The organism is Pseudomonas sp. MF6747 (genome assembly GCF_963890955.1).
Lineage (GTDB): Bacteria > Pseudomonadota > Gammaproteobacteria > Pseudomonadales > Pseudomonadaceae > Aquipseudomonas.
On sequence record NZ_CAWPSZ010000015.1, the window covers coordinates 1 to 53,754 of the forward strand.

Consider the following 53,754-nt stretch of genomic DNA (forward strand, 5'->3'; position numbering starts at 1 on the left):
GAGTAATTGGGGGCCGGGGGGACGGCGGCGGCAGGCGCTTGGCATAGAGGTTCAAGGTTTGCGTGCGGCCATCCAGGGCAAAACGAGCGTATTGCGGCGTCAGGTGTTCCAGGCGCCAGCCGTTGGGCAGCGTCTGGCCCAGGCGCACGGTCAGCGGACGGCCGTCGGCCTGCTTGAGCATCGCCAGTTGCAGGTTGCCGGTGATCATGATGCCGCTGAGGGTCAGGTTGGCCAGGCTCGAGACCCGGGCTTTGCCCACCACGCTGTCGGGGCTGCGATCAGGGCTGAACAGCGGCGTTTGCCAGGTGGCGGCAAGGCTGTCGAGCGTGACGCTTGGCGCCACGCGCGCACTGACCGCAGGGTGCGCGCGCGCGACGGGTTCGGGCAGCCACTGCGGTTCATCACCGATGCTGCTGAGGATGACCGCCATCAGCACGCCGAGTACCCCGGCCAAGCCGAGCAAGCCCCACTCCAGGGGGCGCAGGGCGCCGATCATCGCGCCACCTGCGGTTGCAGATAGCCGCGCACCAACAGGTGCACCAGCAGTTTTCCCGCCCCACCGGTGGCGGGCGCCTGCTGGCCACGGCGGATGCGCAGCTCATCCACAAACAAAAACGGCGGCTGGTACTCCAGCTCATGCAGCACGGCTTCCAAGGGCTCGATGGCGCAGTTCAGGGTCAGGCTGACTTTGACCTGGCGATACGGCTCGCCCTCGTCCTGCTCCGGGGTGATGGGCTTGCGTTGGGTCAGGCTGCAGCCGCCGCCGAGCGTGGCGTGGCTGTTGATCAGGTCGGCAAGGCGCTGCATCAGGTCGGCGGCCACTACGTCGGGGTCATCGCCCGGCAACAGGCTGGTGTTGCTCGCCGGGTCCTGGCGGGCCTGTTGAAGTTGCTGGCGCAGCGCATCGCCCTGGCGCACCACGCCGGCGTAGCGTTGCTGCTGCTCGCGCAACTGCTCGGCCTGTTCGCCCATGTCACGCAAGGGGCCGGCGAACCAGCTGTCGATCAACAGCCAGTAGGCCGCGCCAACGACCACGGCCAGCAATAACAAGGCCGCGCCGCGACGTTCACGGGGTGTGAGGGGTCGGCGCATCGGCGGCCTCCTGGCGTAGGTGGGCACGCAAGGCAAACTGGTCCTTGCCGGTGCGCGCATCGGGTTGAATCACCCCTTCGAACTGGGCGTTTTCCAGGCTGTGGCAACCCTTGATGCGGGTGATCAGCGCGCTGGCCTTGGCGCTTTGCCCGGAGATGGAAATCTCGCCGTCCTTGACGTCCAACTGGTCGAGCCAGGTGTCGGCGGGCAGGCAGGTGGTGAGGTCATTGAGCAACGCGGCCAAGGGCGGCTGTGCCAGTTTGCGCTGGGTCAGGTATTGCGCCGCGCCACGGGTATTGAGCAGTTGCTGGCGCAGGGCGTGCACCTCGGCAACCTGGGCTTTTTGCTGCTGCACGCTGGCGTGCATGGCGTCGAGCACGCGCTGGCGGTCGTTGAGCCACAGCCACATCGCCGCAATCAGCAAGGCGCCGCACAGCCACGGCAGGCTGCGTTGCAGGCCTTTGCCGGAGTGGCGTTGGCGCGGTCGCAGCGGCACCGGGAGCAAGTCGATGCCTAGGTGGTTCACGTCCACCCGATGAGGGTGCACGCCGAGGGCGGCGCAGTCGGTGAGGATCTGGTCCAGCTGTTCGCGCAGGATCGCCACCAGGGTGACTTGCAGGTGCGTGGCGGTGCGTTGATCCTGGCGCGCGACAAAGTACAGCCGGTCAGCCTCGAAGGGCGTGTAGCGATCCAGCTCGTACCCGACCACGGCGTTCAGGTTGCGCGCGGCGGCCAGCGGCAGTTGCACGGTTTGCAGCAGCACCGCATCGGGCGCGAGCATCAGCACCAGGCGCGCGCTACCGAGTGCGACCGGTTCGCTCAGTGGCCAGTGGCAGACCTGCTCAGGCGGCTCGCTCAGGGCCAGCCATTTCGGTACACAGGCGCGCAACTCCGCGAGCCACAGGCGCCAGCCCTGTTGCAGCAGGCTGCCACGCCAGTGCCGGGCGATGGGTTCCAGTCGATTCATTCTTGCCAACGCAGCACCCGGTAGGGTTGCGCGCTGTCCTCCGAGGGGCTCAATAAAACAGTGAGTTGCAGGCGTGCCTGATAGCCGCCGGGACGCTGTGCGTGGCTGTCGACCACCAGCACCACACCTGGGTCGGCGCCTTCGGCGTTCTGGCGCGGCAAGTTCAGCGCCTTGCGCATCAGCGGGCTGGCGAAGGCCGGGTCGGGTCGATCCAGGTCACTCCACAGGGTGATTTGCGGCAGCAATTGGCTGTACAGGGTTTGTGTCATGCCGGGCAGCTGGCGCACTTCTTCCAGCACCCGAAACGGCGGCAGGCCGTGCTTGCGGCGCGCCTCGAAGGCTTTGATCAATTGGTCGGCCTGGGCCTGGGTGGCGCCGCAGGCCAGGGCCAGGCGCATCAAGTCATCGGCCTCGGCGTTGATCAGGTAAAGCTTGCCGCGCTCGCTGCGCAGGCTGACGTGCAACTGGGCATCGTCGAAGGTCAGCGCGATGTCACGGCCGTCGGCAATCCAGCGTCGATCGGCCATGACCAGGGCGATGCCGGCTTCGGCAGCCAGCACGGTCTGGGTGTGCTGGCGCAACCACAGGGCCTGGCGGCTTTGCAGCTGTACCCAACCGGCCAGGCCGCCGAGCAGCACGCTGAGCAAGGCCAGCGCCCACAGCACCAGCAACAGCGCGGCGCCGCGTTGGCGCCTCATTCCTCCAGCGCTCCGCTTGCGAGGTTCAGACGCAGGGCAATCACCTGGGTAACCCACGGCAGCGGGCCGTCGACGCGCGCGGCAATGCGCACCGCAGCGGGCAAACGCTTGGGCCACGGCCATTGGCTGACCCATCCGGTGGCTTGGCCCAAAGGCGATACGCCGCGGTAACTGAACTGCACGTCCTGGAGGTTCTTGAGCAGCACTTGCGGCTCACTGCGGGCGACGTTGGTGTGCGATTCGAGCTGAGAAAACGACACCTGCAACGCCTGTTTTTGCACTTGCAGCGTGAACCGCTGAATGCCGCCGCCGAGCACACCCGGCAGCGTCGCCACAAACTGCAATCGCTGGGGCATGCCGACAAAAAAACCATCGGTCTGGCTGTCATCTTCGGTCACGTCCAGCGGCAGCGCTTCACTGATCGCCGTGCGTAAAAACTGCTGGGCGGCGCGCATCTCATCCAGGCTGGTGGTGTAGCGCTGGGCCTTGGACACGGCACGATTGGCGCCCAGCAACGCGCCGCCCACCAGCACCAGCAACACCGCGAGCAGGCTCAGCACCACGAGGATTTCCAGCAAGGTGAAGCCCTGCTCGCGGCGCTTCACAGGCGCGCCTTCAAGGTACTGAAACGAGCCTGGTGCGGCCCTTCGCTGACGGTCAGGTCGAGGCGAAACACGTGGGGCTGTTGTCGGGTCTGGGTCAGTTGCCAGTGGATGCCCTGCAGGTCACCTTCACTGACCCCCTCAGTCAGCGGCCCCGCCGCCTCTTGGTCGAGCACCGTCAACGCCGCATGGGTGAGGCGGTCGCTGTGGGCGACTTGCGACAACGAGCGCGCGCTTTGGCCAAAGGCGACCAGCAACACTGTGCCGCACACTGCCATCAAGGTCAGCGCGGCGAGCATTTCAATCAGGGTGAAGCCCGTCTGGTATTTCATGGCAGCGCCCTGGACTGCACGCTGCCGGTCAGCCAGCCCACGTCGATGCGCCAGCGCCGGCTGCCATTGGCCAACAACAGGTGGCCGCCGGCTGAGCTGCCGTCGGGGTAAAACTCGACAGCCGAGCCCGCCTGTTCGGCAGTGTGCAGGCTCACGTGCAACTCAGCCGGCCAGCGTTGCAGCGCGCGGCCCGGTGCCTGGAAGGTCATTTTTTGCAGATCGAACTCAGTGCGCGCCACCGCGCCGCTGACAACCGCCCCGGCCCGCGTGGTGCGCAACGCATCGACCATCTGCCCGACCACACGGCGCTCTTGCGCCGCCTGCAAACCCTGGCGCACGCCCAACCCCAACAACCCGGTGGCGAGGCCGATCAACAGGATGACCACCAGCATTTCCAGCAGGGTAAAGCCGCGCTGGGCCATGGCGAGGTTATTCCCAGTTGCCCAGGTCGGCGCTGTAGCCATCGCCGCCCGGCTGGCCGTCCTGACCGTAGAAAATCAGGTCGAAGGCGCCGTGCTCGCCCGGGTAGCGATAGCCGAAGGCATGGCCGAACGGGTCCTTGAGGTCGGATGGCTTGGCGTAGGGGCCGGCCCAGCTGGCTGCGTTGGCGGGCTTGTCCACCAGCTGTTGCAGGCTGTTGGGCGGTGCGCCGACGTCGAGGGCATAGCTGTCGATTTTCATGCTCAGGCCGGCCAGTTGCGCCTTGCCTGCGCCGTACTTGCCCTTGTCCACGTTGCCGCCGACCTGGCGCACCACAATGGTTGCGACAATGCCCAGCAACACGATCACCGCGAGCATTTCGAGCAGGGTGAAACCGCTTTGGCGGCGTGTCGATCTGAGTTGAAGGTGTCGCATGGGAGTGGCTCCTTGAAGGTTCATATATTGCTGGTCAGGCTCATCAGCGGCAGCATGATCGCCAGCATGATCACCGCCACCAGCACGGCCATGACCACGGTCAGCGACGGCACCAGCGCGGCGAGCAGGCGGTCGATGCCGCGTTTGGCTTCGACGTCGAACACCTCGGCGACCTTGAGCAGGATGCTGTCCAGTTCACCGGCCTGTTCGCCGACTTCAATCATTTGCAGGGCCAGGTCTGGCAGCAGCGGTTGCGCGCCGAACGCGCTGGCGAGGGTGCCGCCGCCTTTTACCGATTCCGCCGCCTCCGCCACTTGGGCTTGCAGCGCCCGGTTGGTGCAGACTTGGCGGGCAATGACGAGTGCCTGCAGCAAGGCCACGCCGTTGCTGAGCAGGGTGCCGAGGGTGCGCGTCAGTCGGGCTGCTTCGACGCGTTGCAGCAGCGGGCCGATCACACGAATGCCGAGCAGGCGGCGGTCATAGCGCTGCCTGCGCAGCGGATCACGCAGGCGTGCCGCCACGATCCAGATGGCCGCAACCAGCGCGCCCAGAACCCACAAGCCATAAGCGCCGAGGAACTGGCCAAGCGCAATAATGACCTCGGTGATCAGCGGAATCGGCACGCCCAGGTCCTGGAAAATCGGCACGAATTGCGGCACCACGTACGCCAGCAACAGCGCCAGCGAACCCACCACACCGACCACCAGGAACGCCGGGTAGATCAGCGCATTGATGACGTCGCCGCGCAGCAACTGGCTGCGTTCCAGATAGTCGCCCAACTGGTGCAAGGTGCTTTCCAGCGCGCCACCGGCCTCACCGGCGCGCACCATGCTCAAGTACAGCGCCGAGAACGTGTCGCCCTCCTCCTCCAGTGCGGCGGATAACGGCTTGCCCGCCTTGACGTGGTCGCGGATACGCTCGATCAGCGCCCGCACCTGGGGTTGGCCGGGTTGCCTGAGCAGCAGGCCCAGCGAACGCTCAAGTGGCTGGCCGGCGCCGAGCAACGTGGCCAATTGCTGGGTAAAGCTCACCAGGGCCGCGCCCTTCAACGGCCCGCGCGCAGTGCGCAGCAGCGGGCTGCCGGCCACTTCGATGTGCAACAGCATTAAACCGCGTTTGTGCAGGACGGCGATGGCCGCCGCCTGGTCCTGGGCTTGCAGCGTGCCGTTGTGGGCCACGCCCTGGCTGTCCAGCGCGCGAAACCTGAACAGGCTCACGCGCCCTCTCCACGGGTGACGCGCAGCACTTCTTCCAGCGAGGTGACGCCCGCCAGCGCCTGGCGCAGGCCTTCTTCATGCAAGGTGCGCAGACCGGCGCGGCGCGCGGCCTGCTCCAGCGTGGCGGCGTCGGCGTGGCGCATCAACAGGCTGCGCAGTTCGTCGTTCATCACCAGCAATTCGGTGATTGCACTGCGACCGCGATAGCTGCCCTTGTAGAGCAGGATCGGGCGCTGGTCGGTCAAGCGATCCAGGCCATGTTCTTCGATCAGTTCCGGCGCGGCTTCAAATGCCACGCGGGTCGCCGGGTCCAGGCGCCGTACCAGGCGCTGGGCGAGAATGCCGCTGACCGTCGAGGCGATCAGGTAGCTTTCCACGCCCATGTCCAGCAAGCGCGTGATGCTCGCGGCGGCGCTGTTGGTGTGCAGGGTAGAGAGCACAAGGTGACCGGTGAGCGAGGACTGGATGGCGATGCGGCAGGTCTCCAGGTCGCGGATTTCGCCGACCATGATCACGTCCGGGTCCTGGCGCACGATGGAGCGCAGCGCGCCGGCGAAGTCCAGGCCAATGGCGGGCTTGACCTGGATCTGATTGATGCCTTCGAGCTGGTATTCCACCGGGTCTTCGACGGTGATGATCTTGCGTTCAGCGGTGTTGAGCCGCGACAACGCGGTGTAGAGCGTAGTGGTTTTGCCCGAGCCGGTGGGCCCGGTGACCAGCAGGATGCCGTGAGGACGTTCGAGCAGGTCGAGAAACGCCGCCAGGCGCTGGCCGTCAAAACCCAGGCTTTGGAAGTCGAACTGCACGGTTTGCCGGTCGAGCAGGCGCATCACCACCGATTCGCCGAAGCTGGTGGGCACCGTGGACACGCGCAGGTCCAGCGCCTTGCCCTGCACACGCAGCATGATCCGCCCGTCCTGGGGCAGGCGCCGTTCGGCGATATCCAGGCGCGCCATGATCTTGACCCGTGAGATCACCGCCGCAGACGAACTGGCGGGCGGCGCTTCGGCGTCGTGCAGTACACCGTCGATGCGGTAACGCACCTTGAGCTGGTTTTCGAAGGGTTCGATGTGGATATCCGACGCGCGCTGTTCCACCGCACGCTGCAGGATCAGGTTGACCAGGCGAATCACCGGCGCTTCGGAGGCCATGTCCTTGAGGTGTTCGATATCTTCCAGCGCCCCGCCCTGCTCATCGAGGTTTTCGATCAGGGTGCCCATGGCGGAGCGGCCCTGGCCGTAGTAACGCTCGATCAGCGTGTCGACTTCAGTGCGCGGGCCGATGGCCAGCCACACCGGCACCTGGCAGGCGTAGGCCAGGGCTTGAAAGGGATAGAGGTGCGCCGGGTTGGCCGCCAATACGCGCAGGCCACCTTGCGCCCAGCCCATGGGCACCACTTGGTAGTGGCGCATAAAGCGTTCGGTGAGGGCGGGCAACGGGTCGAGCAGCGGCGGCGCGGCATCGGCCAGCAACAGCGGCGCGCCAAGCAGGTCCGCCCAGGCGCGGGCCAGTTCGATTTCGGAGACCAGCCCCAGACGCGCGAGCAGCCCGAGCAGGTCGCCGGCGTCCGTAGACAGACGCCGGGCGCGCTCCAGGTCGACCGTTTTCAGCCCGGCGTGCCGCATCAGCCACGCGCACACGTGGTCGGTGTGCGGGATCTGCAGAGTGCAGGCATCGGTGGGCATTGACGACATAGTGTGGGGTGTCTAGTTGCGAGAAAGTATGGCTATTTGGAACTACTGGCCAATACCGGAGAAGTGCCATTAGTTCGCCACGCCGCAGTCGGGGTTAACCGGGTTAATCGACTGAAAGTTGTAAATCTAGTTCCTGATGGCTGGAAACAAACTGAAAAGAATACGTATTGGCTGTCCCGGATTTCCGGTACAGCCCTTGATTTAGAGCCTTTGAGTGAATCAACAGAATTGGGCTAGTTGCAATTAGCCACTTCGCTAGTTATTCAAGTGCTCTCACGTTCAATCAAGCGACACTCCAGAAGATTCAATCGCACAACTTCATCCTCCACCGGTAGAACACCCAAACTTTCAAGTACCCGCGTGGCGGCTAATATTCCGATTTCCAGGGCCGGCGGTTTTATCGTGCTCAGACTCGGCAAAAGCATTTCGGCAAAGGGGTAATCACCAAAACCGAGCACGGCGCAGTCTTGCGGGATGTTCAATCCGGCACGCTGGCCCGCCAGCAAACCACCGGCGGCGAGGTTGTCGTTGGCGAAGAAAATCGCATCCGGCGGCGTGGCGTGGCTCATCAGCACCTGCATTGCCTGCTTGCCGGCTTCGAAAGGCGCCAGGTCCGCCTCCGGGGCATACACCCAAGGCTGCATACCCAGTTCGGTGACAGTGGCGGCATAACCGTCGCGCCGCTCCAGCGCGCTGAAGTCGCCGGGCGCACTGTTCTGCACGAAGGCGATACGCCGATACCCTTTGGCATGCAGGTAGCGCGCAGCGCGGACGCCCACCTCGTAATGGGAGAAGCCAATCTGCAAGGGTTCGCGCGCGGGCACGTAATCCCAGGTTTCCACCACCGGAATGTCTGCCTCAGCGATCATCTTTTCAGTGCCCGCGCTGTGGAAACGACTGGTCAGCACCAACGCCGCCGGTGACCACCCGAGAAACGCGCGCACCGCGCTTTCTTCCTGGTCGGCGCTGAAGTAACTGGACGCCAATAGCAGCTGATAACCATGGCGGCTCAGCGTGTCACTGAAGCCCTGAATGGTGTTGGCGAAGATCGGCCCGGAGATGTTGGGAATCACCATGGCCACGATGCGACCGCGCGCCGAGGCCAACCCGCCGGCCACCAGATTGGGCACATAACCCAACTCGGCCACCACCGCTGCGATGCGCTCCCGGCGCTCTGGCGAGACCTGCTCTGGCTGATTGAAATAGCGCGACACGGTGATCGCCGACACCCCGGCCTGGCGCGCCACGGTATTGAGAGTGACGCGCCCGGCGCCACGGCGTTTGCGCGGTTTTTCTTCGCTCAAGAGGCAATCCTGTTAAACACAAAAAGGCATATAGGACTAATTTTTTAGTATTTGACGCTCTAAACCAGACCTACCAATAATGCCGATGTTAGCGCTAACAAAGCGCTTTGTCTGCTACTCGCTCGAGCGAATGCCCAAGACACGACACAGGCGCTGACGGTCGCAGAACCGCAGCGGTTCAGGGCATTTTTCGAGCGGGCACAGCATGCACAACTTTCCAGGTCACACTCATTTATTGTTTCTCGCCGGGCTGACCGCCCTCCCCGCGCCGGGCGTATTTGCTGCCGATACGCAGGAGCCCACGCTCAAATCCGTCACGGTCACCGCGACGCGGCGTGAAGAGTCGCTGCAAAAAGTCCCGGTGGCGGTTTCGGTGCTCGATGGCGAGCAACTGGAGCGCGACAACCGCAACGGCGTGGCGAGCATCGTGCAGCAAGTGCCGTCGCTGAACTTTCGCACCGGCGCGTCGAACAAGGACACCTCGTTGTTCGTGCGCGGCGTGGGCACCATTTCCACCTCCCCAGGCGTTGAACCGACCGTGGCCACAGTGATCGACGGCGTGGTCTATGCGCGTCCGGGCCAGGCCACGCTCGACCTGCTGGACCTTGAGCGCATCGAAGTGCTGCGCGGCCCGCAAGGCACCCTGTTCGGCAAGAACGCCTCGGCCGGTGTACTGAACATCACCAGCAAGGCCCCCACCGCCGAGACCCACGGCTATATCGATCAGTCGTATTACAGCGGCAATGAAAGCCGCACGCGTTTCGGCATTGGCGGCAGCCTGGTGCCGGAGGTGCTCAAGGGCTCGATCAGCACGCTGTTCGGCAGTTACGACGGTAATGTGGATAACAAAAACAACGGCCAGGAGGTCAACGGCTACAACCACAAAGGTATTCGCGGCAAGCTGGAATTCACCCCCAGTGACGAGGTGAAACTGACCTTGATCGCCGACTATATGCAGGACCACGATGACGGCCCGAACGGCGTGGTGAGCAAGTCGCTGACACCCGCGTTTGCCAATGCGTTGAGCCCGGTGCCTGCGTCCAGCGACAACCGCAATATCAACACCGACACGCGCAGCCATGTCGAAGACACCAATAAAGGGTTATCGGCGCAGCTGGACTGGAACCTGGGCGACTACACCCTGACCTCGATCACCGCCTGGCGCGGCTGGGACAACACCCAATACCAGGATGGCGACCGCCTAAGCACCGTAACCGCCGCCTTCCCCGGCACCGCCGACAAGGGCGAGTTGGCCTTCGACCAGTACTCCCAGGAACTGCGCCTGGCCTCGCCCAAGGGTGAATTCCTGGAGTACGTCGGTGGCCTGTTCTACATGCATGGCAAGGACGAAGAGACCTACCAGCGCACGCTAACCACCCCGACGCGCACCGACCGGGGCATTGCCGACTACAGCACCACCAGTGACAGCTACGCGGCATTCGGTGAAACCACGCTGAATTTCACCTCACGCTTTCGCGGCATCGCCGGCCTGCGGTATACCCACGACGACCTGAAATACGATCACCGCCGCGTTTCCACCTCCGCCACCACGGTGAGTGGCATTCAACCTTCCACCCGCAGTGCCGGTTCGGTAGACGAGGACGGCTGGTCTGGGCGGCTGGGCGTGCAATTCGACCTCAGCGACAGCATCACCAGCTACCTGACCTACTCACGTGGCTACAAAGGCCCGGCGTACAACGTGTTTTTCAACATGCAGCCGCGCGACACCAATGCGCTCAAGCCGGAAACCTCCAATACCTGGGAAGCCGGGATCAAGGCCACCAGCTGGAACAATCGCCTGACCACCAACCTTGCGGTCTTCCACAGCGACTACGACAACTACCAGGCCAACTTTTTCGACACGGTCGCAGGCCAAGTCGTGACGCGCCTGATCAACGCCGGCAGCGTCAGCACTGAAGGTGTCGAACTTGATTACGCCTTGCAGGCCACCCAGCAACTCAAGCTGTCCGGGGCCCTGGCTTACACCCGTGCGCGTATTGACGAATTCGCCTGCCCCGCCGGTGCGGCGGCAACGTGCAACGTGAATGGCAAACCGCTGCCGTTCAGCCCGGACTGGAAGAGCTACGTGCGCGCCGACTACAGCATCCCGCTGGAGAACGGCCTGGACGTCGAACTGGGCACCGACTACAGCTGGCAGAGCGAAGTGCAGTACGACATCAGCCAGAACGTCGACACCAAACAAGGCGCCTATGGCATCTGGAACGCCAGCGTGGCCCTGGCCGATTACAGCAATGGCTGGCGCGTGGCGCTGCTGGCGAAGAACCTCGCCGACAAGTCTTATTCACCGCTGCTGGCCAGCGGCGGCAACTACATCTACCGCGCCGTGCCCCGTGACGATGAACGTTACTTCGGCGTGCAACTGCGTAAGGATTTTTAAGCATGAGCCGTCAATTGAAACTCGGCGCCTTTCTCATGGCCACCGGGCACCACGTCGCCGCCTGGCGCCACCCGGACGTGCCGGCCAACGCCGGGCTGGATTTCGCCCAGTACAAACGCCTGGCGCAGATCGCCGAGGCGGCCAAGTTCGACGCGCTGTTTGTGGCCGACAGCATTGCCGCCGCCACGGGTGACATCGCCAGCCAGATGGCGCGTTCGGATCACTTCGAGCCGCTGACATTGCTCTCGGCGTTGAGTGCGGTAACGGCGCATATCGGCCTGATCGCCACGGCGACCACCAGCTACAACGAGCCCTACCACGTGGCCCGCAAATTCGCCTCGCTGGACCACCTGTCCGGCGGGCGCGCGGGCTGGAACCTGGTGACCTCGGACAATGCCGCCGAGGCGCAGAATTTTGGCCGGGACGAACACCTGGGCCATCGCGAGCGTTACAGCCGGGCGCGGGAATTTCATCAGGTAGTGACCGGGCTGTGGGACAGCTGGGAAGACGACGCTTTTGTGCGCAACAAGGCCAGCGGCCACTACTATGACCCGGCGAAATTGCATGTGCTGGACCACGTCGGCGAGTATTTCCGGGTCAAGGGTCCGTTGAACGTGGCCCGCTCGCCGCAGGGCCAGCCGGTGGTCGTGCAGGCGGGTTCTTCCGAAGCCGGCCGGGAGCTGGCCGCGCAGACCGCCGAGGTGGTGTTCACCGCGCAAACGTCGCTGGCCAGTGCGCAGGCGTTTTATGCCGACCTCAAAGGGCGCCTGGGCGGCTATGGGCGTGAGGCCGACGCGCTGAAAATCATGCCCGGCGTGTTTGTGGTGGTGGGGCCAACCGAGGCTGAGGCACAGGCGAAATTCGAGGCGTTCCAGGCGTTGGTCGAGCCCGAGGTGGGCGTGGCCTTGCTGGGGCGGATGCTGGGTAATTTCGACCTGTCCAAGTACCCGTTGGACGGGCCGTTGCCGTCGCTGCCATTGACCGACAGTGGGCAACGCAGCCGCCAGCAATTGCTCAGTGACCTGGCGAGCCAGGAGCAACTGACGCTGGCACAACTGGGCCGGCGGATTGCCGGTGGTCGCGGGCATTACAGCCTGATCGGCACGCCGCTGCAGATTGCCGATGAGCTGCAACGCTGGTTCGAAAACGGTGCGGCCGACGGTTTCAATATCCTGGTGCCGCATTTGCCGGGAGGGCTTGAGGATTTTGCCCAATGGGTGGTGCCCGAGCTGCAGCGGCGCGGCCTGTTCCGGACCGAATACACCGGCAGCACACTCAGGGAACACCTCGGTTTAGTGCGCCCGGCGAATCGTTTCAAGGCGGCTCAGGCATGAAAATCCCTTTGCTGTTGCTGACTCTGCTGGCCGTCCCCCACACCGCGCTGGCGGCCGACCCCGCCACCCTGCGCATCGGCTATCAGAAAGGCTCTATCGCCCTGGTACTCGCCAAGGAACATGGTTTGCTGGAAAAGCGCTTTGCGCACACCGCGGTGAAATGGGTCGAGTTTCCCGCCGGCCCTCAGATGCTCGAAGCGCTGAACGTGGGCGCACTGGATGTAGGCTCTACCGGCGATATCCCGCCGCTGTTCGCACAAGCGGCCGGTGCCGACCTGGTCTACATCGGCGCCGAACCACCCAAGCCAACCGCCGAAACAATCCTGGTGCGCAACGACAGCCCGCTGCACTCGGTTGCCGACCTCAAAGGCAAGAAAGTGGCGTTCCATAAGGGCTCCAGCGCCCACAACCTGATCCTGCGCGCCTTGAATAAAGCCGGCCTGCGCTATCAGGATATTCAACCGGTGTACTTGCCCCCGGCCGACGCCCGCGCCGCGTTCGAGCAAGGTAGCGTGGACGCCTGGGCGATCTGGGAACCCTATTCGTCATTGGCGTTGAGCCAGAGCCCGAGCCATGTGCTGGCCAACGGCGAGGGCCTGGGTTTGTCGGGGCCGATGTACAGCGCGCGGCGTGAGTATGCGCAGGCGAACGGCGCGTTTATCCATGCGCTGCTGGGTGAACTCACTGCCGCTGAAGCGCTCACCCGCAGCCAGCGTGAAGACAGCTTGAAGGTGCTGACCGTCTTTATGGGCCTGCCTGCCGAGGTAATTGCCCGCTATATGGATAACCGCCCGCCTTCGCCGATCCTGCCGATTGACGAGACGATTGTGCAGGCACAGCAGGCGACGGCGGATCTGTTTTATCAGAACCGTTTGTTGCCCAAGGCCATTGAAGTGAAGAAAACCGTGTGGAGCGCTGAAGCCAACTGAGGCCCAGCCGTGCGGGAGCGGGATTGCTCGCGAACAGCGCGTGTCAGCCAACACATCAGGTGACTGACCCACCGCATTCGCGAGCAAGCCCGCTCCCACAGTTTTTGACTGCATTTCACATCAAGTCATCCGGGCACGGCGGTCAGTAGCAGGCTAAACACGGTCAACCTGTGGGAGCTGGCTTGCCTGCGATAGCGGTGGATCAGCCAGTTTAGTTAGCACAGACCCACCGCTTTCGCAGGTACGCCAGCTCCCACACTTTGAATGACGTCAGGCTTGATTTCGGGTGCTTTTTTCCACGAGGCACATCGGTGTGCCGGCCACCGGCTCGCGCATGATCTGCACCTGCACATCGAATACTTGACGCATCAGTTCGGCGCTGATGACTTCGGCGGGCGCGCCGTGCGCGACCAGTTTGCCGGCGTGCATCACCGCCAGGTGGTCGGCATAGCGGCAGGCCTGGTTGATGTCGTGGAGCACGGTGATTACGGTCTTGCCTTCGGCGGCCAGTTCGCCCATCAGGTCGAGCAGTTCGACCTGGTGACTGATGTCGAGGTAGGTGGTGGGTTCGTCGAGCAGCACCACCGGTGCGTTCTGCGCCAGCACCATGGCCAGCCACGCGCGTTGGCGCTGGCCTCCGGACAAGTCCGCCAGGGCGCGGTCGGCCAGGGCGTCGAGTTCCAGGCGCTGCATGGCTTGTGTCACGTGGGCCTGGTCGTTGCCACTCAGGCGCCCCCACAGCGAGTTGTGCGGGCTGCGGCCGTAAGCGATCAGTTGGCGCACGCTGACGCCCTCCGGCACCGGCAGCACCTGGGGCAAAAATGCGATCTGTTGTGCCAGTTGGCGGGCGGACAGGCTGGCGTAGGCGTGATCCCCCAACGTCAACTCGCCCTGGGTTGGCTTGAGGATGCGCGCGAAGGCCTTGAGCAAGGTGGACTTGCCGCAGCCATTGGGCCCGATCAACGCAGTGACACGCCCCGGTGGCGGCGCGAACGACAAACCCTGCACGATGCGCGTGGCGCCGTAGCCGATGTCGAGTTGATGTGCTTTTAAAATGCTCATGTCATCAGCCCTTGAACCGTGCCAGCAACCAAAGAAAGTACGGCGCGCCGATCACCGCCGTCAGAACCCCTGCGGGGATTTCGCTGGGCGCGATCAGTGTGCGCCCGAGGGTGTCGGCCAGCACCAGCAACAGCGCGCCGATCAGCATCGCCGCCGGCAGCACATACAGGTGATGCCCGCCGACCAGCCGCCGCGCCATGTGCGGCGCGACCAGGCCGATAAACCCAATCGGCCCGATCACCCCCACGCCCAGGCTGGTCAGGACCACCGCGCACGCCATCGCCAGCCAACGCGTGCGGGTCAGTGCGGTGCCCAGGCTGTGGGCGGCTTCGTCACCCAGGGCGATCAGGTTCAGCGGTTTGGCCAGGCACAGGCCCAACGGAATCAGCAGCAGAAACGGCAGCACCAGCGCCACGTGGTGCCAGTTGCGGCTCCACAAACTGCCGGTCAATGCGAGCAAGGCGGTGTTGATATCCAGCGGATGGGAGAGGATCAGAAACTCGGTCACGCTGGACAACGTGACCGCAATCGCCACGCCCGACAGCGCGAAACGCACCCCGGAAAAACTCACGCCGGTGTTGTACAGCGCGAGCAGCAAGGCGCCACCGGCACCGCCGAGGCAGGCCACCAGGGGCAGCCAGGCAATCGGCATGTGCGGCCAGCCGATGATCGCCACCGTGAGTGCCAGCCCGGCGCCCTGAGTGACGCCGAGGATTTCCGGCGAGGCCAGCGGGTTGCGAATCACACCCTGGACGATCGCCCCGGCCAGGCCGAACGCGCAGCCGGCGAGGATGGCGATCAGGCTGCGTGGCAGGCGATGGTTCCACACTTCGAAGTCGAGGGCGTTGTGGGCCAACAGGCGGTCCAGCACCGTTTCCGGCGTGAGCCACACCGTGCCGGCACTGAGGCTGACACCGGTCGCCACCAGCAACATGCCGAGCAGCAGCCATAGGCGCAATCGGGGTTGGCTCATAGCGCGCGCCTGGCAAGAAAGAGGAAGAACGGCGCACCGATCAGCGCGGTCACCACACCCGCCGGGGTCTCCACCGGAAAGGCCACGGCGCGGCTGAGCAGGTCGGCGCCGAGTACGATCACCGCGCCCAGGGCCGCACTCAGCGGGATCAGCCAGCGGTAGTCATTGCCAAGAAATTGCCGAATGATATTCGGCGCGATCAGCCCGACAAAACCGATGGGGCCGACGGCGCAGACGCTGGCCCCCACCAGCAACAGGCTGGCGAAAAATACCTGCAGACGCAGGCTGGCGATGCCCACGCCCAGCGAGCGTGCAGCGTCTTCGCCCAGGTTGATCAGGTTCAGGCGCGGCGCGCACCACAGCGCCCACAGGCCGCCGATCAAGGTGCAAGGCCAGAGTAATTGCACCTGTGCCGCGCCGACGTTGGCCAGGGAACCGGCCAGCCAGTTCAGCACGCTCTGTGCCTGAGCCTCGACCAGAATCACCGTGAGCCGGGTCAATGCTGCGCACAGCGCCGCCACGGCCACGCCGGCCAATACCAGCCGACCTTGAGCAGTGGTTGGCGACCACGCACCGCCCAGACTGAATACGGTGACCCAGGCCAAGGCGCCGCCCACGCAGGTCATCAACAATGCGCCGCCGGCAAAGGGTGGCGCGACCAAGCCGGTCGAAAACAATGCCAATCCGAGCGCCGCACCCGCCGTTACGCCAAACAGCGACGGCGATGCCAGACGGTTGCGGGTAATCCCCTGCATGAGCGCACCGGCCAGGCCCAGGCAGGCCCCGACCAATGCCGCGCATACCGCTCGCGGCACCCGCAACTGGGCGACGATATAGGCCATATTGCCGCCCACGCTGCCCTGGTGAACCAAGCCATTCCAGGCATCCGCCGCCGTGATGGTGAACGGTGACCAGCTGTACAAAGAAAGCCAGAACACTAAAGCGCCCAGCAGCACGATACTCGCCGCCGCGAGACTTCGGCCCATGCTTATTGGCTCAGTACGGCTTTGCCGCCTTTGAGAATTGCCAGGGCGTCTTCGGCGATTTGCTCCGAGGCCAACACACCGCGATTGCGCGCCCAGCTGTCGCCGTCGACTTCGGCCACATGGTGGTTACGCACCGCACCGAGCACTTGCCACAGCGGCTGCTTGCTCCAGGTGTCGACGATGCTTGGGCGGCGGTAGTGGCCGACCAGCAACCAGCCCGGGTCCAGCGCGAGCAATTGCTCCAGGCTGACAAACTCGGTGGGGGCGGCTTTGGCGCGCACCGACGGGACTTTCAGGCCGATGGCCTGCAGCACGCTGCCGGCGTAGGAGTCCGGGCCGTGCACGGAAAAGCTGTCTTCCCGGGCGACGCCAAACAGCACGCTGGCACCGGTGGGTATCTGCTTGGCAATTGCCTGCAAATGCTCGCGGTTCTGCGCGATACGCGCCTCCATCTGCGGGCTTTTGCCCAGGGCCTTGCCGATCAGCTCGGCGGATTTGAGGCTGCCTTCGTAATCCTCACCGCGCGAAGGCAACAGCAAGGTTGGCGCGATGCTCGACAGGTCGCTGTATAGCGCCTGGTGACGATTGAGATCGGCGACGATCAGGTCCGGCTTGAGCCGGGCGATTTCCTCGATGCTCGGCTGCGAGCGCAGGCCCACGGATGTCCATTGGCCGATGGCCTGGCGCACGCGCGGCAACACTCGGTTGGCGTCGCCATCATCGGCAGCGCCTACGGGCGTAACGTCAACGGCGGCGAGGCTGTCGAGAAAGGAAAACTCCAGCACCACCACGCGCTTGGGCGCATCCGGCAAGTGCACTGCGTGCTGGCCATCATTGAGGTCGATGGGCGCGGCGCTTAACACACTGGATGAGAACGCCAGGAGGCAGGCGGCAAGGGTCGGGATGGAGCGCAACATTCGCATGACAGGGACCTCGGCGTTGGAACACCCCGGCTGGACAGGCTGGGGAAAACGGCGGGTACTATTCCATATCAGGGCGATGCAATCAAAAAACATTCTTATTAACGCTTTTTCATTTACAGGCGCCGTACACATCCTGTGGGCAGTTGGGCGGCTGTGGCGAGCGGGCTTGCTCCGCGTTGGGCTGCGCAGCAGCCCCTATACAGTCACCGCAGTTTTTTCAGTCAGAACGCATTGGCAGGTTTTGGGGCCGCTTCGCAGCCCAACGCGGGGCAAGCCCGCTCGCCACATCAAGCCCGCTTGCCTTCAAGTTGCGCAGTTAGAAGTCGACGGTGGCCGAGAGCAAGTACGTACGCGGCGTCGACAGGGTCAATCCCGGTTCGCTGTCATCCGAGGCCCCGGCCGAGCTCCAGTAGCGTTTATCGGCGACGTTCTCGATATTGGCGCGCAAGGTGATGTGTTTGTCATCCACCTTGAAGGCATAACGCGCACCGACGTCGATACGGTTCCAGGCGTCAATTTCTTTCACATTGGACTGATCCAGGTACTGCGAGCTGGAATAAATGCCCCGGCTGGTCAGGGTCAAACCCTCGAGCGTCGGCACATCCCATTCCGCCCCCAGGTTCACGTTGTACTTGGGCGTGGCCGGTGCGCGGTTGCCGTCGTAAGTGCCATTGGTGGTATGGGTCAGCTCGCTGTCGATGTACATCACGCCACCGAGCAGACGAAAGCCCTTGAGCGGCTCGCCAAACACACTCAGCTCCACCCCGTCGTTCTGGCGTTTGCCGTTGGGGCCGAACACCCGTGTGGTCGCGTTGGTTTCATAGGCTGGCTGCTTGATGCGGAACACGGCGGCGGTAACAGCAAAGGCGCCCGCGTCGTATTTGGCACCGACTTCGACCTGCCGGCTGATAAACGGCGGGAAGATTTCGTCTTCGTTGATAGAGGTAGAAGGTGCGATTTTGCCTTGGCTCAGGCCTTCCATGTAGTTGGCATACAGCGACAACGTGTCGGTGGCCTTGAAGAGGATGCCACCCGACGGCGAGATTTTTTCCTCGTCATAGGCGGTGTCACCTTTGACGTTGTCGGTCCAGTCGTCCACCTTCACCCGCTGCCAGCGCGCGCCAAGGGTCAGCAGCAATCGGTCGTCGAAGAAACCCAGGGTGTCGGACAGCGCGACACCGCTGAACTTATTCTCTGTGTAGACCTTGGAATCAAAGCGCGTCGGCCGCGAGGGGATCGGGGTTTGCACCGGATCATAGAGGTTACTTGGCGCCGCCCCGTAGCGCGCCCCGCCGTTTTCAAAGTCCATATAGAAGTAGCTGGCAGCCAGGTTGAGCTCATGGCTGACGGGGCCGGTGTGGAACCAGCTGCGCATGCCCGCCGTGGCGGTGCGCACGTTTTCGTCGCGGGTAAAATCACGCGGCTGCACGCTGAAATCCCCGGCATTGTTGGTGACGGACACGGCGTGGCGCAGGAAATCGTGATTACTTTTACGCGCGCCGACACCGCCGTAGAGCATCACGCTATCAGTGAGGTCGAACTCGCCGTTGACGGTACCGAACGTGTCATCGGTGCTGGCCTTGCTCCAGGGTTGCGCGTAGTTGCGGCGCACATCGCTGGCACTCGGCACGCGGGCATTGGGGCCGATCTGCACACGCTCCTGCGGGGCATCGGTGTCACGCTCGGTGTGACCGATGTCGGTAGAAAGGCGCAGGCGTTCGCCACGAAAATCCAGGCCCAGAACGGCCATCTCACGGTCGACGCTCTGGTGGTCCCATTCGGTGTCGCCGGACTGCTTCACGCCGTTGAAACGGATGCCGAATTTGTTGTCCTCACCAAAGCGCCGGCCCACGTCCACCGCGCCGCCAGTCTGGCTGTCGGAGGCCCAGGTGCCAGTAAACGAATTGATATCTTTGTCGGTGGCACGCTTGGGCACCACGTTGATTCCGCCGCCGACGCTGCCGCGCGGTGAGATGCCGTTGATCAACTGGCTCGGGCCCTTGAGGATATCGACGCGCTCGGCCATTTCCATGTCGATGGTGTACGTCGGCAACACGCCGTACAGGCCGTTGTAGGCCACATCACTGTTGAACAGACTGAATCCGCGAATGGTGAACTGCTCATAGCGTCCACCGGCCGGGTTGGTGGCGCGCACTGAAGGATCGCTGGCGATCAGGTCGCCGAGGGTGCGCGCCTGCTGGTTCTTCACCGCTTCCTCGGTGTAGGTGGTCATGCTGAACGGCGTTTCCATGAAGTCCCGCGAACCGAGCAAGCCCTGCGAGCCACGACGCGCCACTTGGCCGCCGGCGTAGGTATCGCCGCCCTCCTGCCCGGTGCTGCCGATGATTGAAGTCGGCGCCAATTGCAGGCTGCTGCCGTCGGGCGCCGGCACCACCCTGTATGCCTGCTCACCCATCGGTTGCAACTGCAGGCCGGAGCCTTGCAACAAGTAAGCAAAGCCCTCCTCCACACCATATTCGCCGGCCAGGCCACCGCTGCTGCGACCGCTGACCAACGCAGGATCTACCGACAGATTGACCCCCGACAGCCCGGCAAAACGGGTCAACGCAGCGCTCAGGCTGCCGGCCGGCACCTGGTAGCTGCGCCGAGCACTGCTGTCTTCGGCGTAGCTGATCGGGACGAATAATGGGCTGGCACTGAGGCTCAGCATCAAGCTCAAGTTCAATAACGGGCGCAGGCGCAAAGGTGGGACGGCGGGCATTGGCGGAAGCTCTCGATTTGATTCACTTGCCATGAATGACAGGCGAGGTGAAAAAAAGGGACAGGCTTCGGCCATTTTTTTCAGGCAATAAAGCGCTCAACTGGCCGGTACTTCCAGCCCTAGCTTGACCCGGTCCAGCGTCATCAGAGCCTTGAACCACTTCAGGTTGGGGCGCGCGGCGAAGACCCGGCGGGCCAGCGCCTGGTATTCCTGCAGGCTGGCGACATTCAGTGTCAGCACGACATCCACGTCGCCGGTGGCGCAGTGATGGGACTGTCGCTGTTGGTGGTGCCTGGCGGTTAAACGCTTACGTGTCAGGGTTATCCCGGCAAATACCCTGGGTATTTTCGTCTTGCATAGACGCCACCCATTGCTCAGGATGGCGGCCTGATTTCAACCTCTGCAAGAAGGCTCGACGCATGAAACTATTGCGTAAATGGCGCGAACACCAAGCGCGCAAGGCATTACGCGCGCTCTCCCCCCTGGAGCGTTCGACGCAAAAACTGCGCAACCGTTACCCCGACTACAGCTTTGGCATCGGTACCTACGGTGACCTGAAGGTTCACGACTGGCATGAAGGTACGACCCTGCGCGTAGGCGCCTACACGTCCATTGCCGGCAACGTCGAAGTGTATCTCGGCGGCCACCATCGCACTGATTGGCTCAGCTGCTATCCCTTCCCGGCCAAGGTTAAAAGCCTCGCGCACATCACTGATTTTGGTGGCAGCAAGGGCGACGTGATCATTGGCAATGATTGCTGGATCAGCTCGCACGCGAAGATTCTGTCCGGCGTCACCATCGGCAATGGCGCGGTCGTCGCGGCGGGCTCGATTGTGACCAAGGACGTTGCCCCTTACGCCATCGTGGGCGGCAACCCCGCCAAACATATCCGCTGGCGCTTCGATGAGCCCACCCGCCAGATCCTCGAACAGTCCGCCTGGTGGGAATGGCCGGAAACCGAGGTGCGCGCGATCGCTCATTTGCTCTGCAGCACGGATATCGACCCGTTTGTGGATTACCTCAAGCAGCGCGCCACCGGCGCCTGACGCATGCCGACAGGCAGCCATGCAAAACTGGCGGGCATGAAAAAGCCCAACCTTTTCAGGTTGGGCTTGATCAAGAATATGGTCGGGACGGAGTGATTCGAACACTCGACCCCTAGCACCCCATGCTGGCGGACGTCCCGAAAAGCCTTAAACAGCAACAACTTACGTAGGCGCCCACTGCAATCGACGCCTAACAATGTTGAGCAAGGATTCACGAATCCCCGCAAATCTCCCTACAGGCTTTCTCCCTGAAAGCCCCTGCCCCGGCGTTCTGCCGAACGCCCCCCCTGGTAACTCGACTGCTACGCTTTTATTTTCAAAGAGGAACTGCCATGCCTAATTCCGACCTACTGCCTTCACTGCTTTCTAAGCTCTACGAAAATCAGCTGGCCCTTGAGGCTTCCATCATGGAGCTATCGAACTGGGTTGAGCAGCGTGGCTCAGCCGATGTGGCGGAGAACATCCGCGGGGCGCTGCACACCATCGATGAGAACGAGGAGTTCATCAAGCTGACTCTGGCGGTCCTCATGTCGCCCTACTCCACCTGCAGGGCGACCTGCTGCACGCCGACCTGGTGCGCTGGGGATGGCGGCCACACTGGGCAAAGGACAGGGCCGCGCCGATCAATGCCCGTGTTGAGAAGGTGGCCCACGGCCCGTTCTTCCGGGCGATCTGGCCGCACCGGGCCATCACGCCGGTCGACAACTGGTTTGAGTGGGTGGACGAAGGCGGACCGAAGAAACAGCCCTACCTAATCCGGCGGCGCGATGGCGCGCCGATCTTCTGCGCTGCCATCGGCCAACTGCCCGACAGCGATGAAGGTCCGGGTGAGCATGACGGTTTCGTGATCATCGCCGCCGACAGCGCCGGCGGCATGGTGGATATCCACGACCGGCGCCCGGTGGTGCTTACGCCCGACCTGGCTCGTGAATGGCTTGATCCGGCCACGCCCAAGGAGCGCGCCGAGCAGATGGCGTTGCATCAGGGAGAGCCGTCGGAAGTCTTCGAGTGGTTCAAAGTCGATACGGCCGTGGGGAACGTGAGGAATAAGGGGCCAGAATTGATTCGACCTTTAGATTAATTGGGGTAGAAGTACTAAATGACAGTCGCCACTGTGATGACCCAGCCGAGGGTCAGCAGTATTGAAAGACCCGCAAGCCGCTTGTCCATGGCGCCCGTCAATAAACTCAATGATCGCAGTACGAACGCCGCGGGAAAGACTAGATCATATGCATCAGCGCGCAACAGCAGGCGCAGATGCCCATCTGGGCATATCGCGGGTAAAGAAGTCTCAACAATCAGATGCTTGGGCCGATAGCATGGAGTGAGCACCCAGCGCTGGGAAAATTGAGAAATGGTTAAGCGGATTTAGGTTATGAACGATATTTATTTACTTGTAGAACACGGCAGAGATCAGGGTGAGGTTTATATTTTAGGATGGTTTGACGACAAAAAAAGCGCATCGGACATCGCAGAGGCGAAGGAATGGCAGGCGTACAGAGATGCTTTGAATGCCGAGAGCTCTTGGTCTCTTCAAGCGCCAATTCCACCTGATCAGACTAAGTATCGCCGCTATTGGGTTCAAGCCGTTTCAAAATTTGAGATGGGTCAAACTCACCGAGCATCGGCCGGCCACTGAAACTCATAATTTTTCAACTACCTGCTGATAGCGCCTTCGCATAGGCCTGGCACGCCCGCAGCGCGATTACGGCATTATCCCCATCGTCGGTGATGGCGATAATTCGTTGCGCATGCGCTGGGTCAAGTTGGGCTCGACGGGCTGCATGAACCAAGCCGACGGCGCCGGGGGCGGTAGGCACTTCGCAGCCACTGGCTGAATCCGTGGCGTCGAGAAGGACTGACAACCGCACATCAGCAGTAGCAAGGCGGTCACGCAGCAGAGCCTGGTTGCGCTGGGCATCGTATAATTCCTTCGTATGTTGTTGGTCTTGGGTAGCGAGCTGATGCTCGGTGGCCAAGCGCTTATCTTGCTCGGCCTGCTGCTGACGCCAGGCCTCGCCGGTGATTGCGCCGAGGTCTTGCTGGTGCGCGGCGCCCTGCTCGGCAAGCTTCTTCCCCATGCGCCAGTCCTGCACCTCCCAGGTGGCGAAGGCTGTACCGGCCATCAGCGCCAGGACCAGCAACACCAGGCCACCCAGCTTCTGCACCGGCGTCATGCCAGCACCTTCAACGCCCTGTCGTACAGCGCCTGACGATCGGCTTGCCCGGTGAGTCCGCCGTTAATGCGCTTGGTGATCTTCGCGAAGTCCTTCTGGTCTGCCAGCGTGTTCAGTCCTCGCGTGGACCAAAACCACGCTGCCGACATCGCGGCGTGCTGGGGCAACTCCAGAAGCTCAGGCGTACTGATCAGGTCCAGGCCCAGCGCCTCGCCGCACGCGGCATAGTTCGCCCGGCCGGTAATCTGGATCAGGCCACGACCCCGGAACTTGGAGCCATCACCCTTAACGATGTTTCCCAAGTCGGCGCGGCTTTCATAACCGAGTTGCTGCGCCGTTGGCCCCCAGATCTCGCGCACGTAACGCAACTGGCCAGACTCATGCCCGATCTGGGCGATGAATGCAGACACACGCAGAGTGCCGACAATGCCATAGCGGCCCATGGCCGTATTCAGCGCAGAAACAAAAACGCCGGCTTGGCGGCCAGCGTTCGGGAGGATCTGCAGCAGCTGCTGCTCGGTGATCGGCATACTTTTCTCCAGGCGAAAAAAAACCCGCGACTTGGCGGGCGATACGCTTTCTATATAATGCGGTGAATTATCGGAGCGAACAGGAATGGATCCCATGAAATACGCAATACTTCTCTTAACCGTCTTTACTCTTGGCGGCTGTGAAACGTACAGCGGCGGACAAGACGGCCCCGACATTAAGGCCGCAGGACTCCAGATCCGTTGCGATGAAGCCCCGGTGAATCAGCCCGGCTGCTATTCCCCGCCACCCTCTTGGTGGAGCATGCTACCAAGCCATTTTTTCATTCGTGGTAGCGGCTTTTAACGCTTGCAGCGGTGTGAATCCTTTTTACAGGCGAAAAAAACCGCTCAAGGCGGCATCAGGGCTAGATCGCGGATCAGTTCGCGACCGGATCCACAGTGGTGGGCAGTGGGAATCGGGCCTTGATGGCGGCGACGGAGGCAAGCCACCCGGCATAGTCAGGCTCAAGGCCCTGGCTCAGTGCATCGTAGTCCGCCTCCAGGCGTAGCGGATCAGACTCGGCCAGGTATGCGGCCCGGCGAGAAGCCAGGACAGCCTCAAGCGTTGTCCGGCGGTCTTCTTTCTGGCGCTGCTCGACAGTCACCATCTTGCTGAAATCGATATTTTTCATTGGGGAAGGCTCACGTTCCCGTCAGGTGGACTGACGATATCGGCGGGGAAGTTTGCAGCGGCTGTAGCGCCCTGGCCACAGGGTAGAAGCAGTGTCAGGATGAGATCGCCATTCTTGCGCGTGATGTCACCGATAACGAACTCACAATCAACTGCCGAACTCGGGAGCAACGCCCCCTCAGGAATTTCTCGGAAGTCGAAGCGCTCTCCATTCAATGTGATCACATCGCCGCGCTTACTAACCTTAAGCACGTCATCGCGGCGCTGGGGAGAGAATTTAATAATCATTAGAACCACCTTCCCACGGCAATCATTTTTACAATGATATTGGCCGCGCTAGTGCTTGACCCAGAAATAATAAACATCTCGGCAACGGCTCCATTCCAGCTGGAAAACTCTCCCCACACGATAGCGCCGGGTAGTCTTGCGGAGAAACTAAATTGCGGCGTGCTTCCAGAAGCGAATGCTGCCGGCATGGCGAAAGCTGTAGAGGTATAAAACATACCGTTGGCGGACTGGTTGACTGCGAGGTTTGTGGTGAATTCGTTTATGCAAACCTGAAGCCCACCGGCAAACCTCCAATACTGGCCAGCACCATTAACTCCGGACTCCATCAGAGCGCCAGTCGGCAACCCGCCTGACTGCGATACTGTGCCAGCGATAGCGGCCGCCGCAAGCTTAGTCGCCGTTCCGGTGGAATTTCCTGTCCCGCCCTTCGCCACTGGCAGAATGTCGTAATTGCCCGTCGTGCCCAATGCCGCCAGCTTAGGGCCGAACTGGTTGTTCAGGTTATTGAAGGCATCCGACAGCATTTTGTCGTAGCCCTGCACCGGCATGATGGCGTAGGCCGCGCCACTGACTGTCGGACCCTTGTAAGCTGGAAGGATCGAGATCACCGTGGAGCTTGCGACGTTCGCCAGTTCATAGGTAGCGCCGTCCGGACCTACGAATGAGTCACCATTCCGGCTACTGGCGGCGAAATCTACGTTCGTGCCTACTACAGTTGTGCTGCCATTCTGCACAGCAACTGTTCCGGATCTTTGCCAGACCATATTTTTCTCCAGACAATAAAAAACCGCTCAAGGCGGTTCCTAGATTTAGTTACTAAATAGATTATTAAGATATTGGCTTGGCAAAAACGACAGGAACATAGAGCGCCGATGGGATATCAACCCCCACTACTTGAATTACAAGCCTGTCATTTGCATAGTCCCATACAGCGTACATATTGCCCTGTCTTGAAACTACTCCCGCAACGTCCATTGCTATGTTGTTGAGTAGCATGTAGTCACCACTAGCCAAACTAGAAGCTGATGTCCAACTTAGCCTGTTTACGCCCTGACCAGTTGGAACAGAACCCAAATATGTCCACAAAGTTAGAGTTCTTGTGAACTGCGCGCATGGCGTTCCACTATCGAAAAGTAGCTTAGAATTCGCGTCCCAAATTCGAAAGCCGAATTTAGCCGTAGGCTCTGCCTTAAAAGCTGCTACGAACCAGTTACCAGAGGTGGCTTGCCCCGAAATTCCAACGAACGAAAAACCAGTCCATGCTCCCGCAGAGCCGCGAACTAAGCAAAAACAAAATACGTTTGCCTGAGCTGGCCTGACGAAAACCAAAGGGGGCTCGTCCGTTGTGATGGCTTTTGAAAAAGGTACGTAAACGCCTGCGCCTGTACCATTCCATGTGCCCTTTTCAAGTACAGACAACCTTGCGAACTCTGAGTCTAAGACCACCACATCAGCATTATTTTTAAACATCACACCGTAAGTCATCAACGATACCTCATAACTAACAGTCTCTGAGAGCTGACACCTATAGGGCCGGTGGACGCTGCCGGACTACCAAAGTAAATGGTTACCCCGCCCGCTGAAATAATCGGCGTATATTGAATCGAGTTAATATTTTGGCCGCTAGTATCATAAACAGCTACAGGTAAACAAACAGCGGAATGTGTGGATGGATCTACGCCCGGAATTGCGATGAAACGAGTGCGTCCTGGTGTAGGAGCACCTGATTTTAAAATTACCGAGTAAACAACCCCAACAGTGAAGGAGTTTTCATCAAGTTCAAGGCGGCCAGTTGGTCCCCAAACTCTTACGCCATAAGTCATGCTGACAGATCCCCCCACTGATATCGTACTAGGCCGGTTTCATCGAACACCTTACCGCCAGCGCTGTTAATCACCTGTCTCGCTTTTCCGCCGAATGAGCTGTTTATTTCAAACGTCCCATCGAAGAACAACTTCCAGCCGCTTGTACCGGCCACATAATCGTTGGACTGAATGTAGTTACCGATCTTGGCGTTGGTGATTGACCCATCTTCTAGGAAGGCCGACTTAATGAAAGTCTGCCCGCCAGTGACCGAGAACGGCGAAACCGGCGTGCCATTGGCCAAGTTGAGCAGCATGAAGGTGTCAGCCCTTACCACGAACTGCGACGACACGCCGGAGGGATCGACTTGCAGCCCGAGACCAAATGATGCCGCGTACTTCTGCCCGCCAGCCGTGGTTTCCATCTTCACCGACCAGAGTGTCGACAGCTTGCCATTAGTGTCGGCAAGCGCTGAAGACGTCTGCTGGATATCAGCCTTGTTTGTGGCTACGCCATCCTTAGCTGTAGCCACTTCTGCGCTGACTTGGGCCACTTGCTGCGCCGAGGCCTGCTTGTTGTTGGCCACGGTGCTTTCCAGGAGCGTCACGTTTGCGGCGTTTTGGTTGACCTTGGCATCCACGGTTGTAAGGCGCTGTGCCGATGCTTCTTCGTTTGAGGCGATGACCTTTTCTTGAGTAGCGATTGCGGCAGTACTGGCCCAGCCTTTCAACGCATCTGCCTTCGCACCGCTGCCACTGTCATCCCGAGTAGCGGCGCGCAGCACATTCAGCGTTGAGCCTTGCGCAGTAACCTTACCGTCAACAGTTTCGATGCTGGTTTTGTTCAGCGCGACCTGCTGCGCCAATGCGCCAACAGAGCCAACCGCCTGCCCCACGTCTAGCCAGTAGGTGGCGTTCGGTGGTGGCTTGTTGGCCGGCACGCTGGCAATGGCCTGATATAGCCGCTGGCCCTGGCGCACGGTGTCGCCAGCGACATAGGTTTTCGCAGCGTCGTACAGCAGGATGTCGTCAAGCGCGTCGATTTGATCCTGCAGGCCGGGGATTTTGTTTATGTCGCTGAGCAAGTCCTGGCCTAGCTCGGTCTTGCTGATCTTGCCGGCGAGCATATTCAAGATGGCCCCAGCGTCCGAACTGGCCTGCCCCATCACACCGCCGCCGACAGGATAGAACGGCCCGACATTTCCGGTGCGGTCCACCAGGCGCGCCCAGAAGAACAGCGTTGCGCCTGCCAGCAGCTGCTGCATGCGGTAGTCAGCCTGCGGATACGCCAGGTCGGCCAGCTTGGTGGCGGCGCCCAGGTCGTTGGCGGGGCCATACCAAACTTCGGTGCGCTGAGTGTCTTCAGCACCAGGTGGGAAGCCCCACTTGATGCTGATACCGAACAGTTCGCTGGTGGTGCGCAGGAACGACACCGCCGGAGGCAGGCCGGTTTTACCTTGCAGGTTGGTTGGCTGGGAGAAAGCCCAGAGCGAGCTATTTTCATTCGCCCCAATTGCCGCTACGCGAGCCGTGTAGGTGCCAGTGTAAATGCCAGGAACTTCCATTGAGGCTGTATATACCCGCCCGCCAAAGATCCAGTCACCCGAACCTCTTCGCCACCAAACGTTGTAGCTGGCAGCACCTTTCGGAGCGGTCCAGGTTATCCGCATGGTAGCGACGTTGACGCCTTGGCGAACCGTATCAAATGTGGACAGCGTCACATCGCTCGGGATTGCCTGGACTGATGACGGTAGAACCGTCGTCGGCAGCGTGACGATCTGTGCGCCGTTATCGATAGTCGAGAATTTGCTCGTGTTGTGCTGCACAGCAACGATGTCGTACTGCAGCTTGTCGTCACCAAAATTCTCGATAACTGACAGAATTCTAAATGCCTCTGCCTTCAGTTCGGCCGACTCAATCGTGTAGACCGACTGCGCAGTCGGGGCCGACGAAAAGGACTCGGTAACCGTCACTACGCGACCGGACACGCTTTGAATGACTCTAGCCTCTGCGGTGCCCGTAGGTCGAATGACAACCAGCGTATCCCCTGCTTCCGCATCAATATCAGCATCCAGTGTCACGCCGCCGGAGGTGGCCGCCTTGATTCGACCAGACATTGACTTGCCACTGAAGTTCTCATCAGCAACCCGGATCAGTTGCCCTGGACGGGCGATAGTGCCATCCATCCCGACAGAGAAACTCACGGTGTCGGTTTCGTAATGGTTGGTCAGCAGGATGTACTGACCTAGCCGCTGGGCTTGGCCTTGCGATACACAGCCGAAGGCGGTGGTTTCGGTTTCGCGAATTTGATACCTGGCAATCGCTTTCTGGCTCTGGACAAACTCAACCTTGGCGGCGCCAAAGTTGGTCCGGTCTGACCAGGAGACCTTGCACACGCTATAGCGAGTCGAGCCGCTCGATGCGGAGCGGCTAAACTTTCCGCTGATCACGTTGGCGTTCGTGTAGGTGTAGACCGGGTCGCTCGGCATATCTGCCGACACCATCACTTCGCTGCCGGCATAATAGCTCATGCCTCGGAAGATACTGGCCATGTCCTGCAATACGGTCAGTGCATTGGCGCGGCTTTGCAAGTAAAGGTTACAAGTGAAACGCGGTTCTTGTCCGCCCTTCCCATCATCTACCAGCTCATCGCAGTAGCCGGCGATTTGGTAAAGACCCCATTTATCCACCTGACTGTCGCTGATCACCGCCCCAAGCCCATAACGGTCGTTGAGAATTAGGTCGCGATAAACCCAGGCCGGGTTATCGGTCCAGGCCAACTTGAACGTGCCATCCCATGCTCCGGTGTAGCTGCGGGTGGACGGCTCATAGTTGCTTGGCACTTGAATGATGCGGCCTTTGATGTGAAAGGCACGCTCCGGAATCGAGTTGAACTGCGAGGCATCGATCTTCGTACCGACCAGCGCGGTATATGGGTACTGAAGCTTTGCGTCGATCACCTCGGTGTAGCTGACGATCGAAGTGTTGGCCTGGATACTGGAGTTCGGGGCGTCCGGGGTCAGTCGGCGGATGCGGATCTGCCAGCCACCATCGGTCGGGGGAAGCTCAATCCGGTGACTCCGCTGGTAGCCATTGGTTGTCTTGCCGTCGAATGCTTGAGTTAAAACAGTGACGTAAGCCCCGTTATTGGTAGAGAGGTCGATAGCGTAATTCACCAAGTACCCCACGGTGTCGCCGTCTGACTCAGTCCTGTACATCGTCGATACACCCATGCGAATTCGCACAGCCGACAACTCGCTATTGCTGATCGCCTGTGTCCACGACTGGGAAAATTTCAGCTCGACGCCGACAGAGGTTTCCGACTCAACGGCTGGAAAGCCACGAATGTAATCCTGCTCTGCTTCGCCCGTGCGCTGCTCCCAGGTCACGCCAGTGAAATTCAGGCTGCCGTCAGAGTTCGCAAGAGGAGTCCTATTGTAGAAAATCGACTGAGCGCCATTCACCAAGCCAACGATAGGACCCTCGCTAACAGCATCAAGGATGTTGGCGTAGCTGGTGTTGATCAGGCTGTCAGGGCTCTCTACCGGCGAATGCGGCTTTTCGCTTTCACCCTTCGACCCACCGAAGCCGACTCCGAACGTATGTGCTGCGCCCATGCTTTTCTCCAGGCGAAAAAAAACCGCCGGAGCGGTCTATGGATTTCTGAGTATGCGTTGCAGTAGTTGGTCGCCTACTGCTTGTCTTCAGCAAGAACACCCAGCGAAACACACGCCGAGCCGACCACCATCTCGCCGTAGCAGAGAGGGACGGGGTTACCTTGGGTTACCGTGTTTTTGATACCGCTGAAGTTGTAGCTGGGCTGGTTATCGGCGGCTTCCGAGCTGTCGATGCCCGGGGCTGTGCCGGCGATCATTTGTGCTACGCCACCAAGGGCGAGCGAGATGCCTACTGAGCCGACAATCCCCCATGCAGCTGATCCGCCAAACACGGCGCCTGAGCCAGTGGCAGCCAAGCCGCCGGAGAAGTAGCTGGCAGCAACAATGATCGCTACCCCGATAATTGTTTGCAGCTTCCCGCCGTCCTTGCTGCCCTGTACGACTGGAGCAATACGGATCTCGTTGCCACTCGGCGGATCGCCCAGCTCGCTCTCACCTATATTTCGCTTACCATAAAAAACAGCAAATACGATGCCTTTATCCTTTGATTCGATCATGAACTGATTGAAGCCTTTATGAAGAACGCCCAGCGCTCGAACTGCTTCGCGGGCCGAATTAACTGCCAGGTGGTGTACGCATCCGAAACGCTTACCCAAAACGCCGTGGAGACGAATCGTGCGCAGTCGGTGGTGAGTTGGTTGCGCTACATGGAAGGAGTTCATGGCTTTTCCTCAGGTGTAAAAAAACCCGCCGTAGCGGGTTGATTTGTAAAATCTCATTGATTCATAGGCAGGCTTTAACGGGAGGTCTGAGTCTTTCGGATATCCAAGAATTACCAACGTGGTAGTACCTGACTATCGTTTTTCCTTTCGCTGAAACTACATCGGCGAAGTATTCATTGCCGTGTGCTGTCACCGTGTAACCACCCTCACGGCCAGGCTGAATACTCGCCGTATTCAATTCCCCAGCCAGTCGAATGTCTTGCCAAGCAAAAAGAACGCACTTTGCTACCGCCTCATCCTGTTTTTTTGACGAGTAAGTCTCAAAGGCACCTTCTTGACGCATCTCCGGCATGGTCGGGGTCGCGCAGCCAGCAAGCGCTATCAGTGCCAAAACACCTATGATTAATTTCATATCGTTCCCTCGTTGAGATATCGCGGGACTTTATCATCAACAAGAGGACAACACGAAAGCCCCGCATGGGCGGGGTTAATTTCGTGGCGGTAGTTAAATGTGATTCAGGATCACATTTCAAATCTAACGTCGGACGCCGCCAGCAACCACGGCCGGAATCCCGGACCGAAGCTGTTCGGCCAGCCTGGCCAACATCTCCTGCACCGACTCTTTCCAAAGGATCTGCTGCACCGGCTTTCCGTCGCTGTGTTTCTTGCCAGTGTCGGTGATGACCGCGAAGAGCTTGCCGTCGGGCGTAACTTCCCAGCGCTTCTTGCCTGGCTTGTAGATCACCTGATGCTGTAACCCGCACTCGGCGAGCAACTTGTTCATGCTCACCGCGCTCATGCTGAACTTCGCGCCAAGCTCGGTTGGGGTGAAGTTCATTTCCTGCGATTCGTTGACCAACCGCTTAACGCCGGCCATTTCCATCAGGTCCACGCCAATAGCTGACTTGACCATGCTGTTGGCGCTCAGCAGAGCCTGATTACCTTCAAGGCCAAAGCACTCGGCAATGCGCTTCGCCGCGTCAAGGCTGTCGGCGGCGATTGGCAACTGGCGCTCAATTGGGATCGTGGCGTCATTCGCTGGCATTTGATAGCTGCCAGTCCTGCGAATCGTCGGCAGAACGTCTTCGAAGACCCAGCGCTCAAACTGCTCAGCAGCGGGGAGCTGGCTATTTATGACGAGCCTCAGCATGTCCGGCTCTGCAAGAATTCGGGTGTCTTGCATGCGCCCAAGGCTGTCTGCGATGGGGTGGTATTTCACCACCCCACGGCAGTGCTGTTTCATTGCGCTGGTTTGATCCACATACCCAAGCGCGGAGCACAGATCGCGACCAACAAACCAAGACTCCCCGTGATCGTCAGTAACAACGCGAACACCGGCACCTTTAAAGCTGAACGGAACTACGCTACTCATGCTGTCTTCCTCACTTCAATCGACGCGGACACATTTGGATTGAAGCCGTCCAGCGGCATCAGGCTTTTCTCGCCGACCGAGTAGCGCTTGCCCTCGACCAGCATCAGCCAGTTTTCTTCGATCTTGCGGATCAGCTGACCGGAGCGGCCGACCAAGTTTGGCCGTTCCGGCGAGAGGATCAAGGCGCGACCGCCAGCTTTCAGAGTGAAGTTCATGCCGCGCTCCTCCGGGCAGCCTGGGAAAGGAATCGGCAGCGCAGATTTTCGGTCGCCAGCGCTACAAACTCGAACATTTCCGCCGTGGAGACGTACATATCCCGGTCCACAAGCATTGACTGCATGAACTGCTGTCGGGTCAAAACGAATGCACCCATTGGCACGGGCGTGACCTGCCGATTGCCGTGATGGTCGGCACTGACGAGATATCGCTCACACTCTCCAAGCTTGTCGGGGATATCAAAGGACTTGCCCTGCCCCTTCGGAATGAACTCACCTTCCAGAACGGCGTAGGCCGCGATGAAGTTCCGCGCAGCGTCAAGCTGGTCAGCGGGAATATCTGCTGCCGACCGAACGCCAAAAGCTGCATGAGTCTGCGACCAGATTTTCGCGGTGGCCCGGCGCTGAATTGGAACTGGCAGGCTCGACACCTTCCCCTTAACTACAGCACCCAGCATGTGAGATCCGTCGGTGCCGATGGTTTGGCCTACCAAAGTATTCATCTTGTGACTGGCATCTTCATACCGGCCATGCTTGCGGATCGCCGGAAGGACTTCAGCAGTGACCCATTTACGAAAGGCATGAGGCTTGCTGCCTTTCTTGACTGCGTCCCGACTGCGCAAAATCAAGGTATATAGGCCGGACTCATTGACGATATTGGCTTCGCCTTGACGACCTATGTTGAACATAGACCGTTCGTCATCATCCAGCGCCTGCATGGCTTGAGTGGTATTCACTACCTCCAGCACGCGGCAGACATCGGATGCTACGAACCATGGCTCGCCCTCGATAGTTACTGCGCGAACGCTGTGACCGCGAAAGTCGAAGGGGATGACATTGGATGCAGCTGTGCTAATATCGCCCATGACGATTTCTTCCTCGAAGTTGATCTCGTTAACCAAAGCCCCGTCGCCTGCCAGCGATGGGGTTTTTTTATGCCTGTTGTTTTTCATGGTCCTGTTCCTGCTCAAGGGATTTTCTCAGCCGGAATACAATTTCTCCGCTTAGGCTGCGGCCGTTTTCAGCGGCCCTCATCTCAAGTTTCTCTCGCATTTCGCACAGCATCCGTACAGCGGTAGTAATTTTCAGGGCTTTCATGACGACTCCTTGTTTGCGTTTTGTGAGTTTAGTGCTTTTTGTGACTTCGTCAAACAATTTTTGCTTTTTGTGCGTTTGCTGTACGCTTCTAGAGACATACAAGGGGGTCCACATGTCCACTGATTTTGCCAACCGGCTCATCTCACTCAGAGGTGAAAAAAATCTTACGCAACAGCAGCTTGCGGATGCCGTTGGCATTACTCCGTCGCAAATATCTCGTTATGAATCTGGGCAGGCAAAACCGAGACGAACCGTACTCTTTAAGCTGGCCACGGCACTCGGCGTAACTGTCGCAGAACTGAGTCCGGATCAGATCCTTCAAGTTGTGGTGGGAGAGCGTGAAACAAACGATCCGCCATTCAAGCTACGACAACGAATGTACGATGAGCTGGCGTCAATGGATGGAGAGGAAATCCAAAAAATAAGAGCGGATGCCGAGGAAGCTGGAGTTCCGTTTGAACAGTACATCACTGACAAAGCCGAGAAAAACTTCATCGAAATGACCAAGAAAGCCACGGAATCTGGCGACTTTGCTACGGCGGGATTTTACAACGTGTTCGCCCGCATCTTGTTTGGCACCAGAATGAAGCTTGTAGATCCCAATGAAGAGCCCGACACACACAAGTGACCCAAGCCCGGCCCGCCGGGCTTTTTCATGCCCGCCAGATGCAAAAAACCTAGCACGGGGCTAGGCGCTATACGCTTTCTCTTTTGCCTGCAGCGAGCGAAGTTGAGCGAACGCCCGAGCAATGAAATATGGAGTCACCGCACAGGCAAGGCCAATCACCGCAGCAACCACGCCCGCAGCGCGCCGGCGACATTAGCGAAAATATGGTAAGCCTCAGCCGGCACCGCCAAGTAGACGGACCCTACGATTGTGAGCGCGCCAGCAAGGAAAATTGCTCCCGAACCTTGCCCGAGGATTTTCGGAAGTGTCACTGCCTCGTGATATCTGATCTGCGCTAAGCAACTATCAATACGCGCCTCATTGAAGCTCAGCCCAGACCTGAAATTTACCTCATCCTGATTCGTAACCCTTTTGATTTCGTCAATTTGGTCTTGGAGGTGCTTCATGGGGTTGTTCGTGTCTACCCCCATAATGCTGCCCGTATACCTGAAAGCGCTAGATTCGCTCTTTTCGACTTGGGGGAGAAACGATTCGAACTCCACCTTTTCTGCGCGAACCGCCTTGCGCCCGCCGAGGTACGCCAAAACCATCGAGGTCCCGGCGGAGATAACCACTACCGCTAAGCCGAACTCTAGGAACCAGTTCTCCTTGGAGAGTCCGAGTCCAATCGACATTACAAGGATGAAGATAGGGGTAAGCGCTGATATGTATACCAAGTGATTTCTTCCATAAAGATGGTTTTAACATTATGAACACGGGTGCTGGGGGGTGCTTCACTCTACAACCTTGCCTGAACAAACGCCCAACAGCGATCACCCTGCCGCCTCATCTGAATCCTCGTATCTGAGATAAAGTCGCGCAGCGTCCCGCCAATAACCGCCGAAGATGTCGCGTTTTGAGTCTTTGCCGTAGAGGTGATGCAGGATGCATCCGGGTACCGGGTGGTGATTCGGCTCTGTCTGCAGCTTCCCATCAGCCAAGTAGATCCCGGCGTGGTTCGCCTTCTCAGCCCGAACTTGCATGATGATCAGATCCCCCTGACGAAGCTCGCCCGGGTTGATTTGACGAAAGCCTGTCGCCTCGTACTTCTCCATGTAGTGGTCTTCGGTGCCGTTCCACCAGCCATCCTCACGCTCGTAATCCGCAAGTTCAATTCCCAGCTCGCGTCGGTAGTAGTCGCGGACCAGTGTGTAGCAGTCGAGCACGCCGTGATGAAAAGAGCGCCCCAGCAGTGGCGCCTGGTAACCGGTGGGCAAATGGATCAGATGCGAGACCGGCTTGCCCTCGCGCACCTCTACGATCACCCAAGGCAACTCGGTAGCCTCAAGCGAAACTCGATCAGCACCACTCAGTCGGGCCGATTGCCCAGGGTGGCTATGTACAACGCATACAGGCTCACCCTGGTCTTCGGCGCCAGCCCAGCTTTCGGCGCTGATGCGAAAATCCTTTTCGGGATCTTCAGCAGAATTTTGAAGTGGCAGAAAACGTTTCTTTCCGCCGGTCAGCACCACGATGCCGCAACACTCCTTTGGGTTTTCCGCTTCGGCGTGAGCGTAGATGGCCTCGACTATGGATTTGCTGAGTTTCATGCAATGCCCCTCAGTTGCCTGCGCTGGGGTACGACCCATAGCGGAGTTGATTGTTCTCGCCAAAGCGGAGCTTGCAGCCCTTCAGCGTGAACGAGCACATGTCCTTGGCAGGATCATCGGTCGGCACGTCCTTGTCAGTGAAGTAGTTCAATCCGGTCCATGCGCAGTAGACGCCGCGGTAACCGCCGATGGAAGACCACTGGCAGCAGTTCGCAACGATTTGCCGGCCGGGCAGCTTGCGGTCGGTCGCGATCAATGGTGACTTCAGGACAAAGACCACGGCCTCGGCGTCGGCGGATTGTTTTTGGTCGATGACGTAGCTGTCGGAGGCAAAATATTCGTCCGGATCAGCTTCGGGGTTGCCGTCCGGGAAGTTCGCGGCATCCATGTAACGGCCAAGGGTTCGATGGCGGCGCAGCTTGGCGTCGACCAGGTCCTGATAGGTTGCGCATAGCGCCGTTATGAAGCCGGTCACGTTGCCCACAGTAAGCGAGGGGTTCGATTGCTGGCCCTCCCCCGTCATGCCCAGCCCTTCAATCTTGATTGGCCAAGGCGAGTATTCAATGCCCTGCCAGTAGATCGGCCCAATTTGCGTATACCCGTGGAAGCGGTAGATATCACCGCTCATAGGTGTCAGATCGAGCTCAAACAACTCGACGTACAGGCCGACCTCCAGCTTCTGGATGTCTTCGTAGATACTTTCAGCCATCACTGCACCTGGAAGGTTTGTTCAAACGTGGCGGTGAGCACCCAGGCGTTACCGCCTTGTGGTGTAGCGCCGTACGTGGCGCAGGTGAAATACAGCGGCCCATCGAGAGGCGTGACCCAAATGAAGGACCTGTAGCCCTGGTGAGCACGCAGAAAGGAAAGGATCGCGATGATCCTTTCCTTCGGCCCGGTAAAGGTCTGTGCCCAGGTCTGAGTTTCAGTGTTGAGCCCGTCGCCGGCAGTCTGCTTGTAGCCTCCGAAAGTGGCCGACCGCGTCCGCTGGGCGAACGTGACCGGGACCGACTTGTCTGGGCGAAACGTGAATGTGTCGGTCATTACCCCCTCCCTTGAATTGCCTTGCGGATGTTGCCCTGTGGGCTCAACGACTTGGCTTCAAGCTGCTTGAACTTCTGCTCAACAAACTTTCCGATTTCGGCGCCAAAGCTTTCGAGCCCGGACTGGTCACTCGACACATCCGTCTTGCCGTCGCTGGAAATGTTGATGTAGACCTGAGGTGCCCCGCCCGAGGCGCCAGGTGCGGAAACTCCAGGCCCGCCTCCAGTGGTCAGCGGCGTAACGCTCCCGCCGTTTGCCCCTGTCATCAGGTACGACTTGCCGCCCTCGCTGTACAGTTCCGGACCAAGCTCGTTAACACGATACAAAGAGTCTGGATCTACCGGCCCACCGGCCGCCCTGAACCCATCGATGTAAGTGCTGGAGTAGCCCGCTTGGGAGGCGCCAAGGTTAGATGACACCGCACCTGCTGACCCTGCCGCCAGCCCGTTGCCCGTTCCTGCAGCGGCGCCCCCACCGAAATAGCTGGCCGCCGCCCCGACTAGACTGCCCAGCAAAGCCGAACTGGCCTGCCGGGTCGCAATGCGCGCCATATCCGCCAGAATCGACTTGGCGAAGTCCGCGAACGACGCCTTGCCAGTCATGGCGAAGCTGACAATCGAGTCTTCCATGGAGCTGAAAGCGTTACCGAAGAGGCTCTTGGTCTGGCCAGCGATGTTCTTCGCCGAATCGAGATAGTTTTCCCATGCGGCGGTCGCACCCTTGGTCCAATCGCCCTGGGCGGCTTCCACGTCCGCGTAGTTCTGCCGGATTTGGTCGGTGGCCTTCTTGTTCGCGTCGGCAAGTGCCTGCGACTTACGACTGAACTCTTCCTTCGACATATTCCGCGACGGGTCAGACCGCTGGTTTTCCAATTCCAGCGATTGCTGGGCAAACCGATCTTGCTGGCTATTCAATTCACCGTTGAGCGCGTTCTGACGGTCTCCCTGGCCAACTCCCAGCACGGCGCGCTGCCCAGCCAGCTCCAGGGCTTTCTGTTGCTGCCCAAGTGCCTGGACATACTGATCAATCGCGTACTTCTGCTTATCAAGCCTCCCCTTCTCAGCCGTCGCCAAAACGTCAAGTTGGCCGTCGGCATCTTTCTGCGCCTTGACCATATTGGTGCGTGCATCAGCGATCTTCTGGTCCAGCTGAATGCTTTGAGCCGCGTTGGTCGACTTCTTGCCTTTGGCAGCCTCAAGGGCAGATATCTCTGCCTCATAAGCCGCGGTGACCTCCTCCTTTTCAGCCTTGATCAGAACTGCGCGCTGCGTGGCGTAAACATCCTGCGAAATCAGGCCTGCCTTTTGCGCGGCATCAAGTTGCTTTTGGGTGTTCGAATACGTCGCCTGTAGCTCTTTCAGGGCGTTTTGAGCGGTATTGAAGCCAGTAAGGTCTACGGAGCCGGCGGCTGCCTTGGGGTCCTTATACTTGTCATTGATGGCAGCTTTCTGCTGATCAATCTTCGTCTGAGACAGCCGGGAGTCATTAGGATTGGCTCGACGAATATCGTCGATTTCTTTCTGTAGGTCATCGAGCTCATCCTTGCGCTTATCCTTGTTCGAGCGAGCGCTCTTAGCCCTTGTGTCGAACTTTCTCTGGGCATCCTGGCCCTTGTCTTGAGTCTCCTGATAGAGCGCCTGGGCCTTGTTTATTGCGTCCTGGGTATCCCGCTGCTTGACTAGGAAGTCCAGCTCTAGCTTTGACTCAGCAAGCTTCTTTTTAGCGTCCTTATCATCTGGGTCGGCCTTGAGCGCGCTCTCTGCAAAGGCGACTTTCTGCGTTAGCTCGGTAATCCTTTTGGCCGGACCTTCGTCACGACCAATGTTCTTGATCGCATCCAGCGATTTTTTTGCCTCGTCGGTAATGCCTTTCCAGGCACGCTCGACGTAACCGAGGTTGTTGGTGATCTGCTTCGACCGATCCCGAACCGTATCGGCATAGGTGTCCGTCAGCAGCTTGGCCGCACCAATGGTGTCGCCCTGCTCCTTCAAGGCAACGATTTGAGAGTAAACGGATGCGGTTAGGAAGTGATATTGATCGTTCAGCTCCTTGGCAGCGGCCACTGGATCTTTCGCGATCTTGACGAACTCGGCGATGGTTGCATCGACCGACTTCCCTGTTGCCTCTTCCATCGAGAGTGCGGCAGAGGCAATCTCTTCAAAGCTACCGCCGGCTATCTTGCCCGTGCCGGCCAGGCTCGCCAGCGCAGATGCTGCCGCCCCAGTAGTGCCGACAGTCGCACCGATCTGCTTGGCCATGTCACTGAGTTGGCCGGCATTTGTTCCGGCGTAGTTCCCGGTCAGGATCAGTGAGTCATTGAACGCCTTGGTTTCAGCGCTGCCCTTGTAATAAGCGGCAGTTAAGCCTGCGAGCACAGTAGTTACGGCGGCAATTGGCCCAACGAGCGCCAAAAGGCTTAAAGCGCTTGAGCCGGCGCCCGCTCCGAGCTGTGCAATGGCGCGAACACCACTACCAATGTCGCCGGTCGAGAAAGCATTTCCGAGCTGAACAACATTTTCCTGCGCCTGGCGGGTGCCTAGCTTGAGCTTGTCGAACACGCCGCCAGACTTGCCAGCCTCGTCATTGAACCCCTTTTGCTTTATGCGAGCCGCTTCAATATCAGCCGAGTACGATTTGAAACCAGCATCGTCGATGTTCCCAGCCTTGCGATGCTTCGTCAGCTGCAACTGAAGATCATCTAGCTCTTGCAGCTTTTTTTGCACTGGGTTGATCTTGCCGAGCAGCTCTTGCAGCCCTTCGGCCTGAACGCCAGTTGCCGCCGCGGCCTTCTTGGTCGCCTCAGCCTGCCTATCAGTCGAGCCAACCAGTGCGTCGGATTCAGCCTGCAAGCGCCGCTGAAGCGCCGCCAGGCTGCTTACCGACGACCCCGATGACTCCATAGCGAACGCATTGGTATTTACGCTGGTGGTCAGGCGCTGGTAGTAATCACTCGACTCCAGGGAGGCCTTCGCCGTTGCCAGAAGGCGAGCTTTGGCCTCGTCGAGTGTCTCGGAGAGCTTGCGCTCAGAAGACGAAAGGTCAGAAGCGGAGGCGGACGCCTTGTCGAAACCTGCCGCAATACCCTCTGCCGCCTTTTCGGCCTTTTCGCCGGACTGCACGACTTTGTCGAGATCTGTGACGGCTTTCGCGGCGTCCGACGTATCGATCTTAATGCCGAGCGATGCGATATCCATTGAATCACCTTGAATAAGTGCCAGAAATTACTGGCTGCTGTCTCTCGCCTCCGCCATGACAGCGAGCGCCTCGGCCTCCATGACTTGAAGGTCGTGGAATATTTCCGGTATGGTTTTCCTCTTGATGCCGAGGTATTCGGCCACGTCCCGAATTGACGTGTAGTCGAGCCCTGTTGCGCCGCACGCCCCTGTACGCCATTGCGTGGCAAGGGCATTGAAGAGGCTGAAAGCCAGCCAGTTGTCCGACCAGACATCCACGTCCTGCTCAAGGTCTTCAGGGGATAAGCCGAACAGTCGCATCTGATCGGACGGCGCGCCCGGCTCGTATAGCGAGCGCGCCGCGGCAATTAGTTTCCCAAGCGAGCTGAGGAAAACGCCTTCTGGTATGCCTCGACAATGGCATCCCCTGCTCCGGCAGAGGTTTCTACCAAAGCACGGATTGACTCAGGGCTCAGCTTGTCGTCAAAGCCCCAGCCAGCGACCAGTTGGGCGACCTGCTCCACCTGACGCTCAATATGAGAATCAGTGATGTCGATCAGAGTCAGATCATCACCCTTGGCCTTGAGCCGCTCCTGATCTTCCTTTGCGCTCTCCTGCCACCCCGCGAACAGCGTGGCGAGCTCCTTGCGGTCGCGATACTTGAACTCGAAAGGCACCTTGATCGTGGCGCCGCCGACGCGCGGAATGTCCACGTCGGCTTTGAAGGTAGGGTTCTGGGCAATCTTGAACTTGGCCATTGTTTACGCCACCACGGTCAGGTAGCGGGTTGGCTCGGCCTGCAGCGCCAGGTTGACGGTGCGGGTCAGCAGGTTGTTGCGCGAGACAGCCGGCTGCTTTGAGAACGATGTATAGGCCCCGTAGAGCAGCGTGTCATTGCCCGGCAGGTTGAGGCGGGCTGCTTGCACCTGCTTGCCTGCGTCGGCAGCCATCAGCACAGCGTTGAATGGCTGGGCCGGATCATCGGCAATGGTTAGCACCATACTGGCGGCGGACTTGTCAGTTGGGATTTGTTTGCCTTGATCGTTCTCAAGGAACACCACATCCAGATAGTTCTGTTCGCCACCCGAGAAGGCCAAGTCGGTTACCTGAGGGATCTGTACCCATGTCAACACCTTCTTCATGGTTCCTGCGCCGTTACCGGCCGGGAAGATCTGCGTGTCAGTGGTATCGATCGCTTCCAGGGTGATAGCGGTGGCTGTGGCCGTTTTCACGCGCACCACTTTGTTGTCCAGCTTGCTCCAGCCGGAGCTGAGCAGAACGATATCGCCAGCGGCCAGGGTGCTGCCAACGACGGTGGCCACGGCCTCGGACGCGTTGGAGATGGCAGTGAAAGCCAGTACAGCGGCGTAGGTCGCGGCGTGCTGGAAGGTGCCGCCGTTGGGGATCTTGTAGCCCATGGGTTTTTCCTCTTTGCAGAAATGACAAAACCCGCTCAATGGCGGGTTCTGGGTTTGCCCAATGGGCGGATTAGAAGGTGTCAGCCCTGTACTGGAAGGACAGAGGCAGTGAACTGGTTGTATCGCCCTGGATTGCTCCAGCAGTCGCCATTGGCGAACGGATGAACACGGTGAATTCTGCTTTCGTGAGCGCCATGTTTTTTGGATAGAGCGCCGAGATCTCATCGGCAATCAGCCCGGCAGCCCCCCGCCCCTCACCAGCCTTCGTTACGACACTGATCTGCAGCACGCCGCGATACGAAGTGTGCTTGCCCTCAAGATCCTCGCTGTCAGTATTTCCCGGCAGGAGGAATATTTTCAGGTATGGAGCGTCATTGGTCGGCGGCGTGAACGCCACGTCTTCGTAGGCAATCGGCAGCGCAGGAACACGGGCCGACGCCCATGCTTTCAGGCGAGCCTCGAAAAGGCTTCGGATGATTCTGTCGCTCATTTCGATAGCTCCGAAAGGGCCTTATTGAGATAGGTTTGAGCCTCGGTGACGGAAACCTGCACCATGCCCGCCGGTGCCTGGCTCGACCAGCCTTCATACTCAAGACGCGGACCGTAAGGAAGGTTGTTCATCATCCAGATCGTGCCTACCTCAGTGGTGAATGTTTGCATCAGCGCAGCGCCGGCTGATTTACTGGCGCTACCATTTGGGTCAATCCGCTCGATGTTCCCGGTAATAGCCGCATCAAACGATACCTGCCAATTACCCCTGAAGCGGCCGCCGACATAGTCTTTGCCGGCTACCAGGTCCATGCCATCCCTGATCAGTCGCCCAGGCTTCATGCGACCATTCTTTGACAGGTTCTTTGGGTTGTTGCGCATTTCCGTGTTGAGGCGCTCTACTTCCGCGTTGTACTGCGTAGCCGTAGCGTTAATCGCCCATAGCTCTGGGTTCCCTACAGGGGATCGATCAACCACCGCAGACAGCAAATCAATAGATGTTTTCTGAATTACCTGCTCGACATTACCCTTCGCTCTCTCCACAAACGCCTTCAAGTCGAGTGAGAAGCTCATTTTCTGGCCTGCACACTGAAGCCGACAGCGATGCCGGCGTAGTCCCAAGGATCGACGTGCTGAACCGTGTAGGTGTCGCCATCGAAGGTGATCTTGTCCAGCGTCACCGGTTGGGGCGTGTCTGCGCCATCCAGCAGCACTGGAGAGATGAGGATCTTGACGTCCCCCTGCTTGATCAGCGAGCCGTCGATATCTTGCTGGCGATAGTTTTGGCGAAGCCCTGAGCCGTTGAATTGCTCCATGGTGACAGGACTGCCGCCAATCTCAGGGTCGTAATCACCGGTAGTGACCCGAACTAGGGATAGCTCCAACCCCTTGCCGCCTCTCGAGCGCGGCGCCAGCATCCGTGCAGCGCTCGCCTTTGCACGATCATAGATATCTGCCATCAGCTTCGTACCAGGTTGACCTGACTTGAGGATTCCAGCAGGCCGGAGAACTGGGCATACGACTGCCGAGTTGCTGCTGGCTTGCTCACCGACTTGGTGGCAACTGCAAACGTGGTGCTGATCGGCCCAACAGTTTCGGAAACAACGGCTCCCGTTTTGGTTTCGGGAGCGATCAAGTCATCGGCATGGATCTCGGTGGCCAATGCCATTTGGCCGGCCTTGATCTGTGGCGGGATCTCGTCGAAGCGCAACACCCAGCCCTGACGCTTGACCTCGGCCCTGGGCCAAGCCAGCGCCTGGTCACGGCTCACAGCCTTACCCTTCCATGGCATCGCATCCATTTGCAGGGCGGCGCGGCGTAGCAGGGATTCCTGCGCCACCTCATCAGCGGGGATTGTTTTGCCGAAGTTCGTGGCATAGGTGACCAGTTCGGCGGCCGTTGCGAAGCTATCGGCGCCTGGCACCACCTTGCCGTTCTCGATCACCAGAGCCATATCAGACCTCTTTCCAGCCGAGTCGCTTGTGGTCGTCCAGGCAGGAGGGATGAACGTGCAGTTCTTCGCCGCCGTGCTCAACCTTCACCAGGCCGGTGTAGTCCGGTTCATCGTCCTCCACGATAGGCTTGCTTTGCGATTTAGCCGCCGCTGCCTCATCCGCAAGACGCTGAGCATCTGCCGCAGCCAAATCAATCGCATCCTGTGCGCTTTTGCTCCAGTCGGCACGCTCTTGCTCACCCAGGGCCTCAAAGGCTTCCGCGCTCAAACCACTGAGTTCGATAGCCTTGGCCAGCAGCGCCTTTGCCGCCTTCTGTTCTTTCGTCAGTCCAGCCATTGTCATTCTCCAGAAACAACGCAGGGGCCGAAGCCCCTGGTTGTCGTTGTGGTTGAGTTAGCCGAGCAGCAGGCTGATGTGCTCATCCTTGATCGCGCGGCAGCCCCAGGCCAGACGCACGTGATAGGCCGTTTGCAGGAACTGGCGGTAGACCGCGATCTCGAACGACAGACCGGTCAGCGGGTCGGTGATGGTGATCACGTCGTCCGCCGAGTCACCGCCCTCAGGCATTGCCGGGGCACGGGTAGCCAGTACGATCGCCGAGCGGGCAAACGCCACGTTGGCAGTGTACGAGTTACCCAGGGTCAGGGCGTTGCCGGTCGGGATGATAATCTGCGAGCCGGGTTTGTTGAGGGTGATGGTGCCCGGGGCCGCAACACCAGCGCCAACGACGTATTTGTTGTCACCGTCAGCCGCGAAGGTCGCGATGTCGCCAGCCAGAACAGTACCGGTGCCGGTCGCCAGAGCGATGTTGGTCGCGCCGATCGCGGTGGAGCCATTGGTGACGTACGCAGCACCGGTGCCTTTGACGTGTCGGCCCACCTGGTGGGAGTGACGAATCGCCATGTTCATGATGCGGTCGGTCATACCGTTGCGCAGCATGTCGCTGGAGCCCGCCTCGTTGACCTTGAACAGGCCAGACTGCTTGCCACGCATGTTGCCGATGGCCGAGTGACCCAAAACCAGCTGCAGGTCATTCGTTGGTGCGCCATTCTGTTCCAGCACACCCAGGACGCCTGCGAAGTCGGACAGGTCCGCCGCGGTACCGAATGGGGTGGTGCCGGCGGTGCCGAAGGCGCGGGAAGCGTTCCGATAAGCCTCAAACCACAAGTCCTTCTCGATCTCGTTCACCAGTGTCCGCATGGCTTGGTAGAAACGATCGGCCTGGATGGTCGAGAAGGTGCCAGCATTCTGCAGGCCCCGGGTCTGCTCGCCGTTCCAACGAACCGGAACGTGCTTGCTTTTGGTGATGGCTACGGCGACGCTGTCGACTGCGGTATCACCAGTGTCTGGAGCGGTTACGCCGGGGATGTTGTCAGCAGCAGCTTCTGCGCTGGTGATCGGGACGAGTACGTCCTGACCGATAGCAGCCCGTGCAACGGACGAGTCGCGGGATACCGCAGGAATGAAGCCGGTCAGCTCTCGCGAGATAACATCCAGCGCTTCGTACAGGTCCGGCACCAGGCCGTTAAGGGTGTTCGCCATTTTGGCTTTCTCCACAAAAAAGCCCGCTCAGTGGCGGGCATTGATTACTTGCCGGGCAACACCCGGCGGCTTTGGTCAGTCAGTTACCAAGCCGCCATTGCGTGCGTGATCAGCCTTTGCGGCAGGATCAAGCGCATCAAATGCGGCTCGCGGAAGGGTCTTCTTGTCACCCCCCTTACCACCATTGTTCGGAGCGCCGCCGCCATTGGCACCGGAACCCTTGAGAATGTTGTCGCGGTACGGGTAGCGCTCGACCAGGGCCTCCAGCGCCTCGTCGAAGTCAGCCAGTTCGCCAGGACGGGCGCGGCTGTAGATCTTGTTACCATCGTCGCCATAAGCCACGACCTTGCCTTCTTCGACTTTAAAAGCCTTGCCGAAGGTGTTCTGTAGCATGTCGGGCGGAACGGCGATTTTGTCGGTGACGAACTTAGAGCGGCCAAAGGCGCCGCCGATCTTCTCCTGGTAGAGAATGCCGGTGGTGGTGTCGCGCTCCGCGGTGACAGTTTTGATCTGCTCAGCGAGAGTAGTCACCTGGGCCTTGAACTTCTCTTCGGTTGCGGCGATGGCTGCTTGCTTGATCTCGTCAACCTTCCCAGCCTGGACGAGCTGCCCAGCGTCAAGGTTGGCGACAGTTGCCAGTGCTGCGCGGGCCTTTTCAGGATCCTCGATGCCCTCGAATGCCTTGGCGCGAGCCTCTGCGGTTTCTTTGGCTTCGCGGTGCCCTTTGGCTTCGGCGTTCAGCGCGGTGATTTTGGATACAGCCGACGGCGCGTCAAACGCCACGTCCTTACCATCCTCATGCGTGTAGACCGGCTTGCCATCCTGCACAACCACATGGCCTTGCTCGTCGAGTTTCAGTTTCATCGGTTCATCTCCGGGCATCCGCCCATCTTGTGGGCCATCCGGCCCGGTGCGGCGCTATCCATCCGGAATTGCGCCCATAAAAAAGCCCCGGCGGATGCCAGGGCTTGGTGCTCAAAATTAACTTAAAGGTCTGCTACCGGATCCTTGTCAAACACAACAACGAAAAACTGCTCTGGAAGCTTTTGCGGATCAGAAATCCGATGCGCGGATTTAACCTTCGCAACGCCGCTTTCGATGTCATCAGCAAGCCTTCTCAGCATTGTTACCGCGTGAGGAGTCACATCAATCTCGAGAGTGGTACTGTCTTTCACTAATCGCATGTTTTATCGCCATAAATAAGGGATTGGATGTGCCCCATATCTTTACACTTTCCGTCTTCGACATCAAAAGGCCATTAATAGCTACAGCACTACCCTTTCTCCCTTGAGCAAGCACCCAACACAAATCAGCGCCTTGGTCCCGCCAGTCGGCCTACCATTCTTCATCAGTACGGCAATCTTCGTTTCGATCACCTCACGCCCGCCGCAGCGATGGCACTGGACCATCGTTGCGGGCTTTGGCATAGCGCGAACACGCTTGCGCACCTGCTCCGCCGCAGTGTCCGGGGCTGGCGTACCTTGGATGAGGTGAAGCTTCGGCTTGTCGGTCATGCTGCAATCTTAGCGAATGCCTGCGCATCCTGCTGCTTGATCTGATCCAGAGTCAGCCATTCACCTGTAGGCGAGTAAAAGTCCTCGAGGCTTTTGCCATCCCTGTAGAGCTGATAGCGCACTGGGCCAAGCACCTGAACCTTGCGGGCGTCCGACTGACGCTCAAGCCAGTTGCTGTAGTTCGTATCCGCCGGCACCTGGCCATCCATGCTTGCACGCTGACCTGGCGTCATCTCGTCAATGGGGATGCCAAGCTCTCTCCATGACTTGGTCCGCGGCGTCGAAGTGCTTCGGCAACAGAAGTGAATCCGCCCAGGACCTTGTAGCCAAGGTATCTTGTGTCCAATCGGCTTGTGCGTACCCACCTCATACGGACGCTTGTCTCGGATGATGCAGTCATTGGATGTCTTCGTATCCAGCGTACTGAGCCAGTCCTCCGCCTTGAGGATTTCCTTGTTTGCCACGTTGAATTGTTCGCGGGCAGCGGCCGCCGTGTGGCTGATCGCAGTCTGGACGACCGCAGCCAAGTCCTTTCGTGGTCTCTCAAGAAAACCATCGGCATAGCCTGCAGCTCGGGTGCCGCGAATACTCCGGATGATCTGGTCGGTTGTTTTCCCTTCCAGATAGCCAGACCGAATCGCGTTACGAACCTTGACCATGCGTTCAGCACCGACCTGTTTGCCCCAGCCGCTCAGCAGACGTCCTTGAAATGGCCGGGACATTGCCGCCGCGTAGGCTTGCTCAGCGCCGATGCTGACGAGCGGGAAGCGTACAAGGACCGGTTCCGGAATCGCCTTCCGAAACAGCGTCTGCTGCCAGTTGGATTCGTAGCCTGCAAGCTCCTGTAAGTCAGCCTCAAGCGCTGTGAATACTTGATCATAGGCTTGGGCATTGACCGCCCTCACCTCATCCAACAACAACTCCAGACGTTCGACGGTGAACGATTCGGCAGGCATCCGCTCAAGCGCTTCAGTCAGCGCTGCCGACAGGCTGGCATCTGACCGATTGAGCAAAGCGATGATGCGCCGCACCACGCCGAGCTTGTACTTCTCCAACGACACCGCATGAGCAATGTGCTCATCTTCAATGATCTGGTTGACCGTTGCCATTTAGAGAGCTCCGAGCGCTGGCCCCTGGTCGGCGATCTTCTGCTTCTCGACCGCCCACTCAATGTCATCCGAGACCACGCCGCGGCGCTTGTACTCATTGAACAGGGTTTCGTCAGAGAGCCGACCTTGGGTTGCCATATTGAGTAGCAGTGGTAGCGTCGTTTCCGGCGCGAAGTCCACGTCGAAGTTGCCATTCACCTTCACGTGTCCACCCTCCTTCTCGCCTTTCCAGAGCGCGAAATACTGGAGCACCTGGTCAAGCGTGTCCTCAAGTTGCCCGGCCATAGTTTGCAGCGGGCTCATTTCCTGAGCAGCTTCTTCCTCGGCCTGTGTCGCAGTCTTCGTGGATTGTTTGTCCTTCTGGAGCAGCTTAGCGCCAGCGATACGCATCTGGTCTTCAAGATCTTCCAACGACTTGCGTCCGGCCTCAATGGCGGAGCCAGTATGCTCCACCCACTTCATGTCGCCGCCGGTAGGCAGCTTGGTAGCGGAGCTAGTCCCGACCTTGAGCTCGAAAGCGTCGTCGTCAATACCGGAGATCATCAGCATCGGCACCCGAGCGACGTGCAGGATGTTGTCCTGATCGCTTTGGGACTGCCAGTGCTTCTTGTTGAGGTGAGCCAGTTCAAGCAGCGGCGGCATTGCAGTCATGAAGCCTGTGCGCTTGGTATAGAAAGTAGCCAGAGGGATGACCGGGAGCGTATTCGTTCCCTCATCAGTCTTGGTCCACTCCTTCTTGCCGTTGGTGTCCTCAGTCTTGCGGTACACCCTCCAGCCGCCAGGAATCAGCACCCTGATCTGAGGTGTGATGGTTACGCCAAAATCACCAGTGCGCTCCTCGACAGCCTCTGCATACCAGAACTGAGACAACGAGCATTCGCCACCCTTCTCTTCGGTAAGCCACCCAATAACCTGTTGAGGATGAATCATCACCGCGTACGGGCGCACACCTGCGGCCTTCTCGTCAGCTGCTGTTCGTACAACAGAGTTGCCTTGCTCATCCTTCGTCTTCGGATAATCAGCCAACACATGGCATAGACCATGGGAAAGCCCGACAGTGAACAACTGCTGAGCCCAGACCTGCAGGTTGTTTCCCTGGCGGTCGAAGTTCTGCACGTAGGCCTTGATCGACTCAGGCACATCGTCTCCGAGCGCGATATTTTCTGCGAACACCCTGCCCTTCATGTTCTGGACGGTCTCGCTGAACGCAGGCAGTAACGTGGAGAGCGACAGACGCTCCTTATAGGCGTCGTCGTCCTCCTTTGGCCACTTCGGCAGGTAGAGCTTGCCAGCCAGCTGCATCGCCTTCGTTCCACCCATCAGCGCATCAACAAGAGCCCAGTCTTCGCGCATGGCGTCTACTGCCGGTAGCGTTTTGCTTGGGTCATTGCTCATGGGGTCACATTCTCAGAGATTCAGTGGATGCAGCGCGTTTGATGCACGGCCACTCAACGTCGATGCAATAGCCGATCGCCGTGGTGATGTGCTGGTAGTCGTTTTTCTGGTCTTCCTGGAAGGTCGAACCCATCTGAAGCTGGACCGTACTCAAGCCCTTGTGGCACCAGGGCGCGGTAACTGGGTTGATGAACAGGCTTGTTTCGCCTGACGCGGTCAGGATCTTCGCCCGTACGGCGTTCTGCCGGTCCTTGATGGATGGGTGCGCCGGCTTGACCTTGCGCGTGTACGTCCAGCCATTGGCCTTCAGCACGCCCTCGATGTCGGTGTAGTCGGATGCGTGACCGTGCTTCTCGCCTGCCTTGCCGGCGGGGTCGCCGTAGATCAGGACGTGCTTGTTCTGGTGATCCTTGAACTTGTCAACGAACTCTATGGCGGCCTGTTTGGATACAGCGCTGATCAGGACAATCTCGTCCAGCAGGTACAGGTCTTTGCCATTGTTGCGCCTGACACCAACCGCCGATGACAGAGGCGTGAAGTTCTGGTCGTGCATCCACATCAGCTGCTCATGAGGCTCAATGGTTGCATCTGTGGTGTTCGCCTTGCTGTAGTCCTCGTAGATCCGGCCAGACGCCGTTTCGAACGATGCTTCAAATTCCTGCTTGAACTGCTTGGCCGACATAGCCCGCTTCATTGCGTCCATTACGTCAGCCGGCAGAATCTCGGCCGATTTCCAATGGAACACCCGGAAGTTTGGGTCATTGCCTGATTCGGCCTGCATGCACAGGTCGTAGTAGTGGTTCAAGCCGTCAGGTACGCCGAGCAGCCAGCACCAGGCCCGGTAATCCGGCATGGTCGGGTTGACGGTGTTCAGCGCCGGGAGAATGTTTGCCTCCCAGGCGTCCGGCTTAATGTCGGCGAATTCGTCGATGCCGCCGCCCGTCCACGGGATACCTTCGATCCGCTGTGGCTTGTCCAGGCCGATGACGTGGATCTCGCTGCCGTTGTCCAGATAGATGATCAGGTCCGACTCGGACGGCCGGCGACTGTGCATGCAGCTGAGCGTGAAAGCCTTGAGGTCATCCCAAAAGATCTTCTTGGCCTGGGCGTGCGTTGGTGCGGCGGCGAAGTACATTCCGGTGTACGCCGATGCCTGCTTCACCACGAAGCGCTTGAAACGCTCAGTCTTGCCGCTACGACGACCAGCAGGCACCAACGGGAAGCGAATGCCTTCAGACACAGCGGCCACCAAGGCGAGTTGCACCGGGTGATCCTTGAGCGGGTACCAACGAGACAACTGACGGCCCAGCATCAGGTTGCCAGTGTTAGCGATCATGACGGCAGCCTCGCGATCAAATCGGCCAGCAGCTGGGCATTGGAGTTGTCACCGCCCTTCTCTATCAGCTTGAGCTCGGCCTTACGCTTCTCGATCTCAAGACGTTTGATTTCTTCATCTAGCGACTTGTCAGGCTCAACGCGGCGATTGACGTATACGTCGCCGGTCTCTTTGGCGGCCTGCTCATAAAGCTGGGCAGTCAGCGCCAGGTTACGCATGGTTTCGGCCTTCTCGGCAAGTCGTCCTAGGCCGCGGAGCCGGTACGCGCGATTGGCAATGGGTATATCCGTCGTTTCTTCGCGGAATCGCTTTCGCGCAGCATGAAATAGGTCCACCCAGGTCTTGCCGAGCTTCTGCCCGGCAAACTTTGTCGGATCGTGCGTTTCGCATTGCTGGCGGGTGATCTCAATCCCGAACTCTGTCTTGACCGCTGCTACCACCTGGGATGGCGTATCGAAGCAGGCCAGAGCCTGAACGATAAAGGCTTTGACCTCGCTTCGTAGTACTGCCATAGGGTTGTCATCCGTCAATACCTGTCATGGAATCAGGCCGACTTGAGCAGACAGGTTCCGCAGGCCCTCGCAATGTTCAATTTCCCCACCTCAGCAGGACTGTTTGCAGCATCCACCAACGCTTGAACGTCACGGCTTGCACCGTAGCGGCGAACCACACCGACGAACTCTTCGACGTCGTGGCCCTGCAGCTTGATCTTCGGTGCACCTTCTTGGGTGAATGCTGGTTGACCGTACTTGTCGGTCGCGTGAGCCAGGTGGTACAGCTCATGTTCGATCAGGGCGCAGAACTCAAGGTCGCTGCACTGCGCGCAGTAATCAGCAGCCAACGTGATGATGAAGGCCGGCACATCACCGAACCAATCACGCATCTGTTGTTCCATCCGGGCTTTCTGCCAACCTCCGGCGCGGAACGCTACCTGTTCGGCCTGGCCAAGTACTGTGCGACCCTGCTTCTCGAAGCTCGACGACGCCCACATAATCCGGATATCTGCATCCTGTAAGTGGGCATGGTCTTCGTTGTGAATGCTGCCAGTGTCGGCGAGGACCTCGACTTGGAGCCACTCCCAAACATCAGGGGCGGGAGTCAGTCGGATGCCAAAGTCTGAAAGCTCGGACAGCTCAAGCAGCGACGATGGAGGGTATGGCCTATCCACAGTTCACCCTGAGCTTGTATTAGTGGCTGGTTATCGGTATTGGTTGGAGTCATTTGGCGCAAGGAGCGGAACAGTGATCACGATTCGAGAGGCAACGATTGAAGACCTTCAAGCGCTCCAAGACATCGGCATAGCGACCTACAAAGAGCACTTTTCTGATATCTGGACCGCGGAAGGAATAGAGAACTTCCTAAGCGAGGACTTTTCAGTTTCTGAACTGCAGAAATCTATCGGATCACCTATCAATCATTGCTGGTTCATTGCGCTTAACGAGGAAGACCAGGCCGTAGGTTTTTCGAAGGTCAACTGGTCTAAACCAATCCCAATGTCTGATCAGGTTGGCGCCGAACTCCAAAAAATTTACTTCCTCAAATCTCAGGCTGGCAAGGGCCATGGGAAGCAGCTTCTCCAGTTCATTCACGACTCGGCGCAGAACCGCAATGAAGGCTTCATATGGCTGGACGTACTGAAGAGCAACTCAAACGCGCAGCGCTTCTACGAGAGCTTCGGATTCAGGGCGCTGGGCGAAATCCCCTTCAGTACCGACATAGCCGAAATCGGGATGGTCGTTATGTGCCGTAAGCTTTCCCGGTAGGCACGTTCGATTGCCTCCCAGTCGGGTTGCTTGATTGTCATCGCTTTCTCTATCTATTTTTTAAATTCGGGACATCACGTACTTGAATTGATCTCAGATAGAAATCAACAATCAGCTCGACGCCGACAAACTAGTGACGCCAAGTGTTTGTCAGGTTATTGATTCATAAATCATTGAGAGAAAAACCATGATTCCAGAAGTCGGTATTTTTAGCTTTTTGATCGCAGCCGCTTTCGTCGTGCTCTATCTGTTCGCGCGACAGGTGCGCCGCGGTGTGGCTTATGCGAACCGCACCGAGGCCCCAAGGGAGCGGGCTGGGATTTACTGTGTAGTCGTTGCACTCATGGGCTTCATAGTCGGCAGCCTCTATCAACCGTTGCATGAACGCGGCGCAGCCTGCATTGAAGCCTCGCAACCCGTGGTGCAATGCGTGTTGTTTCAAACCCGCTAAATCAGTTCTATAGCGTGCCGCACTTATCTGCGGCACACCTACCCTTCCCCGCTATCCAGCAGCACATCAATCAGCTTCTGCTCACCCAGGCGCATGGCACCCAGGCATTGCAGGTCATCGCACTTAGGGCCGAGGCCGAACACAGTGACCTCTCCCTTCGCGCCGATCAGCGTCAAGGCGCCCACGGTGCACTCGGGATGCTCACCGGTGTCCAGGTCATCGGCGATCTTGCGCAGGGTCTTGGCGGCGTCGCGCCAGTCTTCCCGCTTGAACTCCAGAACCTTGACGGTCATTCGGCCACCATCTGGTGGGTTTGTGCATGTGCGTGGCCGTGGAGCAACCCAACGATCAGGCCTTGCGGAAGCCCAGCGTTCTTCGCAGCGTCTACAGCCTTGGCGATGGCGCTATCCATATCGTTCACAGCCGCGTTGATGTCCGGGCTCATCGGGAGTGCGTGCCGCAGTCGGGTGACGTTGCTCATCTGCAAAACCTCGCGCCACGATTTGGCGCATTCGAAAACGTGGCGCGGATTACTTACCCCGGCGCTCGACACCACCTGGCGCCTTGTCACAGCGCATGCAGTGCTCGCAGTTGAGCGTCCGGCAAAGCCAGGCTTTAACCGGCTGCCAGTACGTGACCATGAAGATGTGTCGGGCGCCAGCCAGAGCCAAAGCTACATGCAGCGTCAGGCCAGCAGTGGTCGGGCCGAAGAAGATGTTCTGACTACGCACCGACACAACGAAGCCAGTGATGGCGATCGTGGTGTAGATCAGCTTGCCGAGGATGCCGTCCCTCACCTTACCGCTCAGTACGCACCAGGCAGCCCACAGCGCGATAAGGCCACAGGCGATGGAGTTGATCAGTTCAAGATTCATGGTGGATTGCCTCCCCCGAACCGCTGGCGAATGAGCGCCCAGAGGTCAGCGGATTTGATGGCTCGATTGATGGCCGCCAGGAGCGAGCCTCCGAATGCACCCAGCAGGAAGCCGATCCCGGCGACGATCTTCGGCTCGGTCACGCCCAGGTAGGTGCTGACCATACTCGTCAGGTAGATCGAGCAAGCCATGCCGGTGATGAGGAAGATCATCCAGGCACGCCAGTCGTTCAGGTCGTCCTTGTGCCACCAACTGGCGATCACGGCGCCAACGAGGCCCGCGATCAATAATTCGAACCTGTCGATCTTGTCGAGCAGGCGCTGTAGATACTCCATGCGCTCGACTCCGTGGGGCATGCTTGAAATAGGTCAGCCCCAGCAGCACTCCC

The 53,754-nt window shown here is 59.5% G+C and carries 64 protein-coding genes and 2 pseudogenes; 10 read left to right on the forward strand and 56 right to left on the reverse strand.

Annotated elements, in window-relative coordinates:
- The 11 genes from AACW30_RS15950 to AACW30_RS16000 all read right to left on the reverse strand — a co-directional run.
- Positions 1-496 (reverse strand): general secretion pathway protein GspN (locus tag AACW30_RS15950; protein ID WP_200625280.1); only part of this gene is annotated, 496 nt, incomplete at its 3' end.
- Complete coding sequence (gene gspM, locus AACW30_RS15955; RefSeq protein WP_200625281.1) at positions 493-1,092, reverse strand: type II secretion system protein GspM; 600 nt, start codon at positions 1,090-1,092, stop codon at positions 493-495. The genes gspM and AACW30_RS15950, both read right to left, overlap by 4 nt.
- The gene (locus AACW30_RS15960) at positions 1,067-2,059 is read right to left on the reverse strand and encodes a type II secretion system protein GspL (RefSeq protein WP_200625282.1); all 993 of its coding nucleotides are present in this window, start codon (positions 2,057-2,059) and stop codon (positions 1,067-1,069) included. The genes gspM and AACW30_RS15960 overlap by 26 nt, the downstream gene beginning before the upstream one ends.
- Complete coding sequence (locus AACW30_RS15965; RefSeq protein WP_106580556.1) at positions 2,056-2,757, reverse strand: general secretion pathway protein GspK; 702 nt, start codon at positions 2,755-2,757, stop codon at positions 2,056-2,058. Before AACW30_RS15965 ends, AACW30_RS15960 begins: the two co-directional genes overlap by 4 nt.
- Positions 2,754-3,362, reverse strand: a complete 609-nt coding sequence (locus tag AACW30_RS15970; RefSeq protein WP_106580555.1) for a prepilin-type N-terminal cleavage/methylation domain-containing protein — start codon at positions 3,360-3,362, stop codon at positions 2,754-2,756. Before AACW30_RS15970 ends, AACW30_RS15965 begins: the two co-directional genes overlap by 4 nt.
- Positions 3,359-3,691, reverse strand: a complete 333-nt coding sequence (locus AACW30_RS15975; protein ID WP_106580554.1) for a type II secretion system protein — start codon at positions 3,689-3,691, stop codon at positions 3,359-3,361. Before AACW30_RS15975 ends, AACW30_RS15970 begins: the two co-directional genes overlap by 4 nt.
- Positions 3,688-4,113 carry a pilus assembly FimT family protein gene (locus tag AACW30_RS15980; protein ID WP_200625283.1) on the reverse strand — a complete coding sequence of 142 codons (426 nt, stop codon included), beginning with the start codon at positions 4,111-4,113 and terminating at the stop codon, positions 3,688-3,690. Before AACW30_RS15980 ends, AACW30_RS15975 begins: the two co-directional genes overlap by 4 nt.
- 7 nt (positions 4,114-4,120) lie before the next feature.
- A complete protein-coding gene (gene gspG / locus AACW30_RS15985; protein ID WP_124418014.1) occupies positions 4,121-4,546 on the reverse strand; it encodes a type II secretion system major pseudopilin GspG in 426 nt (141 codons plus the stop codon).
- A 20-nt stretch (positions 4,547-4,566) separates the two neighbouring features.
- On the reverse strand, positions 4,567-5,763 hold the full coding sequence (gene gspF, locus AACW30_RS15990; RefSeq protein WP_200625284.1) for a type II secretion system inner membrane protein GspF: 1,197 nt from the start codon (positions 5,761-5,763) through the stop codon (positions 4,567-4,569).
- On the reverse strand, positions 5,760-7,457 hold the full coding sequence (gene gspE / locus AACW30_RS15995) for a type II secretion system ATPase GspE (protein WP_106580550.1): 1,698 nt from the start codon (positions 7,455-7,457) through the stop codon (positions 5,760-5,762). The genes gspF and gspE overlap by 4 nt, the downstream gene beginning before the upstream one ends.
- A 263-nt stretch (positions 7,458-7,720) precedes the next feature.
- A complete protein-coding gene (locus AACW30_RS16000; RefSeq protein ID WP_200625285.1) occupies positions 7,721-8,761 on the reverse strand; it encodes a LacI family DNA-binding transcriptional regulator in 1,041 nt (346 codons plus the stop codon).
- A gap of 205 nt (positions 8,762-8,966) precedes the next feature.
- Here AACW30_RS16000 and AACW30_RS16005 point away from each other — a divergent pair, with 205 nt between their 5' ends.
- The 3 genes from AACW30_RS16005 to AACW30_RS16015 are packed head-to-tail and all read left to right on the forward strand — an operon-like array spanning position 8,967 to position 13,422.
- Positions 8,967-11,159 carry a TonB-dependent receptor gene (locus AACW30_RS16005; protein ID WP_200625286.1) on the forward strand — a complete coding sequence of 731 codons (2,193 nt, stop codon included), beginning with the start codon at positions 8,967-8,969 and terminating at the stop codon, positions 11,157-11,159.
- 2 nt (positions 11,160-11,161) lie between these two features.
- Positions 11,162-12,493, forward strand: coding sequence for an LLM class flavin-dependent oxidoreductase (locus tag AACW30_RS16010; protein WP_200625287.1), 1,332 nt, complete (start codon positions 11,162-11,164; stop codon positions 12,491-12,493).
- Entirely contained in the window at positions 12,490-13,422 is a 933-nt protein-coding gene (locus AACW30_RS16015; RefSeq protein WP_200625288.1) for a sulfonate ABC transporter substrate-binding protein, read from the forward strand. Before AACW30_RS16010 ends, AACW30_RS16015 begins: the two co-directional genes overlap by 4 nt.
- Before the next feature lie 270 nt (positions 13,423-13,692).
- Here the strand turns inward: AACW30_RS16015 and fecE are convergent, their stop codons facing one another.
- The 6 genes from fecE to AACW30_RS16045 form a co-directional block, all read right to left on the reverse strand.
- Positions 13,693-14,484, reverse strand: a complete 792-nt coding sequence (gene fecE / locus AACW30_RS16020) for a Fe(3+) dicitrate ABC transporter ATP-binding protein FecE (protein WP_200625289.1) — start codon at positions 14,482-14,484, stop codon at positions 13,693-13,695.
- 4 nt (positions 14,485-14,488) lie between these two features.
- Positions 14,489-15,457, reverse strand: coding sequence for a FecCD family ABC transporter permease (locus AACW30_RS16025; RefSeq protein ID WP_106580544.1), 969 nt, complete (start codon positions 15,455-15,457; stop codon positions 14,489-14,491).
- A complete protein-coding gene (fecC, locus tag AACW30_RS16030; RefSeq protein ID WP_106580543.1) occupies positions 15,454-16,443 on the reverse strand; it encodes an iron-dicitrate ABC transporter permease FecC in 990 nt (329 codons plus the stop codon). The genes AACW30_RS16025 and fecC overlap by 4 nt, the downstream gene beginning before the upstream one ends.
- A 2-nt stretch (positions 16,444-16,445) precedes the next feature.
- Complete coding sequence (locus AACW30_RS16035; RefSeq protein WP_372239742.1) at positions 16,446-17,360, reverse strand: Fe(3+) dicitrate ABC transporter substrate-binding protein FecB; 915 nt, start codon at positions 17,358-17,360, stop codon at positions 16,446-16,448.
- Between the two features lie 322 nt (positions 17,361-17,682).
- Positions 17,683-20,088 (reverse strand): TonB-dependent receptor, encoded by a 2,406-nt coding sequence (locus AACW30_RS16040; protein WP_200625290.1) that lies wholly within the window; start codon positions 20,086-20,088, stop codon positions 17,683-17,685.
- 96 nt (positions 20,089-20,184) lie between these two features.
- Positions 20,185-20,328: a hypothetical protein gene (locus AACW30_RS16045; protein WP_200625291.1), complete on the reverse strand. Its 144-nt coding sequence runs from the start codon at positions 20,326-20,328 to the stop codon at positions 20,185-20,187.
- A 179-nt stretch (positions 20,329-20,507) separates the two neighbouring features.
- Here AACW30_RS16045 and AACW30_RS16050 point away from each other — a divergent pair, with 179 nt between their 5' ends.
- The 4 genes and pseudogenes from AACW30_RS16050 to AACW30_RS16065 all read left to right on the forward strand — a co-directional run bounded on the left by AACW30_RS16050 (position 20,508) and on the right by AACW30_RS16065 (position 22,773).
- Complete coding sequence (locus AACW30_RS16050; RefSeq protein WP_106580540.1) at positions 20,508-21,134, forward strand: CatB-related O-acetyltransferase; 627 nt, start codon at positions 20,508-20,510, stop codon at positions 21,132-21,134.
- A gap of 332 nt (positions 21,135-21,466) precedes the next feature.
- Positions 21,467-21,670: pseudogene (locus AACW30_RS16055) on the forward strand (hypothetical protein); the annotation flags it as partial.
- Positions 21,664-22,215: pseudogene (locus tag AACW30_RS16060) on the forward strand (SOS response-associated peptidase family protein); the annotation flags it as partial. The pseudogenes AACW30_RS16055 and AACW30_RS16060, both read left to right, overlap by 7 nt.
- A 294-nt stretch (positions 22,216-22,509) precedes the next feature.
- Positions 22,510-22,773, forward strand: a complete 264-nt coding sequence (locus AACW30_RS16065; RefSeq protein WP_119739752.1) for a hypothetical protein — start codon at positions 22,510-22,512, stop codon at positions 22,771-22,773.
- Positions 22,774-22,786: 13 nt separating this feature from the next.
- Here AACW30_RS16065 and AACW30_RS16070 read toward each other — a convergent pair whose 3' ends face one another.
- From AACW30_RS16070 to AACW30_RS16135, 14 genes are all read right to left on the reverse strand, one after another.
- Complete coding sequence (locus tag AACW30_RS16070) at positions 22,787-23,311, reverse strand: lysis system i-spanin subunit Rz (protein WP_200625292.1); 525 nt, start codon at positions 23,309-23,311, stop codon at positions 22,787-22,789.
- Positions 23,308-23,841 carry a glycoside hydrolase family 19 protein gene (locus tag AACW30_RS16075; RefSeq protein WP_119739748.1) on the reverse strand — a complete coding sequence of 178 codons (534 nt, stop codon included), beginning with the start codon at positions 23,839-23,841 and terminating at the stop codon, positions 23,308-23,310. Before AACW30_RS16075 ends, AACW30_RS16070 begins: the two co-directional genes overlap by 4 nt.
- Positions 23,842-24,218: 377 nt before the next feature.
- Complete coding sequence (locus AACW30_RS16080; RefSeq protein ID WP_200625293.1) at positions 24,219-24,473, reverse strand: hypothetical protein; 255 nt, start codon at positions 24,471-24,473, stop codon at positions 24,219-24,221.
- On the reverse strand, positions 24,470-24,760 hold the full coding sequence (locus AACW30_RS16085; RefSeq protein WP_200625294.1) for a hypothetical protein: 291 nt from the start codon (positions 24,758-24,760) through the stop codon (positions 24,470-24,472). Before AACW30_RS16085 ends, AACW30_RS16080 begins: the two co-directional genes overlap by 4 nt.
- Positions 24,760-25,524: a hypothetical protein gene (locus tag AACW30_RS16090; protein ID WP_234452715.1), complete on the reverse strand. Its 765-nt coding sequence runs from the start codon at positions 25,522-25,524 to the stop codon at positions 24,760-24,762. The genes AACW30_RS16085 and AACW30_RS16090 overlap by 1 nt, the downstream gene beginning before the upstream one ends.
- A 64-nt stretch (positions 25,525-25,588) precedes the next feature.
- Positions 25,589-26,245 carry a hypothetical protein gene (locus AACW30_RS16095; RefSeq protein WP_200625295.1) on the reverse strand — a complete coding sequence of 219 codons (657 nt, stop codon included), beginning with the start codon at positions 26,243-26,245 and terminating at the stop codon, positions 25,589-25,591.
- The gene (locus AACW30_RS16100; RefSeq protein ID WP_200625296.1) at positions 26,245-26,583 is read right to left on the reverse strand and encodes a hypothetical protein; all 339 of its coding nucleotides are present in this window, start codon (positions 26,581-26,583) and stop codon (positions 26,245-26,247) included. Before AACW30_RS16100 ends, AACW30_RS16095 begins: the two co-directional genes overlap by 1 nt.
- Positions 26,580-30,179, reverse strand: a complete 3,600-nt coding sequence (locus tag AACW30_RS16105) for a phage tail protein (RefSeq protein ID WP_200625297.1) — start codon at positions 30,177-30,179, stop codon at positions 26,580-26,582. The genes AACW30_RS16100 and AACW30_RS16105 overlap by 4 nt, the downstream gene beginning before the upstream one ends.
- Before the next feature lie 74 nt (positions 30,180-30,253).
- A complete protein-coding gene (locus tag AACW30_RS16110; protein WP_200625298.1) occupies positions 30,254-30,901 on the reverse strand; it encodes a tail assembly protein in 648 nt (215 codons plus the stop codon).
- A gap of 61 nt (positions 30,902-30,962) precedes the next feature.
- A complete protein-coding gene (locus AACW30_RS16115) occupies positions 30,963-31,313 on the reverse strand; it encodes a hypothetical protein (RefSeq protein WP_200625299.1) in 351 nt (116 codons plus the stop codon).
- 123 nt (positions 31,314-31,436) lie between these two features.
- The gene (locus tag AACW30_RS16120) at positions 31,437-32,273 is read right to left on the reverse strand and encodes a BRO-N domain-containing protein (protein ID WP_200625300.1); all 837 of its coding nucleotides are present in this window, start codon (positions 32,271-32,273) and stop codon (positions 31,437-31,439) included.
- Complete coding sequence (locus AACW30_RS16125; protein WP_200625301.1) at positions 32,270-32,488, reverse strand: hypothetical protein; 219 nt, start codon at positions 32,486-32,488, stop codon at positions 32,270-32,272. Before AACW30_RS16125 ends, AACW30_RS16120 begins: the two co-directional genes overlap by 4 nt.
- Positions 32,485-33,441 (reverse strand): BRO-N domain-containing protein, encoded by a 957-nt coding sequence (locus AACW30_RS16130; RefSeq protein WP_325167594.1) that lies wholly within the window; start codon positions 33,439-33,441, stop codon positions 32,485-32,487. Before AACW30_RS16130 ends, AACW30_RS16125 begins: the two co-directional genes overlap by 4 nt.
- The gene (locus AACW30_RS16135) at positions 33,422-33,586 is read right to left on the reverse strand and encodes an Arc family DNA-binding protein (RefSeq protein WP_122722362.1); all 165 of its coding nucleotides are present in this window, start codon (positions 33,584-33,586) and stop codon (positions 33,422-33,424) included. Before AACW30_RS16135 ends, AACW30_RS16130 begins: the two co-directional genes overlap by 20 nt.
- A gap of 112 nt (positions 33,587-33,698) precedes the next feature.
- Here AACW30_RS16135 and AACW30_RS16140 point away from each other — a divergent pair, with 112 nt between their 5' ends.
- Complete coding sequence (locus AACW30_RS16140; protein WP_234452716.1) at positions 33,699-34,214, forward strand: helix-turn-helix domain-containing protein; 516 nt, start codon at positions 33,699-33,701, stop codon at positions 34,212-34,214.
- 155 nt (positions 34,215-34,369) lie between these two features.
- Here AACW30_RS16140 and AACW30_RS16145 read toward each other — a convergent pair whose 3' ends face one another.
- The 21 genes from AACW30_RS16145 to AACW30_RS16245 form a co-directional block, all read right to left on the reverse strand.
- Entirely contained in the window at positions 34,370-34,930 is a 561-nt protein-coding gene (locus tag AACW30_RS16145) for a hypothetical protein (RefSeq protein ID WP_200625302.1), read from the reverse strand.
- A gap of 96 nt (positions 34,931-35,026) precedes the next feature.
- On the reverse strand, positions 35,027-35,803 hold the full coding sequence (locus AACW30_RS16150) for a C40 family peptidase (RefSeq protein WP_200625303.1): 777 nt from the start codon (positions 35,801-35,803) through the stop codon (positions 35,027-35,029).
- 10 nt (positions 35,804-35,813) lie between these two features.
- Positions 35,814-36,512, reverse strand: coding sequence for a phage minor tail protein L (locus AACW30_RS16155; protein ID WP_200625304.1), 699 nt, complete (start codon positions 36,510-36,512; stop codon positions 35,814-35,816).
- Positions 36,512-36,847, reverse strand: a complete 336-nt coding sequence (locus AACW30_RS16160; RefSeq protein ID WP_200625305.1) for a phage tail protein — start codon at positions 36,845-36,847, stop codon at positions 36,512-36,514. The genes AACW30_RS16155 and AACW30_RS16160 overlap by 1 nt, the downstream gene beginning before the upstream one ends.
- Positions 36,847-40,041 (reverse strand): phage tail tape measure protein, encoded by a 3,195-nt coding sequence (locus tag AACW30_RS16165; RefSeq protein WP_200625306.1) that lies wholly within the window; start codon positions 40,039-40,041, stop codon positions 36,847-36,849. The genes AACW30_RS16160 and AACW30_RS16165 overlap by 1 nt, the downstream gene beginning before the upstream one ends.
- Before the next feature lie 27 nt (positions 40,042-40,068).
- Positions 40,069-40,341 (reverse strand): DUF1799 domain-containing protein, encoded by a 273-nt coding sequence (locus AACW30_RS16170; protein ID WP_200625307.1) that lies wholly within the window; start codon positions 40,339-40,341, stop codon positions 40,069-40,071.
- 47 nt (positions 40,342-40,388) lie between these two features.
- Positions 40,389-40,778, reverse strand: a complete 390-nt coding sequence (locus AACW30_RS16175) for a phage tail assembly chaperone (RefSeq protein WP_200625308.1) — start codon at positions 40,776-40,778, stop codon at positions 40,389-40,391.
- 3 nt (positions 40,779-40,781) lie between these two features.
- Complete coding sequence (locus AACW30_RS16180; RefSeq protein WP_200625309.1) at positions 40,782-41,438, reverse strand: phage tail protein; 657 nt, start codon at positions 41,436-41,438, stop codon at positions 40,782-40,784.
- Between the two features lie 70 nt (positions 41,439-41,508).
- Positions 41,509-41,928 (reverse strand): phage tail terminator-like protein, encoded by a 420-nt coding sequence (locus AACW30_RS16185; RefSeq protein ID WP_200625310.1) that lies wholly within the window; start codon positions 41,926-41,928, stop codon positions 41,509-41,511.
- A complete protein-coding gene (locus tag AACW30_RS16190; RefSeq protein ID WP_200625311.1) occupies positions 41,925-42,500 on the reverse strand; it encodes a hypothetical protein in 576 nt (191 codons plus the stop codon). The genes AACW30_RS16185 and AACW30_RS16190 overlap by 4 nt, the downstream gene beginning before the upstream one ends.
- Positions 42,497-42,886, reverse strand: coding sequence for a hypothetical protein (locus tag AACW30_RS16195; RefSeq protein WP_200625312.1), 390 nt, complete (start codon positions 42,884-42,886; stop codon positions 42,497-42,499). Before AACW30_RS16195 ends, AACW30_RS16190 begins: the two co-directional genes overlap by 4 nt.
- Entirely contained in the window at positions 42,886-43,380 is a 495-nt protein-coding gene (locus AACW30_RS16200) for a DnaT-like ssDNA-binding protein (RefSeq protein ID WP_200625313.1), read from the reverse strand. Before AACW30_RS16200 ends, AACW30_RS16195 begins: the two co-directional genes overlap by 1 nt.
- Position 43,381: 1 nt before the next feature.
- Positions 43,382-43,717, reverse strand: coding sequence for a hypothetical protein (locus tag AACW30_RS16205; protein ID WP_200625314.1), 336 nt, complete (start codon positions 43,715-43,717; stop codon positions 43,382-43,384).
- A gap of 57 nt (positions 43,718-43,774) precedes the next feature.
- A complete protein-coding gene (locus AACW30_RS16210; RefSeq protein ID WP_200625315.1) occupies positions 43,775-44,923 on the reverse strand; it encodes a P22 phage major capsid protein family protein in 1,149 nt (382 codons plus the stop codon).
- Positions 44,924-44,998: 75 nt separating this feature from the next.
- Positions 44,999-45,787: a DUF6651 domain-containing protein gene (locus tag AACW30_RS16215; protein WP_116078715.1), complete on the reverse strand. Its 789-nt coding sequence runs from the start codon at positions 45,785-45,787 to the stop codon at positions 44,999-45,001.
- A gap of 122 nt (positions 45,788-45,909) precedes the next feature.
- The gene (locus AACW30_RS16220; protein ID WP_200625316.1) at positions 45,910-46,107 is read right to left on the reverse strand and encodes a hypothetical protein; all 198 of its coding nucleotides are present in this window, start codon (positions 46,105-46,107) and stop codon (positions 45,910-45,912) included.
- A 326-nt stretch (positions 46,108-46,433) separates the two neighbouring features.
- Positions 46,434-47,546 carry a hypothetical protein gene (locus tag AACW30_RS16225; RefSeq protein WP_200625317.1) on the reverse strand — a complete coding sequence of 371 codons (1,113 nt, stop codon included), beginning with the start codon at positions 47,544-47,546 and terminating at the stop codon, positions 46,434-46,436.
- Complete coding sequence (locus AACW30_RS16230) at positions 47,547-48,941, reverse strand: DUF4055 domain-containing protein (RefSeq protein ID WP_200625318.1); 1,395 nt, start codon at positions 48,939-48,941, stop codon at positions 47,547-47,549. It lies immediately after the preceding gene.
- A gap of 4 nt (positions 48,942-48,945) precedes the next feature.
- Positions 48,946-50,277, reverse strand: coding sequence for a terminase large subunit domain-containing protein (locus AACW30_RS16235; RefSeq protein WP_200625319.1), 1,332 nt, complete (start codon positions 50,275-50,277; stop codon positions 48,946-48,948).
- Positions 50,274-50,789: a DUF2280 domain-containing protein gene (locus AACW30_RS16240; RefSeq protein WP_234452717.1), complete on the reverse strand. Its 516-nt coding sequence runs from the start codon at positions 50,787-50,789 to the stop codon at positions 50,274-50,276. Before AACW30_RS16240 ends, AACW30_RS16235 begins: the two co-directional genes overlap by 4 nt.
- Positions 50,790-50,821: 32 nt before the next feature.
- Complete coding sequence (locus tag AACW30_RS16245; RefSeq protein WP_200625320.1) at positions 50,822-51,445, reverse strand: putative metallopeptidase; 624 nt, start codon at positions 51,443-51,445, stop codon at positions 50,822-50,824.
- A gap of 73 nt (positions 51,446-51,518) precedes the next feature.
- Here AACW30_RS16245 and AACW30_RS16250 point away from each other — a divergent pair, with 73 nt between their 5' ends.
- Complete coding sequence (locus AACW30_RS16250; RefSeq protein ID WP_200625321.1) at positions 51,519-52,040, forward strand: GNAT family N-acetyltransferase; 522 nt, start codon at positions 51,519-51,521, stop codon at positions 52,038-52,040.
- Between the two features lie 187 nt (positions 52,041-52,227).
- Positions 52,228-52,491, forward strand: coding sequence for a hypothetical protein (locus AACW30_RS16255; RefSeq protein WP_179677586.1), 264 nt, complete (start codon positions 52,228-52,230; stop codon positions 52,489-52,491).
- Positions 52,492-52,529: 38 nt separating this feature from the next.
- On the opposite strand, the gene AACW30_RS16260 is transcribed toward AACW30_RS16255, so the two are convergent.
- Genes AACW30_RS16260 through AACW30_RS16275 form a run of 4 tightly spaced genes read right to left on the reverse strand, consistent with a single transcriptional unit; the run spans position 52,530 to position 53,701 of the window.
- Complete coding sequence (locus tag AACW30_RS16260) at positions 52,530-52,784, reverse strand: hypothetical protein (RefSeq protein WP_200625322.1); 255 nt, start codon at positions 52,782-52,784, stop codon at positions 52,530-52,532.
- Positions 52,781-52,972 (reverse strand): hypothetical protein, encoded by a 192-nt coding sequence (locus AACW30_RS16265; protein ID WP_200625323.1) that lies wholly within the window; start codon positions 52,970-52,972, stop codon positions 52,781-52,783. Before AACW30_RS16265 ends, AACW30_RS16260 begins: the two co-directional genes overlap by 4 nt.
- Positions 52,973-53,021: 49 nt before the next feature.
- On the reverse strand, positions 53,022-53,366 hold the full coding sequence (locus tag AACW30_RS16270; protein ID WP_200625324.1) for a hypothetical protein: 345 nt from the start codon (positions 53,364-53,366) through the stop codon (positions 53,022-53,024).
- Positions 53,363-53,701, reverse strand: coding sequence for a hypothetical protein (locus AACW30_RS16275; protein ID WP_003218335.1), 339 nt, complete (start codon positions 53,699-53,701; stop codon positions 53,363-53,365). The genes AACW30_RS16270 and AACW30_RS16275 overlap by 4 nt, the downstream gene beginning before the upstream one ends.
- Positions 53,702-53,754: the final 53 nt, after the last annotated feature.

What these genes read in the sequence shown, in the direction of transcription:
- gspM (WP_200625281.1), bottom strand. Translation starts at nt 1,092, where the DNA reads ATGCGCCGACCCCTCACACCCCGTGAACGTCGCGGCGCGGCCTTGTTA.
- AACW30_RS15960 (WP_200625282.1), bottom strand. Translation starts at nt 2,059, where the DNA reads ATGAATCGACTGGAACCCATCGCCCGGCACTGGCGTGGCAGCCTGCTG.
- AACW30_RS15965 (WP_106580556.1), bottom strand. Translation starts at nt 2,757, where the DNA reads ATGAGGCGCCAACGCGGCGCCGCGCTGTTGCTGGTGCTGTGGGCGCTG.
- AACW30_RS15975 (WP_106580554.1), bottom strand. Translation starts at nt 3,691, where the DNA reads ATGAAATACCAGACGGGCTTCACCCTGATTGAAATGCTCGCCGCGCTG.
- AACW30_RS15980 (WP_200625283.1), bottom strand. Translation starts at nt 4,113, where the DNA reads ATGGCCCAGCGCGGCTTTACCCTGCTGGAAATGCTGGTGGTCATCCTG.
- gspG (WP_124418014.1), bottom strand. Translation starts at nt 4,546, where the DNA reads ATGCGACACCTTCAACTCAGATCGACACGCCGCCAAAGCGGTTTCACC.
- gspE (WP_106580550.1), bottom strand. Translation starts at nt 7,457, where the DNA reads ATGTCGTCAATGCCCACCGATGCCTGCACTCTGCAGATCCCGCACACC.
- AACW30_RS16005 (WP_200625286.1), top strand. Translation starts at nt 8,967, where the DNA reads ATGCACAACTTTCCAGGTCACACTCATTTATTGTTTCTCGCCGGGCTG.
- AACW30_RS16010 (WP_200625287.1), top strand. Translation starts at nt 11,162, where the DNA reads ATGAGCCGTCAATTGAAACTCGGCGCCTTTCTCATGGCCACCGGGCAC.
- AACW30_RS16015 (WP_200625288.1), top strand. Translation starts at nt 12,490, where the DNA reads ATGAAAATCCCTTTGCTGTTGCTGACTCTGCTGGCCGTCCCCCACACC.
- fecE (WP_200625289.1), bottom strand. Translation starts at nt 14,484, where the DNA reads ATGAGCATTTTAAAAGCACATCAACTCGACATCGGCTACGGCGCCACG.
- AACW30_RS16025 (WP_106580544.1), bottom strand. Translation starts at nt 15,457, where the DNA reads ATGAGCCAACCCCGATTGCGCCTATGGCTGCTGCTCGGCATGTTGCTG.
- fecC (WP_106580543.1), bottom strand. Translation starts at nt 16,443, where the DNA reads ATGGGCCGAAGTCTCGCGGCGGCGAGTATCGTGCTGCTGGGCGCTTTA.
- AACW30_RS16035 (WP_372239742.1), bottom strand. Translation starts at nt 17,360, where the DNA reads ATGTTGCGCTCCATCCCGACCCTTGCCGCCTGCCTCCTGGCGTTCTCA.
- AACW30_RS16040 (WP_200625290.1), bottom strand. Translation starts at nt 20,088, where the DNA reads ATGCCCGCCGTCCCACCTTTGCGCCTGCGCCCGTTATTGAACTTGAGC.
- AACW30_RS16050 (WP_106580540.1), top strand. Translation starts at nt 20,508, where the DNA reads ATGAAACTATTGCGTAAATGGCGCGAACACCAAGCGCGCAAGGCATTA.
- AACW30_RS16065 (WP_119739752.1), top strand. Translation starts at nt 22,510, where the DNA reads ATGAACGATATTTATTTACTTGTAGAACACGGCAGAGATCAGGGTGAG.
- AACW30_RS16070 (WP_200625292.1), bottom strand. Translation starts at nt 23,311, where the DNA reads ATGACGCCGGTGCAGAAGCTGGGTGGCCTGGTGTTGCTGGTCCTGGCG.
- AACW30_RS16075 (WP_119739748.1), bottom strand. Translation starts at nt 23,841, where the DNA reads ATGCCGATCACCGAGCAGCAGCTGCTGCAGATCCTCCCGAACGCTGGC.
- AACW30_RS16080 (WP_200625293.1), bottom strand. Translation starts at nt 24,473, where the DNA reads ATGAAAAATATCGATTTCAGCAAGATGGTGACTGTCGAGCAGCGCCAG.
- AACW30_RS16085 (WP_200625294.1), bottom strand. Translation starts at nt 24,760, where the DNA reads ATGATTATTAAATTCTCTCCCCAGCGCCGCGATGACGTGCTTAAGGTT.
- AACW30_RS16090 (WP_234452715.1), bottom strand. Translation starts at nt 25,524, where the DNA reads ATGGTCTGGCAAAGATCCGGAACAGTTGCTGTGCAGAATGGCAGCACA.
- AACW30_RS16095 (WP_200625295.1), bottom strand. Translation starts at nt 26,245, where the DNA reads ATGACTTACGGTGTGATGTTTAAAAATAATGCTGATGTGGTGGTCTTA.
- AACW30_RS16100 (WP_200625296.1), bottom strand. Translation starts at nt 26,583, where the DNA reads ATGACTTATGGCGTAAGAGTTTGGGGACCAACTGGCCGCCTTGAACTT.
- AACW30_RS16105 (WP_200625297.1), bottom strand. Translation starts at nt 30,179, where the DNA reads ATGGGCGCAGCACATACGTTCGGAGTCGGCTTCGGTGGGTCGAAGGGT.
- AACW30_RS16110 (WP_200625298.1), bottom strand. Translation starts at nt 30,901, where the DNA reads ATGAACTCCTTCCATGTAGCGCAACCAACTCACCACCGACTGCGCACG.
- AACW30_RS16115 (WP_200625299.1), bottom strand. Translation starts at nt 31,313, where the DNA reads ATGAAATTAATCATAGGTGTTTTGGCACTGATAGCGCTTGCTGGCTGC.
- AACW30_RS16120 (WP_200625300.1), bottom strand. Translation starts at nt 32,273, where the DNA reads ATGAGTAGCGTAGTTCCGTTCAGCTTTAAAGGTGCCGGTGTTCGCGTT.
- AACW30_RS16125 (WP_200625301.1), bottom strand. Translation starts at nt 32,488, where the DNA reads ATGAACTTCACTCTGAAAGCTGGCGGTCGCGCCTTGATCCTCTCGCCG.
- AACW30_RS16130 (WP_325167594.1), bottom strand. Translation starts at nt 33,441, where the DNA reads ATGAAAAACAACAGGCATAAAAAAACCCCATCGCTGGCAGGCGACGGG.
- AACW30_RS16135 (WP_122722362.1), bottom strand. Translation starts at nt 33,586, where the DNA reads ATGAAAGCCCTGAAAATTACTACCGCTGTACGGATGCTGTGCGAAATG.
- AACW30_RS16140 (WP_234452716.1), top strand. Translation starts at nt 33,699, where the DNA reads ATGTCCACTGATTTTGCCAACCGGCTCATCTCACTCAGAGGTGAAAAA.
- AACW30_RS16150 (WP_200625303.1), bottom strand. Translation starts at nt 35,803, where the DNA reads ATGAAACTCAGCAAATCCATAGTCGAGGCCATCTACGCTCACGCCGAA.
- AACW30_RS16155 (WP_200625304.1), bottom strand. Translation starts at nt 36,512, where the DNA reads ATGGCTGAAAGTATCTACGAAGACATCCAGAAGCTGGAGGTCGGCCTG.
- AACW30_RS16160 (WP_200625305.1), bottom strand. Translation starts at nt 36,847, where the DNA reads ATGACCGACACATTCACGTTTCGCCCAGACAAGTCGGTCCCGGTCACG.
- AACW30_RS16165 (WP_200625306.1), bottom strand. Translation starts at nt 40,041, where the DNA reads ATGGATATCGCATCGCTCGGCATTAAGATCGATACGTCGGACGCCGCG.
- AACW30_RS16170 (WP_200625307.1), bottom strand. Translation starts at nt 40,341, where the DNA reads ATGCGACTGTTCGGCTTATCCCCTGAAGACCTTGAGCAGGACGTGGAT.
- AACW30_RS16175 (WP_200625308.1), bottom strand. Translation starts at nt 40,778, where the DNA reads ATGGCCAAGTTCAAGATTGCCCAGAACCCTACCTTCAAAGCCGACGTG.
- AACW30_RS16180 (WP_200625309.1), bottom strand. Translation starts at nt 41,438, where the DNA reads ATGGGCTACAAGATCCCCAACGGCGGCACCTTCCAGCACGCCGCGACC.
- AACW30_RS16185 (WP_200625310.1), bottom strand. Translation starts at nt 41,928, where the DNA reads ATGAGCGACAGAATCATCCGAAGCCTTTTCGAGGCTCGCCTGAAAGCA.
- AACW30_RS16190 (WP_200625311.1), bottom strand. Translation starts at nt 42,500, where the DNA reads ATGAGCTTCTCACTCGACTTGAAGGCGTTTGTGGAGAGAGCGAAGGGT.
- AACW30_RS16195 (WP_200625312.1), bottom strand. Translation starts at nt 42,886, where the DNA reads ATGGCAGATATCTATGATCGTGCAAAGGCGAGCGCTGCACGGATGCTG.
- AACW30_RS16200 (WP_200625313.1), bottom strand. Translation starts at nt 43,380, where the DNA reads ATGGCTCTGGTGATCGAGAACGGCAAGGTGGTGCCAGGCGCCGATAGC.
- AACW30_RS16205 (WP_200625314.1), bottom strand. Translation starts at nt 43,717, where the DNA reads ATGGCTGGACTGACGAAAGAACAGAAGGCGGCAAAGGCGCTGCTGGCC.
- AACW30_RS16210 (WP_200625315.1), bottom strand. Translation starts at nt 44,923, where the DNA reads ATGGCGAACACCCTTAACGGCCTGGTGCCGGACCTGTACGAAGCGCTG.
- AACW30_RS16215 (WP_116078715.1), bottom strand. Translation starts at nt 45,787, where the DNA reads ATGAAACTGAAACTCGACGAGCAAGGCCATGTGGTTGTGCAGGATGGC.
- AACW30_RS16220 (WP_200625316.1), bottom strand. Translation starts at nt 46,107, where the DNA reads ATGCGATTAGTGAAAGACAGTACCACTCTCGAGATTGATGTGACTCCT.
- AACW30_RS16225 (WP_200625317.1), bottom strand. Translation starts at nt 47,546, where the DNA reads ATGGCAACGGTCAACCAGATCATTGAAGATGAGCACATTGCTCATGCG.
- AACW30_RS16230 (WP_200625318.1), bottom strand. Translation starts at nt 48,941, where the DNA reads ATGAGCAATGACCCAAGCAAAACGCTACCGGCAGTAGACGCCATGCGC.
- AACW30_RS16235 (WP_200625319.1), bottom strand. Translation starts at nt 50,277, where the DNA reads ATGATCGCTAACACTGGCAACCTGATGCTGGGCCGTCAGTTGTCTCGT.
- AACW30_RS16240 (WP_234452717.1), bottom strand. Translation starts at nt 50,789, where the DNA reads ATGGCAGTACTACGAAGCGAGGTCAAAGCCTTTATCGTTCAGGCTCTG.
- AACW30_RS16255 (WP_179677586.1), top strand. Translation starts at nt 52,228, where the DNA reads ATGATTCCAGAAGTCGGTATTTTTAGCTTTTTGATCGCAGCCGCTTTC.
- AACW30_RS16260 (WP_200625322.1), bottom strand. Translation starts at nt 52,784, where the DNA reads ATGACCGTCAAGGTTCTGGAGTTCAAGCGGGAAGACTGGCGCGACGCC.
- AACW30_RS16265 (WP_200625323.1), bottom strand. Translation starts at nt 52,972, where the DNA reads ATGAGCAACGTCACCCGACTGCGGCACGCACTCCCGATGAGCCCGGAC.
- AACW30_RS16270 (WP_200625324.1), bottom strand. Translation starts at nt 53,366, where the DNA reads ATGAATCTTGAACTGATCAACTCCATCGCCTGTGGCCTTATCGCGCTG.
- AACW30_RS16275 (WP_003218335.1), bottom strand. Translation starts at nt 53,701, where the DNA reads ATGGAGTATCTACAGCGCCTGCTCGACAAGATCGACAGGTTCGAATTA.